The sequence below is a fragment of the Butyricicoccus faecihominis genome, assembly GCF_014648015.1.
Lineage (GTDB): Bacteria > Bacillota > Clostridia > Oscillospirales > Butyricicoccaceae > Agathobaculum > Agathobaculum butyriciproducens.
Window position 1 is genome coordinate 60483 of the sequence record NZ_BMQH01000001.1, and the last position, 57671, is coordinate 118153.

Consider the following 57671-nt stretch of genomic DNA (forward strand, 5'->3'; position numbering starts at 1 on the left):
GGACGGAACTCGCGCAAGAATAGCGACATTTTCAATTTTCCATTCTCAATTCTCAATTACTGTACTGGAGATAAATAAATGAGCAAAATTACAAAAACTGCGGTCGTATCCGTTGTAGGACGGCCGAACGTGGGCAAATCCACGCTGACAAACAAGCTGGTCGGTCAGAAGGTGGCCATCGTATCCAGCAAGCCGCAGACGACGCGCACGCGCATCACGGGCGTACTCAGCCGCGGTGAAACGCAGTATGTTCTGCTGGACACCCCGGGTCTGCACAAGCCGCGCTCCCGTCTGGGCGACTACATGTGCAAGGTGGTGACGGACACGGTTTCCGAGGTGGATGTTGCCGTTCTGGTGGTAGAGCCGATCCCGAACATCGGTCCTGCCGAGGAAACCCTGATTGCACAGATCAAGCAGCATCACATGCCGGCGATCCTCGTTATCAATAAGATCGACACCGTCAAGAAGGAAGAGCTGCTCGCTGTCATTGCGACCTACGCGGCAGCACATGAGTTCGACGCGGTTGTGCCCATCTCGGCACGCACAGGCGAGGGTGTAGAGGAGCTGCTCACCGAAATCGACAAGTATGCGATCGAAGGCCCGCAGCTGTTCCCGGAGGACATGGTCTCCGATCAGCCGGAGCGTCAGCTTGTCGCTGAAATTATCCGCGAGAAGATGCTGCGCCTGCTCGACCGCGAGGTTCCGCACGGTGTAGCCGTCGGCATTGAGCGCTGGAACGAGCGCGAGGACGGTCTGGTGGAGATCAACGCGGTGATCTACTGCGAGAAGGCCAGCCACAAGGGCATTATCATCGGCAAGCGCGGCGCGATGCTGAAAGAAATCGGCCAGCAGGCGCGCGCGGACATCGAGCGCATGCTGGATGCCAAGGTATTCCTCGAGCTGTGGGTCAAGGTCAAGGAGGGCTGGCGCAACAACCAGTACCAGATGCGCAACTTCGGCTACGAGGATCAGTAAATGGCCGAGGTCAAGCTGCGGGCACTCGGTCTGCGCGAGGTGGATTTCGGTGACTTTGACCGCTATCTGACCGCACTGACCGAGGACGGCCGCAGGATTGAAATCCTGTGCAAGAACGCGCGGCGCGGAAAAAAGCAAAATCCGGCGGCACGGCAGCTGTGCTACTCGGAGTTCATTCTGTCGGACAGAGGCGGCAGGTACACCCTGCGGGACGCCGACCTGGTACACTCGTTTTTCGCGCTGGCAGGCGATATTGAGAAGTACGCGCTGTCGTGCTACTTAAACGAGCTGACAACCGCTCTGACTGTGCCGGATTTTGACAATCCGGCCTTGTGCCGTCTGCTGCTGTACGCGCTATACGCACTCGAGGGCGGCAAACGCAACCCCGAGCTTGTCAAGGCAGCTTTCGAGTGGCGCATTATGGCTGAGAGCGGCTACGCACCGGATTTAACCTCGTGCGGTGTGTGCAGCGAGGTGATAGAGAACCCGCCGGTGTGCTTTTCCGTTCGGGCGGGCACAGCCGCGGACGCAAAGTGCGCGGGGAGAGTCGGCGGTTATGCACAGCTTGTGGACAGTACCCTGCGGGCGATGCTTCATGTGCTTACAGCCGAGCCGAACAAGGTCTATGCGTTCGCACTCAGCGGACCCGCCAGAGAGCAGTTCTGCGGCATGGCCGAGGAGTATGTGAAGTACCACCTCGGACGCGGGTTCGAAAGTCTGCAGTTTTATCAATCGCTGCAGATGCCTATAAAATAACTGTGTAGAAGAGTGTAGAAGTGACGAGCCTGCACGATCTATCATCAGATATGCAAACCTATCCCGAGAAAGGAGCAGCGGTATGGATCGCAAAGCAGTTTCCATGTGGAAGGTAACCAAAAACCTGATTCTTACAGACGTCTGTGTGATTGCCTTGTTCTGGCTCATACCGAGCGTAAAAATGCCTGCGCTGCTGCTCGGTGTACTGTGCGCCATCGGATATATGCTGTGGCTGGGACGGTGCTTCCTGAACGACTGCAAGGCCAATCTGCCGGTTGAGGACTATCAGCGCATTGCTGCCGAGTTCGGCTTTATCTGGTTCTGGAACCCCGGTCGAAGAGAACAGTGGCAGTACGTTGCCGAGGAAAGCGGCGAGACCGGTGCAGCACTGCTGCGCATCTGGCGCGGCAATATGGTGCTTGTCATCGTGTCGCTGGCGGTCATGGCGGTGCTGGTTTGGATGGGGTAAACGCAGTTATAAGATAATGCACAGCTATATCGTAGGGTGCGACGACCTCGGCGCACCCTGCGAAAGCGAATAAACAACAAGAAGATTTTACGGGAGTTTGAAATGAACAAATTAGGCGAAAAATCCCTTAAAACACTGGAATACTACGAAATACTGGAAAAACTGGCCGGACAGGCGGCATCCCAGGCGGCAAAGGAGAAATGCCGTGCACTTCGTCCGCTGGACGACCACGAGCAGGCCGAGCTGTGGCTGCAGCAGACCACGGACGCGAAGGACCTGATGGTTCGTCAGGGCAGTCCTGCCTTTGGCGGCATCCGAGAGGTAGGCGCGATCCTGTCCCGCGCGGACCGCGGCGGTACGCTCAATCCGCGCGAGCTGCTGGCGGTGGCAAGCCTGCTGCAGACCGCGCGCCGTGCTCTGCTGTACGATGCCGAGCACGAAACCAAGACCACGCTCACGCCCATTTTCGGTCTGCTCTCCGGCAACCGTGATCTGGAGGAATCTATCACGACCGCCATCATCTCCGAGGAGGAGATCGCGGACGGCGCGTCTCCCGAGTTGCTGAGCATCCGACGTGAACTGCGCCGCGTGTCCGGCAAGGTGCGCGAAACGCTCAACCGCATGATCTCGGGCGAGCGCTCCAAGTACCTGCAGGAGAATATTATCACCCAGAGAAACGGCCGCTTCGTTGTGCCGGTCAAGGTGGAGCACCGCGGCGATGTGCCCGGTCTGGTGCACGATACCTCGTCCACCGGTGCGACCGTGTTCGTCGAGCCGCAGCAGGTCGTGGAAATCAACAACCAGATTAAGGTGCTCGAGGGCCGCGAGGAAAACGAGATCGAGCGCATTCTCGCGGAACTGTCATCGCGCGTGTCCATGTATAAGGGCGCCATCGAGCAGGACTACGATGCGCTGACCACGCTGGACTTCATCTTTGCGCGTGCCAAGCTGTCGTTCGACATGAACGCCTGTGCGCCCGTACTGGTCGAGGACGGCAGCCGCTGCAAGCTGCTCCGTGCGCGTCATCCGCTGCTGGATAAGGACAAGGCGGTGCCGATTGACATCGCCATCGGCTACGATTACGACACCCTCGTCATCACCGGTCCGAACACCGGCGGCAAGACGGTTTCGCTCAAAACGCTCGGCCTGCTGTCGCTCATGGCGGCAAGCGGCCTGCATATTCCGGCGAATGAACAGTCGGAAATCGGCCTGTTTGAGCATGTTTACGCCGATATCGGTGACGAGCAGAGCATCGAGCAGAGCCTGTCCACGTTCTCTGCGCACATGAAGACCATCGTGTCTATTATGGACTGCTGCGGGCAGGGCGACCTCGTGCTGTTCGACGAATTGGGTGCGGGTACCGACCCGGTCGAGGGCGCGGCACTGGCGGTTGCCGTCATCGGCTATGCCCGCCAGATGGGCGCGTGCGTTGCTGCGACCACGCACTACGCCGAGCTGAAAACCTTTGCGCTGACCACGGACGGTGTAGAGAACGCCTCCTGTGAGTTTGACGTCAAATCCCTGCAGCCGACCTACCGTTTGCTGACCGGTATTCCGGGCAAGTCGAATGCGTTCGCGATTGCGGCTCGTCTGGGTCTGCAGCCGACCATCATCGAGCGGGCGAAGGAGCAGGTCTCCACTGAGGACGCCCGTTTTGAGGACGTTCTGGCGGAGCTTGAGCGCGAACGCCGCCGTGTCGAGCAGATGAAGGAAGAAGCGCAGCGCATGCGCTCTGCCGCGCAGTCCGAGCGCGACAAGATGCGTGCCGAGCGCGATGCTGCCGAGGATCGTGTGGACAAGATGATGGAGAGCGCCCGCGGACAGGCGGACAACATCCTCAAAAATGCCCGCATGACGGCGGAAACCGTGTTTGACGAGCTGGAAACGCTCAAAAAGAAGGCACAGAAGAAGAACGCCGACCAGAACCTTGCGGCAGCCAAGGCGGCGCTGCGCGGTGTCATCACCCAGACCGAGAACGAACAGCGCCGCGGCATTCAGAAGCGCGTTGTCGAGGCTGACGAGGTTCGTTCGGTGCAGAAGGGCGACCGCGTGCGCCTGCTCAACGTCGGCGGCGTCATTGCGACCGTGCTCGCTCCGGCGGACAGGGACGGCAGCGTGCAGGTGCAGGCCGGCCCGATGAAGATGACGGTCAAGGAGAACGAATTGCGTCTCGTCGAGGAGAAGAAGAACGCGCCCAAGCCCAAGCCGCAGCCGCGGCGTGACGCTCCGCGCAGAGAACTTAACATCCGTTCGGCGGAAAGCGAAGTCGATGTGCGCGGCATGAGCGCCGAGGAGGCTCTCTTTGAGGTGGACAACTTCCTGTCGCGCGCCATCATGGCCGGACTGCCGTCTGTCACGGTCATCCACGGCAAGGGAACCGGCGTGCTCCGCACGGCTGTGCAGCAGCATCTGCGGAAAAACAAGCGCGTCAAGAGCGTCCGCAGCGGTGTTTACGGCGAAGGAGAGCAGGGCGTAACAATCGTCGAATTGCGCTGAGGCAATCCTGCACAGTTTACGCATAGATTTCTTTTAATGAATTATGTGGTATTGCCCTAAAAATACCTGTTTTAGGAATCGGAAACCGGCGAATAGGGCATAATGCCCTATAAATCAGTACGTTTTTTGAAAAATTCATTTAAAAAGCAAAGGGCACATCTGGAAATAGTCCTTGACGAAAATGCAAAAAAGCGATAGACTATATACAACGGATTTGAAGAAATAGGAGCGATGCAGATATGTATTCAAAAGAGGTACAGGTTACCAATCAGGTAGGCTTATATGCCCGCCCGGCAACTTTTTTCATTCAGAAGGCAAATGAGTTCAAGTCTACCATCCTGGTAGAAAAGGAAGAGCGCCGCGTAAACGCGAAGAGCCTGCTCGGCATTCTGTCCCTGGGTATCACCAAGGGCACTACCATCAACCTGATCGCTGATGGCCCGGATGAGGAAGAGGCTGTTTCCGCACTGGTTGAGCTTATCACATCCAATTTTACTGACTAAGTTATCGCGTCCTGAGGGAAAAGCGCCGGTTGTTTTGATCGGCGCTTTTATTTTTGCAAATGACGATTGAGGGCAAGGAGGGCAGTCCGCATGACAAGAGAACAGCTGAAGGAGCGCGTGCGCAGGCTGCCCATGCAGCCCGGCGTTTATATGCACAAGGATAAGACCGGAAAGGTGATTTACGTCGGCAAGGCCAAGCTGCTCCGCAACCGCGTGTCCAACTACTTCCAGCCTCCCGAACGGCTGAACGCCAAGACGCGCCAGCTGGTCAGCCATATCGACGACTTCGATATCATCGTCACGGACAGCGAGTTTGAAGCGCTCGTGCTCGAGAACTCGATGATAAAGAAGTACAAGCCGAAGTACAACATTCTGCTCAAGGACGACAAAGGCTATCCCTATGTGCGGCTGGACACTACGCTGCCCTACCCGGATTTCAAAATTGTCTCCAAGCCTGCACATGACGGAGCACGGTACTTTGGTCCGTACATGGGCCGCGGCGCCGCAAGACGAGCGATTGATACGATTGGTGAAGCACTGCACCTGAAAAGCTGTGCGCGTTCCTTCCCGCGGGACATCGGCAAGGACCGTCCATGCCTGAATCTGCACCTTGGCCGCTGCTGCGCGCCGTGCACCGGCAAGGTCAGTCCGGAGGAGTATCACGCGCTGATCGAACAGGCGATCTCGCTGTTCGAGGGCGACGCAAAAAAACTCGAGCGTGAGCTGACCGAGAAGATGAACGAAGCGGCCGAGGAACTGCAGTTCGAGCGTGCCGCCGTCCTGCGCGACCGTCTGCGTGCCATCCAGAAGCTGGGCACCAGGCAGCATGTTGTCGCGGGTGCGTTCGCGGAACTGGATGTTATCGCCTTTGTGCAGGGACAGACCCGCGCGTGTGTCTGCGTGCTGCATTACAGCGGCGGCACGCTGCAGGATAAGGAATACACGTTCTTCCACGTCACCGAGAGCGACCCTGCCGAGGTGCTTTCCTCGTTCATCAAGCAGTATTACGCGCAGCGCAATGCGGTGGCGAAAACCGTTTTGCTCTCGCATGAAATCGAGGAGCAGGACGCCGTGGGTGAGTACCTTTCATCCATCGCAGAGTGCAAGGTGGAGCTTGCCGTGCCGCAGCGCGGCGAACGCCGGGTGCTGACCCGCCTCGCGGAGAAAAACGCCTTCGAGGAGATCGAACGCAGAGAGAAGCAGTCTGAGAGACGGCATAAATCGCTTGAACTGCTGCAGAATGTCACCGGTATGGCGGCATTGCCGCTCCGGCTGGAAGCCTACGACATTTCCAACTTCGCCGGACAGGATACGGTCGGCTCGATGATCGTGTTTGTCGAGGGTCAGCCGAAAAAGAGCGACTACCGCAAGTTTAAGATTGCGTGTGCTGCCAACGGACAGGACGACTATGCCTCCATGCGTGAAATGCTCACGCGCCGCGTGCAGCGCTATGTGGACGGCGACGAGAAGTTTGCGCCGCTGCCGAATGCGTTCATGATCGACGGCGGTCTGGGTCATGTGCATGTCTGTAAGGAGGTGCTCGATTCGTTCGGGCTGTCTGTCCCGTGCTTCGGCATGGTCAAGGACGACCGCCACCGTACCCGTGCCCTCGTTGCGCCGGACGGCCGTGAGTTCGGCATCTCGGCGACTCCGGCGCTGTTTGCGCTCGTCGGCCGTATGCAGGAGGAGGTCCACCGGTTCGCCATCGAGTATAACCGCAAGCTGGGCGGCAAAAAGGTGCGCGGCTCCACACTGGATAAAATCCCGGGCGTGGGCGATAAGCGCAGAACCGACCTGCTCAAGCACTTTGGCAGCATTGAGAATATCCGGCAGGCGTCCGAGCAGGAGCTGGCAAGGATTCTGCCGAGGAATGCCGCGCAGAGCGTTTACGAATTTTTTCATCAGGATTCATAAATATTACGAAACCGCATGATGTATCTGGGTTTCCATAGGGCGGGGTGCTCTCATCCCGCCCTACACGATAGAGTGATGTTATTGTTTAAAAATTTCAGCAGGAGGCTACCATGAGAGTTGTATCCGGAACTGCACGCGGCTGCAAGCTGCAGCCGGTGCCCGGCATGAACACCCGCCCGACCACCGATCGGGTAAAAGAAAACGTATTCAATCTGATACAGGATCATGTGCGCGGTGCCGAGGTGCTCGACCTGTTTGCGGGCACCGGTCAGCTTGGCATTGAGGCGCTTTCGCGCGGCGCTGCTCACTGCGATTTTGTCGAGCACAACAAGGCAGCTTACGGCATCGTGAGCAAAAACGTCGAAAGTGCGCGTGTGAAGGATAAGGCGGCACTCCACCGCACGGAGGCAGCGGAATTTGTTTCCAAAGCAGGCAGGGAACGGTACGACGTGATCTTTCTGGATCCTCCGTACGGCGGCGTGATCTTAGAAAATGCGCTGAAACAGATAGAAACGTTTGACATTCTCTCTGTAAATGGTATAATAATATGCGAAAGTGCAGTAGAGGACAGATTCTCCCACGGCTTCGCAGTCGTGCGGGAACGCCGCTACGGCGCAACCATGATTACCATTCTGCAGCGGCAGAGTGGCGAAACGGAATGAAATAAATGAAAATTGCGATTTATCCGGGCAGCTTTGACCCTGTTACACTGGGACATCTGGATATCATCCGCCGTGCGTCGGTCATGTTTGACCGGCTGATCGTTGCGGTAATGCACAACCAGAACAAAAAACCCGCTTTTTCCGCCGAGGAACGTGTGGGATTCTTAAAGCGGACAACGGCTGACCTGCCGAACGTCGAGGTGGAATCCTTCGGCGGCCTGCTGGCAGACTACGCCAAGCAGAAAAACGCATGCGCCATCGTAAAGGGTCTGCGTGCGGTTTCGGATTTTGAATACGAATTCCAAATGGCACTTGCCAACCGCAAGCTCAATCCTGAGCTGGATACCGTGTTTTTGATGACAAGTGCGGAATATATGTACCTCTCTTCCTCGATCGTGAAGGATATTGCGGTACACGGCGGCGGTGTCGCCGATTTTGTTCCCGAGGGGATTATGCAGGACATTGTGCGCCGAATTAGAAAGGGAGAGTAAAATGGCAACTTTAGAGGAACTCATTAACCGCATGTATGATATGGTGCAGGACGCAAAGGGCATTCCGCTGGCAGGCGAGAAGTGCATCGTAGAGCGTGACCACATGCTGGATATGCTGGACGAGCTGCGTGAGGCTCTGCCGAACGATCTGCAGCAGGCACAGGAAATTGTTGCAAAGCGCAGTGAGATGCTGGCATCCGGCAAGCGCGAGGCTGAGGCGATCCGCCGTCAGGCTGAGGAGGATGCACGTCAGATGGTCTCCGAGACCGAGATCGTCGTAGCGGCGCGCCGCAAGGCCAAGGAAGTACAGGGCAACGCCGAGATTCAGGCTCGTGAGCTGCGCCGCGTGGCAAATGAGTACTGCGAGGATACCCTCAAGCGTACCGAGGAGGCAGTAGCTCTCGGTCTGGAGGAGGTCCGCAAGGCACGCCAGCGCTTCAAGAGCATCGCAAAGTAAAACCGAAATGCAGGCAGTCACCTTCGGGTGGCTGCTTTTTCGTGTTCTTTGCGGTACCGGCACAACGGGAATTTGTCGCTTGCGAAGCGAACGGAACTTGCCTGCCCGGCAGGGGCACAAGAGGGATGGACACCTAAGGTTTCCACCCCTCTTGTGAATCACCCCGTTTCCTCTTAGCGTCTGCCTGCCAGAGAACTGAGACTATGGGGGAACGGTAGAGGATTTTTTCTGCCGTAGGGGAGCACAGTGTGCTCCCATGTCGAGACCTGTTTGCAGTGTCAGATACCGTACTACTACACATATCGGCAACTCTACGCTGGATGCGGCATGACAGTGCCGCACAATTCGCTTACGCGTTGTTGCGGACGGCACCTGCGAATTTTATTTGATAACAGCCGTCACCTTGTCTGCACCACCCCCTCACCCACTCCTCACCACTAACGCCGAAAAAGAGAACCTCACACCCACTTTGCGCCACCGGGCTGAAAAATGTCCGGCTGAAATTGCACAAAAATACACACTCTGTGGATAAGCTTTGGGATAACTCTCCACTTCGCAGTAAAATGCAGGAAAACACCGCATACGAACACAATCGAACAACTGTTCGTAAAAATTGCGAAAACTATAAAATTTGCAAGAAAAACGCCCGAATTTTTCGTGCAATAATGCAAAAAATATCTTGCAATCTATTCTCCGTACCGCTATAATAAAATCAAGGTGGAGAGTTGTGGGGTAAAGTGTCACAAATTCCACCAAAGCGGAAGGGCAGGTGTGAATGAGTGAAGGGCGAATACAAGCATTCCATAGACGCTAAGGGTCGTCTGGCAATGCCGGCCAAGCTGCGCGAGGAGCTCGGCGAGCACTTCACGGTCACCAAAGGCCTCGATGGCTGTCTGTCCGTTTATCCGGAAGCGGAATGGAAGCGTCTGGAGGACAAGATCCGCACGCTCGGCAACGGCGAAAAGGCAAGACGCGTCAAGCGCTACTACTTCGCCAATGCGTTCGATGCACAGCTCGACGCACAGGGCCGCATCCTCATTCCCGCAAACCTGCGTACCTTTGCGGAGCTGCAGAAGGATGTTACCGTGATCGGTCAGCTCGACCACGCGGAAATCTGGAACAGCGACAAGTGGCGCGCTTACAATGACGAGATTGACGCGGAAGTTGTTGCCGCGGACGTAGAAGATATTGATTTTTAACAAAAGGGCAGGGAACTATGGAATTTCATCATGTATCCATTTTGCTTGAGCCTTGCCTTGAGGCTCTGCAGATCAAGCCGGACGGCGTTTATGTGGACGCCACGACCGGCGGCGCCGGTCACTCGCTCCGCATTGCGGAGCGTTTGCATGATACCGGTCGTTTGATTTGCATTGACAGAGATGACGAAGCACTCGAAAACGCGAAGGACCGCCTCAAGGATGTGTGGCAGCGTGTCACACCGGTCAAGAGCGACTTCCGCGATATCGACAAGGTGCTCGAGGGACAGGGACTGGCAGGTGCGGACGGCATTCTGTTCGACCTCGGCGTTTCCTCTCCACAGCTGGATCATGCCGAGCGCGGCTTTTCCTACATGCAGGACGCGCCGCTCGATATGCGCATGGATCGGCAGCAGAAGCTGACCGCGTATGATGTGGTGAACGGCTGGAGCCGCGAGGAGATCCGCCGCATTCTGTTTGAGTACGGCGAGGAGCGCTACGCACCGCTGATCGCAGCGGCGATCGAGCGCGAACGCGCAGACAAGCCGATCCAGACCACGCTGGAGCTTGTCCGTGTGATCAAGGGTGCCATGCCCGCGAAAGCGCTGCGGGAAAAGCAGCATCCGGCGAAGCGCAGCTTTCAGGCGATCCGCATTGCGGTAAACGATGAGCTGAGCGCGGTGCGGGAAGCAATGGAAAAAGCCATCGACTGTCTCAATCCGGGTGGCAGACTGGCGGTCATCACCTTCCACAGCCTGGAGGACCGCATCGTCAAGGTGGCTTTTCAGCAGGCGGCACAGGGCTGCACCTGTCCGAAGGACTTTCCGGTATGCATCTGCGGCAAAAAGCCGAAGGTTCGGCTGACGCCGCGCAAGCCGATCCTGCCGGATGAAAGGGAAATTGAGGAGAATCCGCGCGCCCGAAGCGCGAAGCTCCGGGTTTGTGAAAAAATCTAAACCGAAAAAGCAAATTCAAAAGAAAGGAAAGCGCAAGATGGCTTCTGGCAGGAACAACGCGGCAAGAAAATATGAAGATCAGGTTCCTGCGCAGCGTGAGGTACAGCCGAAACGCCATCTGCAGGTAGCGGCAGCGCCGGTCAAGAAAAAGAAGCACCGCCGCAAGCCTGCTGTGATGCAGGGCGTGTATCCGTGCATTTTTCTGGTGGCGATCACGGCGGCGTTTATCCTGTTCTGCCAGATGCAGCTGACCCAGCTTACCGCGGAAGCGAGTGAGCAGAGCGACCTGCTCAGCGAGCTGCAGTCGGAGAATGTTTCTCTGACGACCAAGCAGATGAACAGCATGAACATGGATGAGGTAGAGCAGTACGCCACGGACACGCTCGGAATGGTCAAGATGGACAATTCGCAGATCGAATATGTGGAGCTGACCAATCCGGATCTTGTCACCGTTGCAGACGACGGCATGACGCTGCACGGTCTGTGGAGCGCACTGGCAGCGCGCTTTTCCGCACTTGTGGAATATATCCGATAAGCAGTTGAATACAATGCGTACAGGGGAGTGAGAGGTGGATAACTTCTGACTCCTTACGCTTTTTCAGGAACAATATGGAGGCTGACTAAATGGCAGTTAAGGGACCCAACCATCAAATGCGCACGCGTATCCGCGGACTGACCGTGCTGTTTGCACTGATCGGTTTCGGGCTGGTAGGCGTGCGGCTGCTGTATATGCAGGTATTCAATCACGATTTCTATGTGCAGCAGGCGACAGCGCTGCAGACGCGCGACACGTTCATCACGCCCAACCGCGGCAAGATCTACGACGCGAACATGCAGGTTCTGGCTGAATCCGCCGCCGTAGAGCGCATTACGGTCGATCCGAAGGCCGTTGTGGACGAGAGCAAGGTCAAGAAGGGCATCACGGCGGAAAGTCAGCAGCAGACGCTTGCGACCATCCTGTCCGAAACGCTGGATGTGGATTACGATACCGTGATGGAGAAGCTCCGGAAGACGAACTCGCAGTACGAAATTATCGCGCAGAAGGTCGATAAGGACGTATCCAAGGAACTGGATGAGAAGCTCGAAGCGGCAGACTGCACCGGCGTCTACTCCGAGCCGGATACCAAGCGGTACTATCAGCATGGCGCCTTCCTGTCTGCGGTTCTGGGATACGTCGGCAGCGACAACAACGGCGCGTACGGCCTGGAATCCGAGTATAACGACGAGCTTTCCGGCACGGCGGGCCGTCTGGTGCGCGTGCAGAACCAGCAGAACAAGGACATTATGCCGGAGACCCAGCAGTATATCCCTGCGACCGACGGCAACTCTCTTGTGCTGACCATCGACAGCGATATCCAGAACTATCTGGAAAAGCACCTCGAGACCGCACTTGCCGACAATCCGGAGGCGCGAGACGGCGTTTCCGGCATCGTCATGGACGTCAAGACCGGTGAGGTGCTCGCCATGGCGAACCTGCCGGACTTTGACCCGAACAGTGCATATGAGCTGACCAACGACAAGTATATCAACGAACTCAAGGAAAATGTTGCGAAAATCCTCAAGGAAGAGAACGTAAAGGCCGAAATTCCGGATGCCTGGTATGAGAAGGGCGGTCTGGACAATCTGCCGGAGGCGATTCATGACAATTCTGATCTGGTGGATGAGCTGGGCAGCGCCCGCGTCAATATCCTGATGAAAACGTGGCGCAATCCGGTTATCGCGGATAACTACGAGCCGGGCTCCACCTTCAAGCTGATGACGGTCTCCACCGCGTATGATCTGGGTGCTACCCATGCCGAGGACACCTACTACTGCGGTGGCTCCCTGCAGGTGGAGAACTGGGAAATCAAGTGTGCAAACACAAGCGGCCACGGCATGCAGACGCTGACCGAAGCCTTGATGAATTCCTGCAACGTAGCGATGATGCAGATTGCCCAGAGCGTCGGCATGGATCGGTTTTACAACTTTTACAAGGCGTTCGGCCTGACCGAGCCGACCGGCATCGACCTGCCGGGTGAGGGCAAGGGTCAGTTCCATAAACTGGATGTTGCCAGTGACTGGAACGAAGTCGCACTGGCAACCGCATCGTTCGGTCAGCGCTTCACGGTAACGCCGATTCAGATGCTGAACATGGTCTGCGCGATCGTGGACGACGGCAAGCTGAAAAAGCCGTACGTCGTCAAGGAAGTGCTGAGCGGAGACGGCTCGGTCAAGTCTACGAACGAGACCGAGGTGGTCCGTCAGGTCATTTCCGAGGATACCTCCGCTTACATGCGCGAGGCGATGGAGCAGGTTGTCGCAAACGGCACCGGCAAGAACGCGTATGTGCCCGGCTACCGCGTCGGCGGCAAGACTGCGACCTCCGAGATTCAGCCCGAATACGACAGTGACGGCAAGGTGCTCGATACCGAGGACCGCTACACGGCCTCCTTCATCGGCGTAGCGCCGATGGACGACCCGCAGATCGCGGTTCTGGTCTCCATCAACGACCTGCCGGAGTCCGCAACGCATACCGGCGGTACGATCGCCGCTCCGGTTGTCGGCCGCATCATGGAGGATGTGCTGCCGTATATCGGCATTACGCCGGTCTACGACGACAGCGAGAGCGACCGCCGTGAGCTGACCGTGCCGAGTGTATCCGGCAAGACGCGCGACGATGCGATTTCCACGCTGTCCGACGCAGGCTTTGACTGCATCATCAAGGGCGACGGCGATACCGTCACCGATCAGGTGCCGAGTGCAGGCATGCGCATTGCGGCCAGTGGCAAGGTTATCGTCTACATGGGCGAGGAAAAGCCGACTGAGGCAGTTGAAGTGCCCGATCTGTCCGGCATGTCGCCGGATGAGTGCCGCGATACGTTGGAGGAGTACGGTCTGTACCTCAAGCAGAAGGGTGTTTCGTCCGCGCAGATCACAGGCGATACCACCGCGACCAAGCAGAGTCCGGAGGCCGGTACCAAGGTAAGCCTCGGTGCGGTTGTCACGGTAGAATTTTCCGATACAACGACGGTCAACGACCGATAGGAGGAAATTATGAAATTACAGGAACTTTTGAAGAATGTAGCAGTGAAAAACAGCACTGCCGCGCAGGATATTGACATCAAGGAAGTGCGTTACGACTCCCGCGCGGTACAGCCGGGCGACCTGTTTGTAGCCATCCGCGGCTACGCGACCGATGGCCACAAGTACATCGTCAAGGCGATGGAGCAGGGCGCGGCAGCCGTTGTCTGCGAGGAGGCGTCGGAGGGCGTCCCCGCAGTCGTTGTGGAGAATTCCCGTATTGCGCTGGCTGAGATCGCGGCAAACCGCTTCGGTCATCCGGCGGAGAGCATGGTCATGCTCGGCGTGACCGGCACCAACGGCAAGACCACCACGACCTACCTCGTCAAGCACATGCTTGAGGACGCAGGCCACAAGGTGGGTCTGATCGGCACCAACCAGAACCTCATCGGTGATGAAGTGATCGAAACCGAGCGCACCACGCCGGAATCCTACGAGCTGCACACGCTGTTTGCCCGCATGAGAGACGCAGGCTGCACGCATGTGATCATGGAGGTTTCCTCGCACTCTCTGGTGCTTGACCGCGTGCACGGCATTCCGTTTGCGGTTGGCGCGTTCACCAATCTGACGCAGGATCACCTCGATTTCCACAAGACCATGGAGGAGTACCGCAAGGCAAAGGCGCTGCTGTTCTCCATCAGCAAGAAGGGCGTTATCAATCTGGATGATGCTGCGGCAGAGAAGATGCTCGCGGACGCAAAGTGCCCGTGCATGACCTTCTCCTGCGGCAAGCCGGAGGCTGATCTCGAAGCGACCGACCTGCAGCTGCACGCGGATGGCGTGGAGTTTACCGCGCAGTATCAGGGTGAAAAGGCAGATGTCAAGCTGCCGATTCCGGGTCATTTCTCGGTCGAGAATGCACTGACCGCACTCGGCATCGTGCTGCAGCTCGGCATGCCGCTTGCGGCTGCGGCGAAGTCCATGGCAACCGCAACCGGTGTTAAGGGCCGCGTTGAGGTCGTGCCGACCGATACGGATTACACCGTGCTCATCGACTACGCACATTCACCGGACGGCGTGGAGAACGTGCTCAAGGCCGTTCGCGGCTTTGCAAAGGGCCGTGTTGTTGCTCTGTTCGGCTGCGGCGGCGACCGTGACCGCACCAAGCGCCCGAAGATGGGTAAAATTGCGGCGGATCTCGCGGACTTCTGCGTTGTAACGAGCGATAATCCGCGCACCGAGGAGCCGAAGGCCATCATCGACGACATTCTCGAGGGCATGAAGGATTCGGATACGCCGATGCAGGTCATCGTGGACCGTCCGGAGGCGATCCACTGGGCACTTGCACACGCGCAGAAGGACGATATCATCGTGCTGATGGGCAAGGGACATGAGACCTATCAGGAAGTAAACCATGTGAAGCACCACATGGATGAACGCGAGATCGTAGCGGAATATTTCGCGTGATAGGGGACTTCAAAAGTCCCCTATCTACGGAGAACGGTTCCTAAGGAAACCGTTCTCCGAAACCCGAATGACGCTCGGCGCTATCCTTGCGCGGCTTTGCTGCCGCGCTGCGCCCCAAGGCGGCTGGGTCGGGGAATAAAAACCGAGATACATGCTCCCGGTTTTTATGAAATTGCAGGCAATTTCTAATTGAATACCATGTGCAAGCACATGGTCGTCTGCGGACGGGAACAAAGACACGGTTTTCCGAAAGGAAAACCTGTCTTAATGTAAGCCGCTGCAAGCAGCGGCGAGATTTGATAATTATTGGGGGAAACGGCATGGAACGATTTACATTAGCGCAGGCGGCGGCATGGACACACGGCGAAGCAAAGGGTGAGGCGGCTCTGACGGCGGTCACGACCGATTCGCGGCAGATTCCGCCGGAGGCGCTGTTCCTGCCGATTAAGGGCGAGCGGTTTGACGCGCACGATTTCATCGGCAAGGCCATCGAGAACGGCGCCGCAGCCGTGATGAGCCACCGCGAGAATGAGGAGTATCCGGTGCCGGCGCTGTACGTTGAGAACACCTCGCAGGCGCTGCTTGACCTCGCGGGCGGCTACCGCACGATGTGCGGCGGCAAAGTCGTCGGCGTGACCGGCTCGGTCGGCAAGACCACCACCAAGGAGCTGCTGTATGCCGTTCTCTCGCAGGGCTTCCGCGCACAGAAGACAGAAGGCAACCTGAATAATGAGATTGGTCTGCCGCTGACGCTCATGCGTATGACCAGGGATACTGAAGTGCTGGTAGCCGAGATGGGCATGAACCATTTCGGTGAGCTTTCCCGCATGACGGCGGCTGCCAGACCGAATCTGGCGGTTATCACCAATATCGGCACCTCGCATATTGAGTTCCTCGGCTCGCGTGAGGGCATCTGCAAGGCCAAGCTGGAGATCCTCGAGGGTCTGCAGGAGGGCGGTACGGCTGTTCTCTGCGGCGATGAGCCGCTTCTGTGGGACAAACGCGGCAGCCTCGGCTGCAAGGTGGTAACATATGGCATCGGAAATTCCGCCTGCGATCTCATTGCACACTTGCACAGCGACGGTACATTTGATATAGTAAATAACGGTCTTGCTGCGGCGCACCTGCCGGTCGGAGAGAAATTCACCGCGAAGCTGAGTATTCCGGGCAAGCATAACGTGCTCAATGCACTGGCGGCGGCAGCCGTCGGTCTGCTGCTCGGTGAAACACCCGAGCTGATCGCGCAGGGACTTGTCAGCTATCAGGCGAGCGGCATGCGCCAGAACATCTATGAGCAGGATGGCTACCAAATCTATGCGGACTGCTACAACGCAAGTCCGGATGCGATGGAAGCTACGCTGTCCGTGCTCGGCGGCATGGCCGGGGACGGCCGCCGGTTTGCGGTTCTCGGCTCGATGCTCGAGCTTGGCGATTACGCCGAGGAAGGTCATCGCCGTGCCGGTCGTGCGGCGGCGCAGTACGCGGACGCCCTGTACGCCTACGGTCCGGATGCAGCGGCCATGGTAGCCGGTGCCAGGGAGAAGGGCATGGAGCATGCGTATGCGTTCGACGATCAGACCGCACTTGTCGCGGCACTGCGCGAGGACGCGAAAAAGGGAGACGCGCTGCTGTTCAAGGGCAGCCGCGGCATGCGCATGGAACGCGCACTTGCAATGTTTTTAGGGGAGGAAGTTGAAGCATGAAACAGGCTGTGCTTGTTTTCGCGGTCGCACTGGTGATTACGCTGGCTATCGGTCCGGCGGTCATCAACTATCTGCGGAAAATGAAATTCGGTCAGAAGATTCTCGAAATCGGACCGAAATGGCACATGAACAAACAGAATATTCCGACAATGGGCGGCTTTATGTTCATTATCGGTATCGCGGCGGCAGTTATTATCGGCAATATCGTGATGGGTGAGATTTCGGTCTCGTCGCTGGCGGTGCTCGGCCTTGCCGTGGCCTACGGTGCGGTCGGTCTGGTCGATGACTACGCTAAGATCAAGAAAAAGGAAAACGCGGGTCTGACCCCGAAGCAGAAGCTGGTGCTCCAGATTCTGGTTGCCGGCGTGTTTGTGCTCGTGCTGTTCCTGGGGTCGAGCGGTCTGCCGCAGCTGTGGATTCCGTTCACGGGCATTTCGTTCAGCTGGCCGTGGCCGCTGTACATCGTGTTCGCGGCCTTCGTTATCGTCGGCGCGGACAACGCCGTCAATCTGACCGACGGCATCGACGGTCTGGCAGCAAGCGTTACGCTGCCGGTTGCCATCTTCTTCGTGTTCGTCGGCTTCCGCCGCGGAGACATGGGCGTTGTGATCTTTTCGGCGGCACTCGCGGGTGCGCTGCTGGGCTTCCTGCGCTATAACTTCAACCCGGCTAAGGTGTTCATGGGCGATACCGGCTCGCTGTTCCTCGGCGGTGCGGTTGCGGGTCTGGCATTTGCGTGTGAAATGCCGCTCATCCTGCTGCTGGTCGGCCTGATCTACATCATCGAAACGCTGTCCGTTATCCTGCAGGTCACCTACTTCAAGGCGACCCACGGCAAGCGCCTGTTCAAGATGGCGCCGATCCACCACCACTTTGAAATGTGCGGCTGGTGCGAGAAGAAAATCGTGCTGGTATTCACCGGCATCACGGTTGTGCTGTGCCTGCTGGCCTACCATGTGGCACTCGCACCGCTGTTTTAATTCGTAATTCGGAGGTAACCCTATGGCTTCGACAACTGGAAAGACGAATCCGCAGTACCGGCCGGCATCGCGCCGTCCCATGCCGCGGAATGCGCCGAGCGGCAAACCGGCGCGTCCTTCGCGGGAGCCGGTGCCGAAGGAGCGTTACCATACCGGCACCGCAAAGCCGAAGCGCAGACGCATGCGCAGCATGAAGGCGCACATCTGGGATACCGGTGTGTTCTTCTCGGTGCTGCTGCTGCTGATCACCGGTCTGATTGCGCTGTTCTCGGCAAGCTATACCAACGCGATGTTCTACAAGGGCAGCGCGACATACTTTATCATGCGTCAGGGCATTTTCGCCGCGATCGGTCTTGCGGCGATGATCGGCCTTTCCAAGATTCCGTACCGCATGTACGCGGGCATTCACAACATCATCATGTGGATATCGGTCGCGCTGCTGATTCTGGTTGCGATACCGGGCATCGGTACATCGGTCAATAATGCACGCCGCTGGCTGTTCGGCTTTCAGCCGTCTGAGATCGCAAAGCTGACCGTCATCATCTGCTTTTCCTACTGGGTGGCTCGTGACCCGAAGAGCGTGCGCAGCGTCAAGACCATGGTGCAGCCGTACGGTCTGCTGCTGGCGCTGTACATCGGTCTGCTGTACCTGGAGCCACATACCTCGGCGATGATCATCATCTGCGGCATCGGTGTTATCATCCTGCTGGCAGGCGGCATGCGCCTGTGGTACTTTGCGCCGATTCTGGGACTGGGTGCAGGCGTAGTTGCGGCATTCTATGTTGCGTTTAAGCATGTACGAGACCGTTTTGAGGTCTGGCTCAATCCGTTTTCGGATATGGCGAACAAAGGTCTGCAAGGCTCGATGAGCCAGATTGCCATCGGCTCGGGCGGCCTGCTCGGACGCGGACTCGGCAACGGCCTGCAGAAGCAGCTGTACCTGCCGGAGCCGCATAATGACTTCATCTTCGCCACCTGGTGCGAGGAGATGGGTCTGATCGGCGCTCTGCTGGTCATTCTGCTGTTCGCGTACCTTATTTACCGCGGATTCCGTGTGGCGCGCTATGCACCGGATAAATTCGGCAGTCTTCTGGCGACCGGCATCACCGCCAAGCTGGCGATCCAGACGCTGATGAACCTGTTCGTTGTCACCGGCATCATGCCGGTAACCGGCGCGGCTCTGCCGTTTTTCAGCTATGGCGGCACAGCGTTGCTGCTGCAGCTCGGCGAGATGGGCATCCTGCTCAATATATCGCGGTATATGCGGATTGACGGAAGAAATCAGGATTAAGTTGTGGCAATACCGCATAATTTTCGCAAAGCGCCGCGGCAGCGCGACCGGAGCCTGCGCAAGAAGCCGCTGCTTTAATTGTGCGGTGTTGCCTTATGCAAATCGAGGCTGTTTGCAGCATACAAACAGCCTCGATGACTGTGATATTGCTGTCAGGCAGTACCACATGATCCGGTAAACAGGCTTTGCCGGACCATGTGATCCTACCTTGCATTTGAAAAGTAACAGACAGGAGAGGGGAACTCAGTTTTGAAACTGTACATTACGGGAGGCGGCACGGGCGGTCACGTTACACCGGGTCTTGCCATTGCACGTTATTTTGAAAAAAAACAGCCGCAGACGACGGTGCGTTTTGCCGGTTCGGCACGCGGCATTGAAAATAAGCTGGTCCCGCGTGAGGGATACCCGCTGGACACCATCGAGATCATCGGCATGTCGCGTTCGATGAGCCCGAAGGGCATTCTGCACAATCTGAAGGCGGCAAAGCTGGCTGTCTCGGCGGTCATCAAGGCGAAGAAGCTGCTGAAACAGGCCAAGCCGGACTGCGTGATCGGCTGCGGCGGCTATGCGTCGTTCGCAGTGGTACGCGCAGCACAGCAGCTCGGCATTCCGACTGTTCTGCTCGAGGTCAACGCGCTGCCCGGCAAGGTAACGCAGATGCTCGCAAAGGATGCGGACCGCGTGCTCGTCTGCTTTGAACAGGCAAAGGAGCTGCTCGGCGGCGGAGATAAGATCATTCTGACCGGTGCGCCGGTGCGCGGTGAGATTCTGGCGGCAGATCGCGCAAAGGCACGCGAGAAGTTCGGTCTGACCGATGATGACCAGTTGGTCGTCTCCTTCTGGGGCTCGATGGGTGCAAAGTACATGAACGAGCACATGGCCGGTGAGCTGGCGCTCGAATGTAAAAACGGCGTCCCCTATCACCATGTTCACGCAACCGGTGCGGCGGCCTGTGAGTGGCTGCCCAGAATGGCGAAGGAGCAAGGCGCCGACTTTGACGAACACCCAAACATCGAAGTGACCGAGTACATCTACGACATGGCCGACCGCATGGCGGCGGCTGACCTGATCGTGTGCCGCGCAGGTGCGGCCACTCTCGGTGAGCTGTGCATGCTCGGCCGTCCGGCACTGTTGGTGCCGTCTCCGTATGTGGCAGAGAATCACCAGGAGAAGAATGCGCGCGCCCTCGAAAAGGAGGGCGGCTGCCGTGTTCTGCTCGAGAAGGACGCCAATCCGCAGGTGCTGTACGACGAGATTCAGGATTTGCTGAGCGACCGCGACCGTCTGCACCGTATGGGGCATGACGCGACAAAGCTGGCGGCGCACGATGCAAGCGAGAAGATCTATCAGGAGATCCTCTGGGCAATCGAAAACCATGGCAAGAAGTAACAAAGAAGGGATGCTGTGATGAGACGCAGAAGGCGAAAAAAGCACACGCCCGACCAGATGGAGCAGCAGCGCCGCGGCAGGAAAATCTTTCGTGTGCTGGGACGCGTGCTGCTGACCGGCATTGTGCTGGCGGCTGCCATGGTGGCGATGACCGTGTTCTTCAAGGTTAAGACCATTTCGGTGGAAGGTGCCGAGCAGTACGGCTCGGAGGAGCTGATCGCCGGTATGGATGTTCAAAAGGGCGATAATCTCTATCTGTGGAACAAAAACCGCGTATTGTCCGATCTGATGCACAGCTTCCCGTATCTGGAAAGCGCACAGCTGCGCCGCAAGCTGCCGGATGGACTGGTGCTGACTGTCACCGAGTGCACAGCGGCGGCTGCCGTGAGGAATGAGGATAACACGTTCACTTATATCAGTGCGGGCGGCAAGGTGCTCGAGAACAACGCCGCGGACGGCGGTCTGCCGACCGTGCTCGGCGTTACGCTGAATGCGCAGATTGGGGATTTCCTTGCTACCGGCACGGATGCACACGTTGACGCTATGCTGAACGTGCTGGAGAACATGGATGCCGCTGGACTGCTCGAAAAGATGAGCTTCCTCAATCTGAACGACCTGACCGATGTGCGCATCGGCTATGATAAGCGGTTCAACATCCGCGCAGGCTCACTGGACGATCTGACGTACCGTATTCGGTTTGCACAGACCGTTATCAGCGATCGCCTTTCGGCATCGGATATCGGGCGGCTGTACTGGGATGCACAGAACCGTCTGCATTTTGTGCCGGAGACGGTGGAGGATGTAGCACGCTCCGGTACCGATCAGGCAGGTGACAATCCGGTGACCTCGCCGGCGTACACCAATCCGGACGGTGAAGTCGGTACGACCGACAATCCGGACGGCGAAGTCGGTACGACCGACAATACGAACGGCGATGACTCGACCGATTCGAGAAGCGACAGCTCGGACAGTTCGGATAACTCGGATTATTCCGATGATTCGGATTACTCGGACGATTCGTCCTATGACGAATCCTACGATGACAGCAGCTACGATGATTCGTACGACGAATCGTATTACGATGACAGCTATTATGACGACAGCTACGATGGCGAAGGCTGAGTTTTTTCTGCTTCTACTGGCGAAAATAACCGAAAACACAGGAAAAAACGCGAAAAAATACAGCCTTTTTCCGTATCGACCGCCGGTTTGCGGGAAAGACACGGAAAAGATTAAGTTTTTTTTGAGGAATTCGCTAATTCCTGTTGCAAAATAGAATAAATCGAGGTAAAATTAAAACAATAGGGGCGAAGTGCCCTCAAACGCGGTAATTGATAATCAAAGAACGATTCTTTATCATAAAACGGAGGACAACGACAATGGGTTTTGAGTTTGAACAGGGCTTGGATAACGTAGTAAACATTAAGGTCATCGGTGTCGGCGGCGGCGGCGGCAACGCTGTAAACCGCATGGTCGAGAACGGTGTACAGGGTGTTGAGTTCGTTTCCATCAACACGGATATGCAGGCTCTGAATTATTCGCAGGCCACCACGAAGATCCAGATCGGCGAGAAGCTGACCAAGGGTCAGGGCGCAGGCGCAAATCCGGAGATCGGCCGCAAGGCTGCTGAGGAGAGCAAGGATCAGATCGCAGCGGCTCTCGCTAACACCAATATGGTATTTATCACCGCCGGCATGGGCGGCGGCACCGGCACCGGCGCAGCTCCGGTTGTTGCACAGATCGCTCGTGAGCTGGGCATCCTGACGGTCGGCGTTGTTACCCGTCCGTTCGCATTCGAGGGCAAGAAGCGTCTCGAGCAGGCGCTGAGCGGCATCGAAGAGCTGAACAAGAACGTAGACTCCCTCGTTATCATCCCGAACGAGCGTCTGAAGTATGTATCCGAGCAGAAGATCACCTTCAAGAACGCATTCGAGATCGCTGACGGCGTTCTGCGTCAGGCAGTTAAGAACATTTCCGAGCTGATCACCGTTCCGGGCTTCATCAACCTGGACTTCGCGGACGTTACCTCCGTCATGAAGGACGCAGGCTTCGCTCACATCGGCACCGGCTCCGCTGCAGGCAAGGACAAGGCTGCAGAGGCTGCACGCGAGGCAATTTCCAGCCCGCTGCTCGAGACCTCCATCGACATGGCTCACGGCGTTATCGTTTCCGTTATCGGCTCTGACGATATCGGCCTCGATGAAGTTGAGACCGCAGCTACTATGGTTCAGCAGGCGGCTCATCCGGATGCACACATCATCTTCGGTGCATTCATCGACGAGAACATGGACGACGAGATCCGCGTTGTTGTAATCGCAACCGGTTTCGACAATGTTCCGAACTCCGCAAAGATGAGCATGGACGGCAATAAGGACAAGGATTCCGGCTCTACCGGCCTGTTCACCGAGGCTGCTACCGCAGCGGCTGACAAAAAGCCGGCTCGCGCATCCGCTTCCAAACCGTCGTCCGATGTTGGCTCTGACGATGCTGCATTTGATGTTCTGATGCGCATCTTCGATAAGGACAACCGATAATCTAACTGATAGCTATTCAAAACAGCCCGTAACAGGGCTGTTTTGTCAGGTATGGGTAGGTTAATTTTAGATGAAATCCATATTAAAGGAGAGTGATCACCGTGAGTACGGACCCTGGAAGTAGACAGATGAATATTACTCGCGGTGGCATTTTCGAGGAGTGCCGCTGCTGAAAGGCGGTATAATATGGTTGAATTTTTCAAAACGGTGGACGGCCGCATCACAGAAGTGAGCGAGTTCACCGAGGGCTGCTGGGTCAACATGGTGCATCCCAGCTCGGACGAGCTGGAGCAGATCGCGCAGGCGGCTCAGGTTGAGGAAGAGTTTGTTCGCGCGGCGCTCGACCCAGAGGAAAGCTCGCGTGTCGATACCGAGGACGAGCAGCTTCTCATGATCGTCGATATCCCGATGGTGGAGAAAAGTTCGGTCGAGGACGGCGGACAGATGTTCACCACTATTCCTATGGGCATTGTTGTGGCGCAGAATGCGGTCATCACGGTTTGTCTGGAGGACAGCATCATCCTGCGCTCCATCGCGGAAGGCGCGGTAAAGGGCGTGCATACCTCACTCAAGACGCGCTTTGTGTTCCAGATTCTGCTCCGCATCGCGGGCCGGTTCCTGAAAAACCTGCGTATGATCGAGCGCGACTTTACCCGCATCGAGAAGCGTCTGTACGACTCCCTCAAAAATGAGGAGCTCATCCAGCTGCTCGGACTGAGTAAATCGCTGGTTTACTTCTCCTCGTCCCTCAAGGGCAACGAGGTTACGATGGAAAAGGTGCTTCGCGGCCGCGTGCTCAAGCTGTATGAGGACGACCGCGACATTCTGGAGGACGCGCTGATCGAGGTTCGTCAGGCCATCGAGATGGCGAATATCTATTCCAACATTATGGCGGGTACGATGGATGCTTATGCTTCCGTTGTTTCCAACAATCTGAATATCATCATGAAGGTTTTGACCATCCTGACCATTATCATGACGATTCCAAATATCGTGTTCGGCTTCTTCGGTATGAATATCGGCGAAGGACAGATACCGGGCGACTGGGTCTGGTGGATGCCGCTGGCCATTACGGTGGTTGGCTGCTTCTTTGCATGGTGGATGCTGAAGAAGAAAAATCTGGACTGATACAAGCTGCGCTTCCGAGAAATACTCGGAGGCGTTCTTTTTTGCCTTCTGTACACATAGGATAAAGTAAAAGCAGGAGGGACAATGCCATGATCGTTTTTGCGGCAAAGGTATCGGTGAGGAAAATCGTAGTGGGCGTGCTGGCGGTCGGGCTGGTGCTGGTCGGCGCGGCAGCACTGCTGCCGAAAACGGCAGAGGCGGATACCGCGGTCAGCGCTGAAGGTGCAGCGCTCAGTGCAAAGCTGAAAACGAACGAGGACCGGGTGGCTCTGCTGACCGCCTGCGGCTGGTCGGTGGAGAACGAACCGGTCGGCACACAGGAGGTGCAGATACCCGATACCTTCGACGAGGTATATGAGCAGTACAACGCTATTCAGCAGGCGCAGGGACTGGATCTTACGCCGTATCAGGGCAAACGCGCCACGCTGTATACCTACGCGCTGACCGCCTATCCTACCGGAGAGCAGGGCGTGACCGCCAACCTTTTGGTGCGCAGCAACCGCCTGATCGCAGCGGATATCACATCCGCACAGACGGATGGATTTGTGCATGGCCTGCTGGATATGCCGCAGACCTGACAGTGGTTGACAATGACTTTCGGAAATTGCATAACTGTGCAATTCAACGAAAAAGTTATCATAGGTTTATGGTATCTATTGGTAACTTTCGGGGGATTGCACTTTTTTTGCATTTAGCTATTGTGCAATTTGCGAAAAAGTGTTATCCTTATAAAAGAAATGTATTGGCGGAGGGGACAAAATGCCACAGATGCGATTGGACAAATTGCTGTCCCACCTGAACTGCGGCAGCCGCAAGGAAGTGCAGGCACTCATTCGTGCGGGACGCGTCTCGGTGGACGGCACCGTGCAGAAGGATCCGGCGTTTAAGGTCGATCCTGACCGGTCGCAGACGGCGGTGGATGGCACCGTGCAGCGCTACCGCGCACAGCGGTACTATATGCTCAACAAGCCGATGGGTGTTATCACGGCAAGCCGCGATGAGCGTCACGATACCGTGCTTGAGCTGTTTCCGGCCGAGCTGCGGCGCGGTCTGTTTGCGGTGGGAAGGCTGGACAAGGACACCGAGGGACTGCTGCTCATCACGGATGACGGCGCGCTCAGCCATGCGCTGATGAGTCCGAATCGCCATGTCGAAAAAGAGTACGAGGCGGTCGTGGACGGCGCGCTGGCAGCGGATGCAGTCTCACGCTTCGAGCAGGGCATGACCCTGCGGGACGGCACGGAATGCAAGCCGGCGAAGCTGGAAATCCTCGAGACCGAGTCGGAGCTGCGCGTGCGTGTGACGCTCAAAGAGGGCAAATACCATCAGGTCAAGCGCATGATCGCGGCAGTCGGCGGTACAGTAACGGCGCTCAAACGCCTGCGGCTGGGTGGTCTCTGGCTGGATAAAATACTCGCGCCCGGCGAATTTCGGGAACTGACACAGGAGGAATTGGAAAAACTTACCTTTAAAACTTGAAAAACTTAAAAAATCTACAAATTTTTTTGAGTTTTTTGTACAAAAATGCGCGGACATGTGATATAATGACTTAAAATGTATAGGGAACTTTTGGCGTTCTTGTGAAGAATGTCATAGGCAGAATCACCATTAACGGTGAGAACACCATAAAGAGTAAGCGTTTCGGCGAACGGATGCGGAGTAAAGCGCCGGGGCGCGTGAAAAAGACGGGAAAGGTGATGGAAATGGCTTCGAGATTGTTCCAGTCGATTGTTTTGCAGATGAAGGATACGGTGGATCGTACGATCGGCATTGTTGACGCAAGCGGTGCGGTCGTAGCATGTACCGATCTGCCTCGTATCGGTGAAATGCGGGAGGAAGCAATCACTGAGCTGGGCTTCGCCGGCGAGATCGTTCGTTTCGGCGGTTATACTTATCATACAACGGGCGACCGTGCGTCGCGTCTGGAATACGCTGTATTCGTACAGGGCGAGGACGAACTGGCGCGCAGTATCTGTTCGCTGGTTGCGGTTTCGATCAACAATATCAAGACGCTGTATGACGAAAAGCACGACAAGGCTACCTTCGTAAAGAATATCATTCTGGATAATATCCTGCCGGGCGATATTTATATCAAGTCCCGCGAGCTGCACTTCGGCAACGATGTGCCGCGCGTGGTATTCCTCGTGCGCCAGCAGGCGCCGGCTGATGTTGCCGCGATCGACGTGGTAAACGGCATGTTCCCGGACAAGCAGAAGGATTTCGTGCTGCATATCTCCGAGACGGACATCGTTGTTGTCAAGGAGGTCAAGGCAGGCAGTGAGATCAAGGATCTGGTCAAGCTGGCAGGCTCTATCGAGGAGACGCTGCTCAGTGAGCTGTCGGTCAAGTGCCTGATCGGCATCGGCTCGGTATCCTCTCAGATGAAGGATATCGCAAAGTCCTTCAAGGAGGCTACGACCGCAATCGAGGTCGGTGCGGTATTTGACACCGAGAAGAACATCATCAGCTTCGAGAATCTGGGCATTGGCCGTCTGATCTATCAGCTGCCGATCACGCTGTGTGAGATGTTCCTGTCCGAAGTATTCCGCAAGGGCTCGATCGACTCGCTCGATCAGGAGACGCTGTTCACGATTCAGAAGTTCTTCGAGAACAACCTGAACGTGTCCGAGACGTCGCGCAAGCTGTTCGTACACCGCAATACGCTGGTGTACCGCCTTGAGAAGATCAAAAAGCTGACCGGTCTGGATCTGCGTGAGTTCGATCACGCGATCGTATTTAAGGTAGCGCTCATGGTTCGAAAATACCTTGCAAGCCGCGAAGAAGGTACCAGATAATCGCTGTCTGTTCATAAAATCTACACAGAAAAAGCGTAAATTGTGCAATAATGCCACAGTTTGTCGGCTTGCACATAAACATGATATCTGTTATAATAGACAAAGGTGTATATGTTTACACCTTTGTCTTTTTTGTTTGCTGGAAGGCGAAAATGCCCAATCCGGGGCATTCGCACGCCTTCTGCGTTGGCACCGAGGAGGATTGCCTGTGATACGAATGAGTGAAGCCACCGTGGTTTACGAAAACGGGACCCGGGCGGTGAACAAGGCGAGTCTGCGTGTAGACGAGGGAGAATTTGTCTTTCTGGTCGGTGCGTCCGGCTCGGGTAAAACCACGATTATCAAGCTGCTGACCGGTGAGGTTCGGCCGAGCGAAGGCCGCGTTATCGTCAACAACTACGATATCGGCAGAATGAAAAAGCGGCAGATTCCGTATCTGCGCCGTACATTGGGCGTTGTCTATCAGGATTTCCGCCTGATCAACACCAAAACCGTTTACGAGAACGTCGCATTTGCCATGCGCGCCATCGGCGCCAAGGGCAAGGCCATCAAGCAGCGCGTGCCGTATGTGCTCGATCTGGTCGGTCTGGCCGACAAGGCGCACGAGAAGCCGATGAATCTTTCCGGCGGTGAGCAGCAGCGTGTCGCAATCGCGCGTGCGCTGGTCAACAACCCGCGCCTCATCATCGCGGACGAGCCGACCGGCAACCTCGATCCTGCGCGTTCGCTGGAGCTGATGACCCTGTTTGAAAAGATCAACGAGCTTGGCACGACCGTGCTGATCGTAACGCACGAAAAGGGTCTGGTAGACGAATTTGAAAAGCGCGTTGTTGTGATCGACAACGGTGAAGTCATCAGTGATCAGACAGGTGGGTATTATCAGATATGAGATCAATCGCTTACTATTGGAAGGAAGGCCTGCGCAACATTTTCAAGCACGGCTTCATGTCCGTGGCGGCCGTGGTGATCATGGTCGTAAGCCTGCTGCTGACAGGTACAGTTACGCTGGTGGCCTACAACATTACGAATAACATTACGAGACTGCAGCAGTCCAACCAGATCGTAGTCTGGATCGACGATTCGCTTACCACGCGTGAGGCGAAAACGCTGCAGACGCAGTTCGAGAAGATTGACAACATTGCGTCGATTGCCTTCGAGGATCGCGATGTCGCGCTGGAGCAGTACCGCAAGGAGCTGGGCGACGACGCAGACATCCTCGAGGATTACGACGCGGATAACAATCCGCTGCGCAACAGCTATGTGTTCACCCTGAGCGATTCCATGCAGGCGGACGCAACGATCAAGGAAATCGAAGCGGTTGACGGCGTTGCAAGCGTGCGCGCGGATGAGGATGTTATCCGCAAGCTGATTCAGATTCAGCGCGTGTTCAACATGATCGCGGCGGCGATGATCGTCGGTCTGGCCGTTATCTCGATCTTCATCATCTCCAACACGGTAAAGCTGGCTATGTTTGCCCGCCGTGAGGAGATCTCCATCCAGAAGATGGTCGGCGCGACCAACTGGTTTATCCGCTGGCCGTTTGTCATCGAAGGCATGGTGCTCGGTCTGGTTGCCGGCGGACTGGCCTTCCTCGCGGAATGGGGTCTGTACACCGAGCTGTACAACGTGGCAGGTACGGTTTCGCTGTCCTCGTTCCATCTGCTCTCGTTCGATGTGCTGCGCTGGTGGGTGCTCGGCGTGTACTGCGGTGCAGGCGCGTTGTTCGGCATCGGCGGCTCGGTAACGAGTATCCGCAAGTTTATGGATGTATAACGACTGCATAAAGGAGCGAATGTTTCAATATGATGAAAAAGAAAACCGTGCGCCTGATTTCCTGCATTATTGCGGGCATCCTGGTTGCAGCGATGGTGTTCTCGATGATTGCCTCCGGTCTGGTTTATGCCGGTGCGGTGAGCAGTAAGGAACTGAAAAGCAAGCTGTCCGATCTGGAGGATCAAAAGGCATCGGTCAAGGCGGAGCTTGACAGTCTGGCAGGTCAGGTGAACGAGGTCGAAAAGACCCGCGCCGCACTGCAGAAGGAGATCAAGCTCACCAAGGAGGAGATTGCGACCGTAACGGTGTACATCGACCGCCTGCAGGACCAGATCGACGTCAAGACGACCGAACTGGATGCTGCGATCAAGGCGCTTGACAGCAAGAAGGAGCGTTTTTCTGAGACTGTCCGCACGACGTATGAGCAGGGCGAGACCAGCTATCTGGAGGTCCTGCTGAACGCGTCCAACTTCTCTGATCTGCTCAGCCGTCTGGAGATCGTTTCCGCGATTATGGACGATAATAAGAAGATCGTAGCGGAGTACACCGCTGCCAAGGAGGATATTCAGCAGAAGCGCGACGACCTGCAGCAGACGCAGGACGAGCAGGTACAGTATCAGGAAAACCTGAAGTACAAGGCTGAGGAGCTGAAATCCAGCGAGGAGCAGCAGAAGGCGCTGCAAAAAAGTCTGGAATCCTATCAGAAGGAGCAGAAGGCGGAGTACGAGCGCATCACCAGCGAGATGGACACCGTAAGTAACCAGATCGCAGAGCAGTCCCGCAAGGAAGCTGCTGCGGCAGCAGCAGCGGCCGCTAAGAAGAAGGGCGGCAGTTCGTCCTCGAGCACGACCACCACGACCAGCAGCGGCGCGACCCGTTACAGCGGCACGTTCACCTGGCCGCTACCGGGTTACACCAATAATTCGAGTGCCTATGGCTGGCGTGTACATCCAATCTTCGGTACCCGCAAGTTCCACAAGGGCGAGGATATTCCGGCACCGACCGGCACACCGATCGTAGCAGCCGCATCCGGTACGGTTACTACCGCAGGCTGGGTTTCCGGCTACGGCAACTATACGGTCATTAACCACGGCGGCGGTGTTATGACGGCGTACGGTCATCAGTCCGCGATCCATGTTTCGGTTGGTCAGACGGTTTCCGCCGGTCAGACCATCGGTCTGGTAGGCTCTACCGGCAACTCGACCGGTCCGCATCTGCACTTTGAGGTGTATGTAAACGGTTCGACGCAGAACCCGATGAGTTACTTCAACTAACGCAATTACATAAAAGGGGAGAGTGTAACGCTCTCCCTTTTCTCGTGGAGGAGGACAAACCATGAAAAAACTGCGGGAGAGACAGGTCTCTCTGCGGATAGCGCTGACCATGTGTGCTGCGGCAGGCGCGATAACGGCAGTCATCTGCCTGATTTCCACCGGCTGGAACACCAACGAGGTCGGGAAAAAGCTGCGTGAGATCGACCGGCTGGTGTCGGACAAGTACGTTGGTGAACTGGACGCAGACAATGTTGCGGATTATGCTGCGGCAGGCTATATTACCGGCCTGGGAGACAAGTGGTCGTCGTATATTCCGGCGGAAAACTACGAAGCCTACCGCATGAGCGGTGAGGGCAAGGGCTGCGGCATCGGCGTTTCGGTGACGAGCACCGAGACGAGTATTCGCGTTACGCTTGTGTACGATGATTCGCCTGCGGCGAAGGCCGGCATCGAAAAGGGCGATTACATTCTCGGTACGGGAGATCTGACGACCGAAAAGGACGGTTCGAGTGCGGTTATCAGTGCGATTTCCGGCAAAGAGGGGACCGATGTGACCGTCACGGTCAAGAAGGCAGACGGCTCTGTCAAGGAGCTGACCATGCAGCGTGCCGTTGTCACGCAGAAGATGGCATGGGGCAAAATGCTGAATGATAAAATCGGCTACATCCGCATCGAGAATTTCCATGACGGCTGCGCCGATCAGTTCAAGACGGCGCTGCAGTCGCTGACCGACAGCGGCGCACAGTCGCTTGTCATTGACGTGCGCCACAACGGCGGCGGTCGTGTCAAGGAGATGAGCGCGGCACTCGATCCGCTGCTCGGCGAGGGCACCATTATGACGCTGCGCATGAAAAACGGCTCGGAGACCGTTTACACCTCGGATGCAGACCATATTGACCTGCCAATCGCGGTGCTCATTGACGACCAGAGCATTTCGGCAGCAGAATTTTTCGCGGCGGCGCTGCAGGAGTACGACCGCGCAACACTCGTCGGCACGCACACCACCGGCAAGGGACGCGCTCAGCGCACCTACCAGCTGAGCGACGGCTCGGCGGTCAATCTGTCTGTCGAAGAATACTTTACGCCTAAGGGCAAAAGCCTTGCGGATGTCGGCATTGCGCCGGACATTGAGGTGAAGCTGACCGATGAGCAGACGCAGAACTTTTTCTTCCTGACGCCGGAAACCGATCCGCAGCTTCAAAAAGCGATAGAAACTGTGGGATAATCGAGCACTCCGGCAGAAAATCGGACAGAAAATGGTCGAATCGCTTGACATGGCATTGGTGCTTAATTTATAATATAGTGTACTGTACGGCTCGAAAGCCGATGACACTGAGTAAGAAGGGTTTGCAAACATGGCAAAAGAAATTAAACTGACACAGGAAAGTCTGGACGCATATAAGGACGAACTGGAATATCTGAAAACTACCCGTGCGGATGAGGTTGCAGAGCAGCTGAAGGAAGCACGCTCCTTCGGCGACCTGTCCGAGAACGCCGAGTATGATGAAGCCAAGAACGAGCAGGGCAAGCTGTATTCCCGCATTGCCGAGCTTGAGGAGATCATCAAGCACGCAGTCGTTGTAACCGGCGACAGCTACGCTGCAGACGAGGTTTCTCCCGGCTGCCGCTTTATTGTTAAGGATCTCGAGGAGGACGAGGAAGAGGAGTACCACTTTGTCGGCTCTCAGGAGGCCGATCCGATGGACGGAAAGATCTCTGACGAGTCTCCGTTCGGCAAGGCTATGCTGGGCAAGAAGGTCGGCGATGTTGTTGAGGTCGAGGCACCGATCGGCATCGTAAAGTACGAGATCCTCAAGATCGAGAAGTAAATTACCTTTATCGCAAGTTAAAAGCGAAGTCACTATTTCAGGTAACACCAAACAATTTGACAAAGGCGAATTGTTTGGCGCTGCCGTCAAAAATTTTATGAAAGATGGGGAAGATATGGCAGAACAGCATCAGGCGCAGGATCAGCACGAGCAGACCGCGGAGGAACTGCACGAGCTGAAGCGCATTCGCCGCGAAAAGCTGGCAGAGCTGCAGGCTGCGGGCAAGGACCCGTTCCAGCAGGTGCGCTTTGAGCGCGATCACTATACCACCGATATTCACGAGCATTTTGACGAGCTGGAAGGCAAGACCGTCCGTCTGGCAGGCCGCATGATGTCCAAGCGCATCATGGGCAAGGCTTCCTTCTCGGATATGCGCGACCGCTACGGCCGTCTGCAGCTTTACATCAAGCGCGACAACGTAGGCGAGGACGTATACAAGGGCTACAAGAAGTTCGATATCGGCGATATCATCGGTATCGAGGGCGAGGTATTCCGTACCCAGAAGGGTGAGATTTCGGTTTCCGTAACCGAGCTGACGCTGCTCTCCAAAAACCTTGCACCGCTGCCGGAGAAGTGGCACGGTCTGAAGGATACCGATATGCGTTACCGTCAGCGCTATGTTGACCTGATCGTCAACCCGGAGGTACGCGATACCTTTGAGAAGCGCTCCGCTATCGTGCGCGAGATCCGCAACTTTATGGATTCCCACGGTTTTATGGAGGTTGAGACCCCGTGTCTGAACACCATTCCGGGCGGTGCTGCGGCTCGTCCGTTCATCACCCATCACAACGCGTTGGATATTGATATGTATCTGCGTATTGCGACCGAGCTGCACCTCAAGCGCCTGATCGTAGGCGGTCTGGAGCGCGTATACGAGATCGGCCGTATTTTCCGCAACGAGGGCATGGACACCAAGCACAATCCGGAGTTCACCACCATCGAGCTGTATCAGGCATACACTGATTACCACGGCATGATGGATATTACCGAGGACATGGTAATCCATGTCTGCGAAAAGGTTCTGGGCGGCACCAAGGTGATGTACCAGGGCACCGAGATCGACTTCACCAAGGGCTGGAAGCGCATGACCATGGCTGAGGCTGTCAAGGAGTATGCCGGCATCGACTTTATGGCGCTCTCTCCGGAGGAGGCGCTCGAAGCCGTTAAGGCCAAGGGCCTCGAAATCGAAAAGGGCAAGGAGAGCTGGGGCGACCTGATGAGCCTGTGCTACGACGAGTACGTTGAGGAGAACCTCATGCAGCCGACCTTCATCACCGATTACCCGGTTGAGATTTCTCCGCTGGCAAAGCGCAAGCCGTCCGACCCGCGTCTGACCGAGCGCTTCGAGTGCTTTGTTTACGGCCGCGAGCTGTGCAACGCATTCTCCGAGCTGAACGACCCGATCGACCAGAAGGAGCGCTTCGAGCGTCAGGTTGCTCTGCGCGCCGCAGGCGACGAGGAAGCCGGCATGATGGACGAGGATTTCATCAATGCGCTGGAATACGGCATGCCTCCCACGGGCGGCATGGGCATGGGCATCGACCGTCTGGTTATGTTCCTGACCGACGCTGCATCCATTCGCGATGTGCTGCTGTTCCCGACAATGAAACCGCTGGACTGATTGCGGGCGCACAAGGCAGAATAACCGTGTACGCGCGAGATTCTGCAGATAGCTTACACCAAATTACCACAGGCTTGCAGCAAAGGAAGCCTTGGAAATGTACAGATTGAATTTGGGCAATCGACCCGTCGAGAAATCGGCGGGTCTTTTTTTGCTCATCGGAGGCGCGGCGGTGTGTTCTTTTCGCAGCCTTGCAGCCACACAGCGTTTCACGCCGGTATCCCATTTCAACTTGTTTTACAGGAATATTCGCCGCAAAAGCGCTCCGAATACGGCGTATAGTCTGTGTTTTCGCCTGTTTTGGCAGAAAAAAGGCGAAATTCCTTGAAATACCGTCCGCGAAGTGCTATGCTATTCTTATATAATGCCGTTTTGCGGCGAGAAATGAGGAAAAAGAAGGGCAGTCTGTCGGGGAGAGGCGGCTGTTACGGGTAAGGAGAATTGGTTGATGAAAACAAAAAAGAGGAAGCGGGGTCTGTCCTTCCTGCTCGCGGTACTGGTAACAGCGGCATGTCTGCTGACCGGCTGCGGCACACAAAAGAGCGAAGCACAGGAGGACGCGGAAACCATTCAGGTCTATCTATGGAACACCACGCTGTACGAAAAATATGCCCCCTATATCCAGTCGCAGCTGCCGGATGTGAATATTGAGTTCATTGTCGGCAATAACGATCTGGATTTTTACAAATTTCTGAACGAGAACGGCGGCCTGCCGGACATCATTACCTGCTGCCGCTTCTCGCTGCATGACGCTGCGCCGCTCAAGGGCAGTCTGATGAACCTCGCCACGACCAACGAGGCGGGCGCGGTCTACAACACCTACCTCAACAGCTTCAAAAACGAGGACGGCAGCGTAAACTGGCTGCCGGTCTGCGCGGACGCGCACGGCTTTGTGGTCAACCGCAGTCTGTTCGAGAAATACGGCATTCCGCTGCCCACCGATTACGACAGCTTTGTTTCCGCTTGTCAAGCGTTTGAAAAGCACGGCATCCGCGGCTTTGATGCGGACTATTTCTACGATTACACCTGCATGGAAACGCTTCAGGGACTTTCTGTCTCCGAGCTTTCCTCGGCGGAAGGCCGCAAATGGCGCACCGCGTACAGCGACCCGGCCAGCACCGAGAAAGTCGGTCTGGATGACACCGTTTGGCCGACCGCTTTCAAGAACCTCGAGCAGTTCATCCGCGACACCGGCCTGAACGCCGCTGACCTGACACTGATCTACGATGACATCATGGACCGGATGCGCAGCGGCGAGCTTGCCATGTTCTTAGGCAGCTCTGCTAACGTTAAAATCCTGCAGGATGAGGGCATTGATACGACCTTCCTGCCGTTCTTTGGTCAGGACGGGCAGCAGTGGCTGATGACCACCCCGTATTTTCAGGTTGCGCTGAGCCGCAATCTCGAGCAGGACAGCAACCGCCGCGACAAGGCGATGCAGGTGCTCCGTGTCATGCTCTCCGAGGAAGCACAGAACCGCATCGTCTATGACGGACAGGACATTCTGAGCTACAGCCAGAACGTCAGTCTTCGCCTGACCGATTATCTTGAGGACGTGCGCCCGGTGGTCGAGCAGAACCATATGTACATCCGCATCGCCTCCAACGATTTCTTCTCGGTCTCCAAGGATGTGGTCTCGCGCATGATCGCGGGCGAATACACAGCAGAGCAGGCGTATCAGGCGTTCAACGCGCAGCTGCTTGCGGATGAGCCTGCCGCGGATACGGCTGTGCTGACCTTGGACAAGGGCTATTCAAACGTTTTCCATGCGGACAGCGGCAATGCCTCCTTCTCCGTGATGGCGAACACGCTGCGCGGCGTGTATGACACCGATGTGCTCATTGCTGCGGCGAACAGCTTTACCGGCAGCGTGCTGGCGGCAGACTATACCGAGAATATGGCTGCCTCTATGATCATGCCGAACGATCTGCGCGCGTATCAGCGCACGATGAACGGTGCGGAGCTGACCGAGACCGTCCGCGCCTTTGTCGAGGGCTGCGAGGGCGGCTTTACGCCGTTCAACCGCGGCTCTCTGCCGGTGGTCAGCGGCATCGCCATCGAGGTCAAGGAGGAAAACGGCGGCTTTACGCTGACCGGGATCACGCGGGACGGCAAACCGCTCCGCGAGGACGAGACCGTAACCGTAACCTGTTTGGCGACGGCGGGCAGCATGGCGCCGCTGTTTGCGGACGAGAGCCGTGCCTTCGAGGGCGGCGACACGAGAGTTCGGGACACTTGGAGCGCGTATGTCTCCGAGGGGAATGCCGTACTGGCGGAGCCGGAAAATTATATTACATTGAGGTAAACGGAAATGGCAGATAAAACACGCGGAAGCAAAATAAAATACCGCTTCCTGAAAAAATGGCGCCGCCCTGCCGCCGCACTGTTGGCTCTGGCGGTGCTGCTCGGCGGCATCTGCTATCGGTATTTCTTGTTTATGTCGCAGACGGTCTATCGGGAGAGCACCTCGCATCTGTCGGAGATCCTGCGTAAATCCGACAATATGCTGAACCATCTGGTCAGCCGAAACCAGATGCTGCTGCATCTGTGGAACGATTTTCTGAAAAACGCCTCGAGCGAAGAACAGATCCGTTCCAGTCTGAACGAGATGCAGAAGGAGACCGGCTGCGCCGCCCTCTACTTCCTCGCCTCGGACGGCAGCTGCATGACGCAGGACGGCGAAAAGAGCAGCCTTGGCTCGCAGACCGATCTGGACACGCAGCTTTTCGCCGGAGAGGACGTCGTTGTGAATGCGGTGCTGCCCGGAAAGCCGCAGATGCTCGTGTTTGCCTGCCCGGAGATGAGCGGCACCTACCGCGGCTTCGCCTATGATGCGATCGCCATCGCCTACTATAATGATACGGTGCTGAACGCGATCGACAACTCCGCCTTCGAGGGCACGAGCCACAACTATGTTGTCTACCCGGACGGGCGCGTTGTGCTCGACAGCGAGGCTGACGGTGAGAACGGCAGCGAGGAATCGGTCTATAATTTCCTCGCGGAGCTGCGCAGCAGCTCCAATCTGTCCGATAAAGCGTTCGACGCGCTGAGTGACGATTTCGCGCAGGGCAGGGACGGAAGCAAGATGCTGACGCTGCATGGAACCCGGTACTATCTGGTCTACGAGAACACAGGCATCCAGGACTGGATCATGCTCAGCCTTGTCCCGGTCAGCGTTGTTAACGCCAGCATGGATACGCTGTGGCACCGGACGGTCGAGATCGTGACCGCTATTGCGTGCCTGCTTATGGTGCTGCTCATCGCGCTCATCGTGCACAGAAGCCGCGATGCGCTGCGTCGGAGAGATACTGAGATCCTGTACCGGGATGAGCTGTTCACCCGGCTCTCACGCAACGTGGACGATGTTTTCTTCATGCTGGATGCCGAAACCTCCCGCACGGACTATGTCAGCCCGAACATCGAGCGGCTGCTTGGCGTGCCGCTTGAGCAGGTGCGGCAGGACATCCGTGCACTGCGGGCGCTGCACCCGAAGGACTCTCCCGACCACGATAAGAACTTCCTCGCGGGGATTCAGTGCGGCGAGCAGAGCGAATGGGATGCCGATTATGCCCATCAGCAGACCGGTGAGCGCCGCTGGTTCCACATCGTTGCCATGGGCAGCGAGGTCGCAGGCCGGACCAAGTACATCCTCGTGATGTCCGACCGCACGGCTGACCGGAAGATCAATCAGGCGCTTTCCGAGGCGGTTGCGGCCGCCGAAGCCGCCAGCCGCGCCAAGAGCACTTTCCTGTCCAATATGTCGCACGATATCCGCACACCGATGAATGCGATCATCGGCTTTACCACCCTTGCGGTCAGCAATATCGACAATCAGGAACGGGTGAAGGACTATCTGACCAAAACCCTCTCCTCGAGCCGCCACCTGCTCGCGCTCATCAACGATATTCTGGACATGAGCCGCATCGAGAGCGGCAAGCTTCATCTGGAGGAAACCGAGGTCAACCTCGCCGAGATGCTGCACGATATCAAGACCATCGTCAGCGGACAGATATACGCCAAGCAGCTCGAGCTTTATATGGATGCGCTTGACGTTGCCGACGAGGACGTTTACTGTGACCGGACACGTCTGGGACAGATTCTGCTCAACCTGCTGTCCAACGCCATTAAGTTCACGCCGGCGGGCGGCACGGTCTCCGTGCGTATCCGGCAGCTTGCCGGAACCGTGCGCGACTGTGCACAGTACGAGTTCCGTGTCCGCGACAACGGCATCGGCATGAGTCCGGAGTTCGCGCAGAAGATTTTTGAGCCGTTTGAACGCGAGCGCACCTCCACGGTCAGCCGGATACAGGGAACCGGCCTTGGCATGGCCATCACCCGGAATATCGTCGAGATGATGGGCGGCACGATCAAGGTGCAGACCGAGAAGAACCGAGGCACCGAGTTTATCATCTGCCTGCCGCTGCGCGTGCAGACCGGCAGCCGCCGCGAGGAAAAGATTGCGGAGCTTGCCGGCCTCAAGGCGCTGGTGGTGGACGACGATTTCAACACCTGCGACAGCGTGGCAAAGCTGCTGACCCGTGTGGGAATGCGTGCGGAGTGGACGCTCTCCGGACGGGAGGCCGTGCTGCGTGCGCGGCAGTCCATCGAGTTGGGTGACCCCTGCCGCGCCTATATCATCGACTGGCGGCTGCCGGACATGAACGGCATCGAGGTCACGCGCCAGATTCGCAGCCTGAATGATGACACCCCCATCATCATCCTGACCGCCTACGACTGGTCGGATATCGAAGCGGAGGCGAAGGCGGCAGGCGTGACGGCCTTCTGCTCCAAGCCGATGTTCCTGTCCGACCTGCGCGACACCCTGATGACAGCCATCGGACACATGCAGACGGCAGATGAGCAGGACATCCTGCCCGGGAAAAACGCCGACTTCCGCGGACGGCATATCCTGTTGGTTGAGGATAACGAGCTGAACCGTGAGATCGCAATGACAATCCTGCACGAGTACGGTTTTCTGGTCGATATCGCCGAGAACGGCGCGGTCGCGGTGGAAAAGGTCCGCACCTCGGACCCGGGCCGCTATGATCTGGTGCTGATGGATGTGCAGATGCCGGTCATGGACGGCTATACCGCCACCCAGCGCATTCGTGCGCTGAAGGACCCGGCGCGCGCCGCAGTCCCGATCGTTGCCATGACGGCCAACGTGTTCGAGGAGGAGCGAAAGCAGGCGTTCGACTGCGGCATGAACGGCTTTTTGTCCAAGCCGATCGTGGTTGAGGAGCTGATCGACGCGCTGAAGGGCATTATGCACTGACCGCGCCATGCGGATACATCAAAACCCGGAGTACCGGCCGAGAACGGCTGACGGTACTCCGGTTTTTTCGGATATGCAGAGGAAAATAAATGCCGCTGCGCCGCAATCTTCGCTTTCCTTTTCGGTCGGGAAATAGTATAATTATGGCATGGGAAAAGGAATGAATAAATTTTACCGAAGGAGGGGCAGAACATGAAAAAGCGATCAAGAATTGCTCTGCTGACCGCACTTCTCACCATAGTGTTTGCGGCGGGTATTGGCGTTTACAGCAACTATATCGGAATGCAGATTTATCAGGAAAGCTCGAATCATCTGCTCGAAAGCTATGCGCAAATCTCCAAGACCTTCACGCTGTTCGTGCAGCGAAACTGGACCGTGCTGAGCCAGTGGGACAGCCTGATGAGTAACGTACAGACTGATGAAGACGTTGACGAGATATGGAACACGATTCAAGACAACCGATCGTCGTGGCATTACAGCGATTTCTATATGGTCAATCAGAACTCGCAGTATCTAACAGCAGATGGGCGAAAGGGCAGCGCCGACAGCATCGACGGCGTTTTTCAGGAGATGTACAGCAAGGGCGGGCCAATCGTCTCCACCTATACGGCAACCTACGGCGTGCCCAAGATCGCGTTTGCGATGCCGATGAGCCGAAATCTGACGCTGGACGGCGTGACCTACACCGGTATCGCGGTCAGCTATGATACGGACGTGGTCGATGATCTGGTTGACGGCAGTATGTACGGCGGACAGAGCGACTGCTATGTGGTGCGCTCGAACGGTGACATCGTGCTGGAGTTTGAACCGCAGACCGAGCTGTGCGCGGGAATGACCAACCTGTACGACCTGTCCAACCACGCTGACTGGAAATACGGCAGCATGGACGATATTAAGGACTGCATCCAACTCGGCAAGAGCGGAAGCGCGCAGTTCACCTGCTATGGGACGAGAAATTATCTGGTCGCGATGCCGACCGCGTTTCCGGACTGGTCACTCGTTGGCATCATCCAGGCGGATGAGGTGGACGGTGCACTGTATGACGTGCAGAATTCCTCGCTCATCCTGCTCGGCGCACTCTGTTTTTTCACCGTCATCATTGTGGTGCTGGCGCTGGGCATGGAGAGCCGGCTGCGCCTTAAGGACGAGGAAACGGAGCGGCTGAACCTCGAGCGCGAAAAAATGAAGAGCGACCGTTTCCTGCAAAGCATGAGCCGCATCGTCGATCGCTATGCGGTCGTCAATCTGGATACCGGACGCTACCGCTATCATGAGCTGCGGTTCGATCAGCCGATCTATCCGACCTCCGGACAGTATTCGGAAATGGTCGAAATCATCTCTAAACGCTATGTCGCGCTGACCGATACGGAAAACGCCAAGCTTTCGCGGCTGCTTACGCCGGACTATCTGCGCAGCGTGCTCCGTAAACCGGATGACAATCTCAAAATCGAGTATTGCAGCCGGACGGAGAACGCCTATATGGTGATGACCGTTATCCCGGTCGAGTGGCACGCGGACGGCACGGTCTCCGTGATCATGCAGGTTGTGCAGGATATCGGGCAGAAGGTCGAGCTGGAAAACATGGCAAACACGGACAGCTTGACCGGCCTGTTCAACGAGCGCTATTTCAGTCGGGTCCTGAACATCTGTGAGGCGAAAAAGCTGCCGTTTGTGCTGTATTACCTCGATCTCGACCGATTTAAGCCGATAAACGACACCTACGGTCATGCTATGGACGACCGGCTGCTCAAGGAGATCAGCGCGCGGCTGCTGCGCTGCATCCGCAGCCGGGACTACGCCTTCCGCATCGGCGGCGATGAGTTCGCGCTTATCGTCAGCGCCGATATGGACGAGGAGCAGCGCGGCCGCATGGCCGAGCGCATCCAGACTATGCTCTCTGCGCCCATCGTTATCGAAGGAAAACTGCTTTCGGTCGGCGTCAGCTGCGGCTGCGCCTGCTATCCGGAGGACGGCGACGCTTCGCAGGTGCGCATCACGGCGGACAGCCGCATGTACGCGGAAAAGCAGCACCATCACGAAGACGACCGGACGGAGGAACAGTCATGAAACACAAAACCCTGCGGTGCGCCGCAGAGACAGCCGCCCTGCTGCTGACCGTGGCAATGCTGACGTTCCTCATTGCCGGACTGCATCAGCACGAGCCGGACAGGGAGCTTTCCACTCTCGATACCGGCTGGTATCAGCTGGCGGACGGCGTGCGGCACGAGGTTACGCTCCCGGTCACGCTTCCGGCCGAGCCGAGGCAGACGCTTACCCTGTATAACGACACGCTGACCGACAGCGATGCCGGAAAGCTGCTGTCCGCGCGCGGTGTGGAATACGGCATCGAGATCCGTGCGGGCGAAACGCTGCTCTATCGCTACGAGGACAACGCTTTTCCGAAAAACACGCAGATGAAGGGCCGCCTGTGGGCGGATGCGGAACTTCCGGACAACATCGGCGGACAGACGCTCAGCCTGACCTTTACGCAGCTTTCCGACCGGACCGGCAGGTTTGACGCGCCTCTGCTCGGCTCGGTGCGGAGCATCACCGGTCATCATATCCAGACCTCACTGTTTTCCCTGGTCATGATGCTCGCCATGGTCATCCTTGCCGTGCTGGCGCTGCTGATCTTCTGCTACATGAGCAGCCGCGGCATCCACGAGCGCCGCTTCCTCGATGTGGCGGTCTTTCTGCTGCTGTGCAGCCTGTGGTGCCTGACCGATTCCGCTCTGTATCAGATTTATGGACGGGACACTGCCACCGGAAGCGTCGTTTCCTTTTACGCCTTTATGCTGATGTCTATCCCGATGGTGCATTTTGTCCGCAACACGGTAAGCGGCAGGCAGCAGCTTGTTCCCGATATATGCATTGCGCTGTTCTGCGCCAACGTGCTCGCACAGGGCGCGGCGTACCGGCTTTTCGGCATCCGGTTTATTGATATGCTGCCGCTGACGCACCTGATTCTGGCGGCAGGCGTCGCAGCGATGCTGACCGTGCTGCTTCGGTCGTACCGCGAGCAGCCCTCGCAGCAGCTTCGGCTGCATATTGCGGCGTTTGCCGCACTGGGCGTGTTCGGCGTGGCCGCGCTCGTCCTGTACGGCCTGCTGCACATCTACTGGTACGATGCAATATTCCAGTTTGGTGTGCTGCTGTTCATCATCCTGCTCTTCCGTGAGCTGCTCGGACAGGCGACCGAGGATATGCGCTTTCACATGGAGCACCGTATCAGCCATCTGATGCAGCGCGAGGACCGTATGACCGGTCTGCCGAATCGCCGTGCATTCGAGGAATACATGGAGCGCATCCGCACCGGCGAGGTCGGATGCCGCGATGCGGTGCTGACCTATATCCGGCTGGAGGGTCTGAACGAGCGCAATGACTGCTTCGGCCTTCAGGCAGGAGATGAGGCGGTCATCGCCGCCGCGCGGTGCGTTGCAGACTTTTGCCGCGCGTGCGAGGACGGAGGCGAAAGCGTATCGTGCTTCCGCACCGGCGGAAACGAGTTCGCCCTCATCCGCCCCGAGCCAAGTGCAAATTCGGGGCAGCTGCACCGGCAGTTCAGCGCGATCGTTGCGCGGTACAACCGCACCTGTGCGCCGCGCGCCCGCATCACGATGACCTACGGCTTCAGCCGCCTGTGCGATGAGGACGGAAAATCGCGCAGTATCAGCGCATGGAAGGCGGAGGCGGACGCCTATTTGAAGAGAAATGAAACCAGACTGGGAGGGGACACGGAATGACAACCAATCTACATTATCTGATCGCCGGAATGGCGGTGCTGCTGGTTGTTCTGTGGCAGTATTCTCATCAGCGGCAGATGGATGACCGGAACAGCCTCATGTTCCGCCGTCTGCTGACCGTCATCAGTCTGGACGTTTTCACCGAGCTGGTGAGTACATGCTTCATTCTGTACGCTCCGTACAGCTTCGGCATCGGCCGCATGGTCTCGAACACCGTGTTCTATCTGTTCCAGGCGATTCTGCCGCTCATGCTGCTGTACTATGTCTGTACACTGTGCTCGAGCCGCGTGATCTCCGCCGGAACCGTGCTGCGCATGGGCATTCCGACTATCGCTCTGGTCTTTATCATTCTGACCAACCCCTTCACCGAAAAGCTGTTCTATTTCGACAGCACCGGCTACTGCTACGGTCCGTGGTATCTGTTGCTGTATGTCAGCGCCCTGCTGCATATCGCGGCGGCAGCAATTTTTGTTGCGGTGCACCGGGATGCGGTCAGCCGCCGCAATCTGACGGCGCTGCTTACGGTCTTTTTGCTCGCCGCCTTCGGCATCGCCGCGCAGGCCGTCAATCCCGCGGTGCTGACGACCGGCTTCGGCCTTTCGCTCAGCATCCTTGCAATGTATCTGACCATCAATAATCCCTGCGCGTGCATGGACAGCCTGACCGGACTGAATGACAAGCAGTATCTGCTGCGCCGCATGAACGAGTTGACCGACGCGCACAAGGCCTTTCACATCATCACGGTCTACGCCTACCAGCTTGACCACATGAACAAAGTCTCGGGCGTACAGAGCGGCGACGAATTTCTGCGCCGCGCGGCAGAGCACATGCAGGAGATCGCGGGCAGGAACGTGTTCCGCGTGACAGGCAAGCGTTTTTTGCTGCTGACGTTTTCGCTGCGCGAGTACGAAGCCTGTCTGACGAGTCTGCGGCAGGTGTTCCGCAGCAGCCGGATGACGAGCAGGCCGCTCCCTCGCCGGTCATCCTGTGCGGCGTGGTGGGCGCGGAAAAGCTGGGAACGGGCGGCCTTGTGCTGGATTATGCGGAATATCTTGAATCTCTCGCAGCACGCAGCGGCGGGACTGAGGTCATCCAGAACGACCGCAAGAACAGGGACAGCTTTTACTACAACAAGCAGGTCGAGCAGTTCCTGCACCGCGCGATCGACGAGGATCTGTTCGAGGTCTACTATCAGCCGGTCTATTCGCTGCATCAGCAGCGCTTTGTCACCCTTGAGGCGCTCAGCCGCCTGCGGCATCCCACACTCGGCTGGATTTCACCGGATATTTTTATCCGCCTTGCGGAGAAGAATCACCTTATCAGTCAGATCACCGAGCTTCAGCTGCGGCGCGTCTGCCGTTTTCTGCGCGAAAACCCGGCGCTCCGCGCGAGCATTGCGAACGTCAAGATCAATCTTTCGCCGCTCGATCTCATTCACAGCGATGGCGGAAGCCACTTGATCCGCATTCTGGATGAATACGGTCTGCCGTACTCCTGCTTCCAGTTTGAGATCACCGAGACGGTTGCGACTGAGTATTCCGCGAGCCTGACCCGGGTGGCGGAGAGCTTTCAGGCGGCCGGCATCGGCCTGTGTCTGGATGATTTCGGCTCGGGCTACGCCAACCTGAATACGGTCATGCAGCTGCCGTTCTCGGTCATCAAGCTCGACCGTTCGCTGCTGTTCCACATCTGCACGGACAAAAATGCCGCGCTCTTCTACCAGAGCATCGTATCCGCCTTCTGCCGTCTCGGCTACCGCATCATTGCGGAGGGTGTGGAGACGCAGGAGGAGATGGAGCTGCTGCGGAGCTGGAACGTGGATATGATTCAGGGCTATTATTTCTCCCGTCCTCTGCCGCCGGGAGACCTGCTGCGGCTGCTGACCGAGGAAGCCGTCGAACAGATGTGACCGGGTGCGGCGGACCGCCCCCAAAATCCGTGAAAAAAATTTTTCAGAAGCCGGAACCTTTTTAGACGTGCTTCGTCTAATAGAGAGAAAGAGAGCAGATACTGCTCTCTTAGAAAGAAGGCTTTTTACATGAAAAAAACACTGATGGTATTTGCATGCACGGCTCTGCTGGCTGCATCGCTTTCGGCCTGCGGCAGCAAGCCCGCCGAAAATACGGATACCGGTACAGCATCGTCTGCGGCGGCCTCGTCCTCGAGCAGCGAACAGCAGAAGGAAAACACGCTCACCGGCTCGCTCGATGAGAAGAAGAACGGCATGTTCGTTGTAACGGATGCCGAGGGTGCCGCTTATGAATTTACCTACGATCCCTCCGATACGCCGAAGGGTCTGGATGATGCCGCAGAGGGCGATTCGGTCACTGTGACTTATACGGGCACGGTCTCCGAGGTCGATTCGTTTGACGGCACGATCGTTTCGGTCGAGAAAGCGGAGGCAGCGCAAAATTAAAGACGCGGCTCCTTGCGCAGACTCCGTCGCGCTGCCGCTTGGAGAGAACGCAAAAAATCCCCTGCCGGGGACAGATTTTCTGTCTCCCCGGCAGGGGATTTCGCTTTTCAGGACTTTTGCTCTGCCTTGTCCAGATACATCAGATAATCCGCCTTGCGGATAGCCTCTGTGATCGGATGCACGCCGCAGATGCCGCCGATGCTGACCGAAAGCTGGACATCCGCGAACTCCGACATGCGGATGCCGTGCACGGCCTGCTGGATCTGCTTTTTCTTGTCGAGGAAAGCCTCCTCGGTCATGCGCGGAAACAGCAGCAGGAACTCGTCGCCGCCGTAGCGTATCAGAATATCGGTCTTGCGAATGCAGGAGCGCACCGCGTTTGCAATGTCGCGCAGCGCCGCATCGCCTGCGGCGTGGCCGCAGCGATCGTTGATGAGCTTGAAGTTGTTTACGTCGATCAGCGCCACGCCCTCCATGCCCTCAAGGTGGGTGCGGTAGGTTTCAAAATAGCGGCGCGAATAGACGTTGGTCAGCGGGTCGAGGAACAGCTGCATATCCTCGCCGCGCGTGCGGTCAAGCAGAAAACGCGAGCCGTTTGCGTCAATCCAGCGGCCCTCGTTGAGCCGCGAGATCAGCTCGAGCACGCAGGGCGTGCCGTTGATCGTAATATACTTGGCGATGACGAAATACATCTCATTTCGTGTAAATTCGAGCTTGTTGAGCGTAGTATGCTCAGCAAACGCCCGTGCGGAGATGCAGTTGGCGCAGCCCGCATCGTTATCCCAGAACGCGGCGCAGCGCTCACCTGTGCGGTGCAGAATGCCGTCCGCATCGAGATCGAGCACGGCGTATTTTGTCGGGTCAACCAGACGGACGACATCAAAGATCGCGCTCAGACGCTGGATATCATTGGTGATCGACGGCTCGTCCGTCGCGCTTTTGCCTGTGCAGCGGAAGGGCGCATAGCCGCCCTGCACCTTCTGTGCATCAGTCAGACAGCCGATCACGCCGACATAGTGACCGGGGGAGAACGGCGACCAGAGCGTGTGCATCCGGATATTGTGCCAGTGCTGCTTGCGCCCGACCGGCAGAAGCAGGCTGAGCGAAAGCTCGTTGTTCTCGGGTGTTGTGGCCTTGAGAGCGGCTCTGAGCCGCGCAATATCGGCCGGCCGCAGCAGTCGGAGACTGTCCGTTTCATGCACGTCCAGTATCGTGCACTGTTGCTGACGCGGACGGCTCCGGTCGGCTATTATGACGGTACCGGCAGGAACGTCATACTCAAACTGCACATCGCCGCAGCAGGAGACAAAGAAATCCAGCTTTTCCTTGACATAATTCAGCTCGCGCTGGGCGCGGTCGCTGTGCGGTACAGCGCTCTTTTGCAGCAGCTCGGCAGACAGGCGCTTTGCGTCGCGGCGGAGCACCTGATCGGCGGCAAGCGTCGGCAGTGCGCTCCGGAGACGCATGCTGATCTCCTGCAGGCAGTCGAGCAACATCGGGTTGAACGCGCCGCACTCTCCGTTGAGGATCATGGTGATGGCGGTGTCGTGGGTGTATGCCTTTTTGTAGCAGCGGTCACTGGTCAGCGCGTCAAATACGTCCGCCAGTGCGACTACCTGCACCGAGATCGGGATCTGTTCACCGAGCAGGCCGTCCGGATAGCCGCCGCCGTCCCAGCGCTCGTGGTGCCAGCGGCAGATCTCGATGGCGACCTTGACCAGCGGCTCGTCGCGGTACTGCGTCAACCCCTCGAGCATGGATGCGCCGACGGCGGGATGGGTGCGGATGATGTTGAATTCCTCGGGCGTCAGTGCGCCCGTCTTGTTCAGAATGCTCTCGGGGATGCTGATCTTGCCAATGTCGTGCAGGGCGGACGCGGTGGTAATGAGGCGGATCTTTTCCTCAGTCAGACCGTATACATCGGTCTTTTCGGTCAGCTTGCGCAGCAGCATTTCGGTCACGGTTTGCACCTGAAGCACATGCTGTGCGCTCTCACTGTTGCGGAACTCGACAATATGACTGAGGATGCCAATCATGACATGGCTGTTTTTCTCGTTCCGATAGATTTGGTCGGAGACCATGTCCATCAGCCGCTTCTGGTTGGCGTAGAGCGTGAGCGTGTTTTTGACGCGGCGCTGCACAATGAAGGAGTCGAACGGACGGCGGATATAGTCGGTAATGCCAAGGCTGTAACAGCGTTCGATAACCGCACGGTCCTCGGCGGCGGAGATCATGATGACTGGCAGCTCCTCGATCCAGCGGAACTGATTCATGCGCTCGAGCACGCCGAAGCCGTCGATTTTCGGCATATTGATATCCAGCAGCAGCAGGTCGATGTGCATATCCTGCTGGATCATGAGGAGGGCCTGCGCGCCGTCCTCTGCCTCTGCGTAGTCATATTCCTCACCGAGAATCGCCTTGAGCATTTCTCGGTTGAGCTCTGAGTCGTCAACAATCAGAATTTTCTGTCGGTTCATAGTCGTTCGACCGCAGCCGGGTCGCTTTCCCTCCCTTTGTTTACCGGAATTTGACCGGTTGCACAATTATATTATACTACCAATGCGATGCAGAATAAAGGAAAACTTCCGTCAGCGCCAACGGCGGAAATTTCTGTTGTGCAGGAGCGCGGCAGCATGTTATAATAAAAGATAAATTGTGCCGACCTGCGGCACAGACAACGAACAAGAGAGAGGACACCATCATCGGTATGAACAGACACAAACGGGTAAAATGCGCTCTGGCGCTTTTGACCATGCTGACGGCGGGGCTGCTGTCCGGCTGCGCCTCGGAGGCGGCATCCGACAGCACACTGCCGACGATTACCGTCGGCAGCGACACCTATCCGCCTTATGTTTATATGGATAATAACGGCGACATTACCGGTCTGGACGTGGATATTGCGGAGGAGGCATTCCGCCGCATGGGATACCGTGCGGAATTCACCACGATCGACTGGGAACAAAAGACCGAGTTGGTCGATAACGGAGAAATCGACTGCATCTGGGGCTGCTTTTCCATGGACGGCCGCGAGAACGACTATCAGTGGGCGGGACCGTATCTGGTGAGCCGTCAGGTCATCGCCGTCGGCGCGCAGAGCGGCATCGAGCAAATGAGCGATCTTGCCGGAAAGACCATCGCGGTGCAGGCTACCGGCAAGCCGGAGGCGATCTTTCTGAGCGGAGGCGAAAACGTCCCGGCCTTCCGAAATGTCATCAGCCTCGCTGACCGCGGTGTGCAGTATGCCATGCTGGACTGCGGCTATGTGGACGCAGTAGCAGGACACGAGGAGGCTATCCGGCAGTATATGAAGGACTACGGCGCGAACTTCCGCATTCTGGATGAACCGCTGCTGACGACCGGCATCGGCGTGGCGTTTTCCAGGCACGACACACGCGGTCTTGCGGCGCAGCTGACCGAGGTTGTCGCGCAGATGCGCGAGGACGGCAGCATGGAACAGCTAGTCGGAAAATATCTCGAGGTTCCCGCGCACAGTCTGGAGGTGGAGCAGCTTGAACAATAATTCCCGACGCATTGTCTTACGAAGGACGTTCTGGTGCCTGTGCTTCGCAGCGGGGCTTTTGTTCCTCGGCGCGGTATTCCTGCTGTCCCGGCACGCGGATATGCGGGACTGCGAGCAGCGCATGACCGAACTGATCGACTTTGTAAAGGAGCAGTCCTCCTCCTATGTGCAGTATAACGAGACCGCCGTGGCCAAGGCGCTCGTGCGCGGAACGACCGCCGTTCAGGAACTGGAGGGCGTGACGCTTGACTGCGGCGAGGATGAGCTGCGGCAGTATGCGGAGCGGCTGGGACTGACCGGCATTTCGGTGCTGGATGCGAACGGCAGGCTGGTCTGCGAGTACAGCACGGACGGCATCGGCTATACCCGCCTGCAAACCGATTTGGAAGCCGAGCGCGTGCTCGCCGTGATCGGTCATCCGCAGAGCACCTATGTTCGGCGCGTGCAGCTGACCGACGGCTCGTTTGCCGACGTTGCCGTGCGCAGCTGTTCGGACGACCGCGGCGCGGTGCTTGGCTGGCGGCACACCGGGGCGGCGTTCGCAAAGAAATCCGTGCTCTCCGTGCAGAATCTGCTCGACGGCTACGACGCCGAGACCACGGGAACCGTGCTCCTGTCGGACGGCAACCGCGTAACCGCGTCGGACGATCTGTCCCTCATCGGTACGGATACCACGGAAAATGATCTACTCCGCCGCATCCGCTCGAGCGGCCATGCCGACCGGCTGGTCTATGCCGGACGCAGGGGACTGACCCGATACTACGGCATGTACAGCCACGGGCGCAACTTCTACTACTATATATATGTCCCGGGCAGACTGCTCTACACGAACACGCCGGTCAATTTGGCTGTGTCGTTCCTCGCCTGTGCGATCGTTCTGACGCTGCTTCTGTTTGTGCGCCGAGGCACGGAAAAGAGCTTCCTCCAGCAGCAGAAAACGCTCGAAAAGGAATATCAGACCTCGCTTGAGCAGAAAAACGCCGAGCTTGAACGCGCCATCCGTCAGGAAACGGCGGCAAACCGCGCCAAGCGCGAATTTCTGTTCAATATGTCGCACGACATCCGCACGCCGATGAACGCGATCATCGGCTTCACCTCGCTTGCGGCCACCCATATCGACAACCGCGAGCAGGTGCTCGACTACCTGAAAAAGACCGCAACGGCGAGCCAGCATCTGCTCTCGCTCATTAACGATGTGCTCGATATGAGCCGCATTGAGAGCGGCAAGGTCTCGCTCGAACTGCGTCCGGTGCAGCTGCCCGAGCTTGTGCACGACCTGCGCGATATCATCCAGTCGAGCATCACAGCCAAGCGCATCTCGCTTTTCATCGACATGGTCGATGTGGAGGACGAGAATGTGGTTGCCGACCCCATGCGCCTCAATCAGATCATGCTCAACATCCTGTCCAATGCCATCAAGTTCACCCCGGTAGGCGGCATGATCACCCTGCGCATCGTTCAGAAGCAGACCGCGCCGCATGGCAGTGCGGACTATGAATTCCATATCCGTGACACCGGCATCGGCATGAGCTCGACGTTTCAGGAGCATATCTTCGAGCAGTTTGCGCGCGAGGAGACCTCAACCGTGAGCAAAATTCAGGGAACCGGCCTCGGTATGGCGATCACGAAAAATCTGGTCGATATGATGGGCGGCAGTATTTCGGTTGAGAGCGAGCCGGGGAAGGGCTCGGAATTTACAGTTTCCCTGCGCTTTCCTATCAGCGGAGAGCAGGCCGTGCCGCAGCGTATCCCCCAGCTTGAGGGTCTGCGCGCGCTTGTGGCGGATGATGACACCGACACCTGTCTGAATGTCAGCAAAATGCTGCGAATGATCGGCATGCGGTCGGACTGGACGACCTCGGGACATGAGGCTGTCGTCCGTACGCAGGACGCGATCGAGCAGGGTGACGGCTTCTATGTCTTCATCATCGACTGGATGATACCCGATCTGAACGGCCTTGAGGTCGTGCGCCGCATCCGCAAGCTGATCGGCAGCAACACCCCGATCATCATCCTGACCGCCTACGATTGGACGGATATCGAGGTTGAGGCAAAGGCCGCAGGCGTGACCGCGTTCTGCGCCAAGCCGCTGTTCATGTCCGAGCTGCGCCGCGTACTGGCTAAGCCGTTTCTTTCGGCAGAGCCTGCGGAGAAGACGGAGAAAAAGGCGGATTTCGCCGGGAAACGGCTGCTGGTCGTTGAGGATAACGCCCTCAACCGCGAAATCGCGGTGACGATGCTCGAGGAAGGCGGGTTCGAGGTGGACACGGCGGAAAACGGAAAGGTCGCGGTAGACAAGGTGCGCGAGAGCGCGCCCGGGCACTATGATCTGGTGCTGATGGATATTCAGATGCCGGTCATGGACGGTTATGCGGCTGCGCGTGCCATCCGCGCTCTGCCGGATGCCGAAAAGGCGGGTCTGCCCATTGTCGCCATGACGGCGAACGCCTTTGACGAGGACAGACAGAACGCAGAGAAGGCAGGCATGAACGGCCATCTTTCCAAGCCGTTCGATATGCAGCAGCTGCTCACGATGCTCCGGGAGAAGCTGTCGCCGTAACGCTTTCATTTTCATTGCGTTATTCGACAAGGAAGCCGCCGGATCAGATTGAATAGGAAACGCAGGAAGCGTCCGTTAGGGATGCCTTCCTGCGTTTTTCTTTGCACATCGCCGGTACGGCGGATTTTTTTACCTTTTTTGTCCATAAAAGGTTTACATTGCTTATCAATTGGCTTATGATAAAATCTGACAAAGGAGGTGGGCTTGTGCACGGAGTACGTCAATGGTGGGTGCGTCTGTCCATTGTGAACAAGGCGATCGTGCTGAGCTGCGCATTCGTCATTCCCATTCTGCTGGTGGTGGGATTGTTAATGAACGATTTTTACGATTACCGCGAGAAAAGCAATGATATCCTGTCCGAATATGCACGCTGCACGGACTACATGAACGCCATGGAGCAGGAAAATGCGCTTCTGAGCGAGCTGACGCTTGCGGCGCCCGGGTCCGATACGATCGACAAATATGCGGACGCCGTGCAGGACACCGCCTGTGCGTGGGAGCGGCTGCGCAGCGCAGAGACCGACGGCAACACGCAGAGCGAGGTGCTCAAGCAGGTCATCGACCGCACGATGAAAAGCTATCGAGTCCGTCAGGAGACGTTCATCGCGCAGCTGCATGGCGGCACATTTGACGCGGTGAACTACGAAGCTCTGCGTACACAGGGCAGCTATCTGACGCAATACACCGACCAGCTGACGGAGGCCTTTCTGATGGAGGGACGCGAGGGTTATCTGGTCCTCGGTCAGCGGGGTACCTCGCAGAACATGGTATTTACCATCGTAGCCGCGATCGGCAGCGTGCTGTTTGCAGGCGCGATGCTGTACTACGCACGCAGCCTGCTGTTGCCGGTGCAGCAGATGAGCCGCGGTGCGCGCCGCGTCGCGGATGGCGAATATGACATTGAGGACTTCAACTTTGCACGCTCGGACGAGATCGGTATGCTCGCCGACTCGTTCAACCATCTCAAGCACCAGATTGCGCGGACGATTCACGCACTGGAAAGCGAAGCACAGCTGGAAAAATCCCTGCGTCAGCAGGAGAGCGAGGCAGCACGCCTGCGGCAGCTGATCGAGCAGAGCCGCTTTGCGCAGCTGCAGAGCCAGATCAACCCGCATTTTCTGTTCAACACGCTGCAGAGCGTGGCCAATATGGCCGGAATCGAGCAGGCGACCGTCACCGGCGACATGGTGGTGCGGCTGGCGAACTTCTTCCGCTACACGCTCGACCATGATGACAGCGTGGTAACACTCGACCGCGAGCTTGCGCTGCTGCGCGACTACATTTCTCTGCAGGAGCTGCGGTTCGGTGAACGCATTTCGTTCGAGATGGACTGCGACAGCCGCTGTGCGGCCTGTGAACTGCCGAAATTCACACTGCAGCCGATTGTGGAAAACTCCATTGTGCACGGCATGCGCAGCCGCAGTGCGGGCGGCCGCATTCGCATTGTGACGCAGCTTGCACCGGAAGGCTGCCGCATCCAGATTACGGACAATGGCGGCGGCTTCTCACGCAGTAAAATGAAACAGAACACCGCCGAGGGACACCGGTCCATCGGCTTGCAGAATATCGCGGGACGCATTGCGCTGTCCGGCGGCAGCTTCCGCATTGTCAGCTGTCCCGGATTGGGCACGACAGCCCGCATCATACTGCCCATGAAAGGGGAAGAGCATATATGTTAAAGGTACTGATCGCGGAGGACGAACCGCTGAGCCTGCAGAATCTGAGCGGACAGATGCGCGATTTGCTTGGCGCGGATGCACTCATCGAGGGAGCTGCGAACGGACGGGAGGCGGTTGAACGCGCCCGTCAAATTCAGCCGCAGCTGGTGCTGATGGATATTGAAATGCCGGTGATGAACGGCCTTGATGCGGCAGCCATCATCCACAAAGCTATGCCGGAAACGCACATCGTGTTCCTGACTGCCTTCGACCGCTTCGACTACGCCGTAGGCGCCATGCGGGCCGGCGGAACGGATTATCTGGTAAAGCCGTTTGACAGCGCACAGATTACCGCCTGCCTGCGCAAGCTGAATCTGCTGCCGGAAAGCCGTCCGGCGGTAGGCGGGGACAAGCCGGGAAATACGTTCTGCACCCAGTTTTCCGTGTGGCTGGAGCATCATTACATGCAGGATGTGTCGCTCGATCAGGCGGCAGAGGCGATGGGCATGAGTTCGTTCTACTTCTCACGCTTTTTTCGCACCTCGTATAACCAGACCTTCCTTGAATACTTGACCGCCTACCGTATCGACCGTGCGGTTGAGCTGCTGCAGCAGACTGATATTCCGGTACGGGAAATCGCTGTTCGGGTCGGCTATACGGATGCAAACTACTTCACGAAGGTGTTCAAGCGGCATTTGGGCGTAACGCCTACCGAGTACCGCAATCATAACGCAAACTGAACGAGCCGCGCGGCAGAATTTACGGAATTTATACGAAAATTTATTATTCCTGCCAAAGTGTTTATGCAAATGTCACAAAAAGGAATGTGAAGATTTTCAGTGCGCTGTGATTTTACCTGTTTACCGCAAGTATTTACGATGTTGCCGAAACTGGTCACCCTATATAATAGGAGATGGAAAGATGAATAAACGCTTTCGGTGTGTGATCGCCGGATGGCTGCTGCTCATGCTCTGTGCATGTACCGGCGGCACGGACGAGCCGCATATCCGCTATTACCGCCTTGCCAGCGGACAGAGCGAAAACTACCTCGCCAATCAGGCGTGTCAGCGCTTCTGCGATCAGGTGCGCAGGGAAACGGACGGCGCGATACAAATTCTGCCGAGCTTTGATAACGAGCTTGGCACCGATGCATCCGCACTTGAGCAGTGCGTGTACGGCGGCATTGATTTTGTACGCACGCCAATCTCGTCTGCCGCGGCGTACGCACCGCAGCTCGCGGCGCTGCAGCTGCCGTACGAGTACACCTCGGACAAGCACCTGTTCCGGGTGCTGGACGGCGCAGTCGGTCAGCAGGTGATGGCCTCGCTCGAGGACAAGGGCCTTACCGGTTTAAGCTATTTTTACGCCGGTTACCGGTGCTTTTTCACGACCGGAAAGGCGATCACCTCACTCGATGATATGAAGGACCTGCGGCTCGGCACCGAGGATTCCTCGCAGATGAAGCAGGTCATTCCGATGTGGGGCGCCGAGGCGGTGACGCTGCCGCCGGATGAGATCGCGCTCGCGCTCCGCACTGACCGGATTGACGGCGCCGAGAGCACACTGCCTACCTATGTGGACAGTGGCTACTATCAGCTTGCACCGTACTGGACGTACGACCGACATTCCTACAACGCGGATGTGCTGGTCGCGTCCTCGGAAACGTGGGAAACGTTCTCACAGGAGGAGCAGACCATCATTGAGCGGTGCGCCGCCGAGGCGGCTTCGTGGCAGCGCGACCACTGGCAGAGCGCAGAGGTTCGAGCAATGCTGCATGCATCCCGCAGTGGCTGCTACATGGCGCTGCTCGATGAGGAGCAGGCCGAAAAGTTCCGTGCAGCGGTGCAGCCGATTTACGAACACCTTTCCGATGCGCAGAAGGAGGTCGTGCAGGCCGTACAGGCACTGGCCGACAGCGATTAGCGAGAACCCCTCCTTGTGCAGATCAGTTTGTTCGCAAACGTCCGCAAAACGGCGTTTTCGATAGAGGAAAAAGAACAAGGAGGCTAAAAAGATGAAAATCAAAAGATTGATGGCAGGTCTGCTTTGCGGTGCAGTCGGTGCGGCAACCCTTGGTTTGTCCGGCTGCGGCAATGCCGCGGACAGCGGCATGATGGATGCGGCAAACGCCAATGCAGTTGCAGGCGGCAGCAGTGATCTGCCGGTCATCACTTGGAAGATGGGTTCCACCTGGGGTGACGGCAACATTCACTTCACCTGTGACGAGCGCTTCTCCGAGTTGGTCAGCCAGCTGACCGACGGACGCTTCACCATCACCAACTATCCGGAGGGATCGCTTTGTGCGGCAAACCAGCTGTTCGATTACGTCCAGAACGGCACCATCCAGTGCGGCGGTGACTGGGGCGGCTACTGGAGCGGCAAGGATACCGCTTTTGAGCTGCTCTCTACCACGATGGATAACTTCACCGGCATGGACTATTACATCTGGATCACCCAGGGCGGCGGTCTGCAGTGCTATCAGGATATGTACGGCAAATACAACATGACGTATTTCCCAATCATGATCAATCACGCAGAGTCCGGTATCCGTTCGACCAAGCCGATCACTTCTATCAAGGACATGCAGAGCATGAAGATCCGCCTCGGCGGCGTTATGGCAGGCCGTGCGGCGGAAAAGCTGGGCATCAACATCACCACCGTTGCGGCAAGCGAGCTTTATGAGTCGCTGCAGCGCGGCGTTATCGACGGCGGCGAGTTCTCCACGCCGTGCTCGGATGATTCGCTGAAATTACAGGAGGTTGCCAAGTACTGGTGCTCGCCTGCATGGTATCAGTCCGGCGGTGTCAACGGCGTTATGATCAACAAGGACGCGTGGAACGAGCTTCCTGAGGAGTACCAGAACGCCATCCAGATGGCGGCTGAGATCTGCACCTCCGAGCAGCTGTCCCGCTACCTGTGGATGGATTTCGATTCCACCAAGAAGATGCTCGAGGAGGATGGCTGCATCGTCACCAAGATGAACCAGGACGACTGGAACACCATCCGTGAGACCTGCCGTCAGGTTTACGAAGAAGAAGCTGCGAAGAATGAAAACTTCAACATGGTATACAGCTCTATGCAGGATTACCGTGAACATGCCGATACCTACCGTGCAATGCTCGGTGACTACGGCTGGGGCTTCAACTACGATGAATCCGAAAAGTGACCGACAGAGTGTTCCGTGCTCTCTTTTGAGAGCACGGAGCCTCAGAAGATGAGGTGTAATATATGAAAGTGATCAAACGCATCTGCGATGTGATCGACCTCGTCAATGACTGGATCGGCAGGATTGCTTCCTTCGCCGTTCTTGGCATTCTCGCGGTCATTGTTACCGAAGTCGTGCTGCGCCGTTTGTTCCACAGTCCGCAGATCTGGACGATGGACGTCATCTGCATGACCTTCGGCTGCTACATTATCATGGTCTGCGCCTACGGCTTCCAGAAGAAGGCCTTTGTTGCGGTTGATGTGCTGTATGCACGGCTTAAACCGCTTGCGCAGAACATTCTGCACCTGATTACCTATCTGGTGTTCTTTGTTCCGTTCGTATTCGTGCTCGTGCCCGAGAGCTTCGGATTTTTCCTTCGCTCGTATACCACGGGTGAGCGCGGCTATTCGGTATGGGCGCCGCCGGCATGGCCGGTCAAGCTGGCGCTGTTCGTCGGCATGACGCTGCTCGCACTGCAGGGCATTTCCGAGATGCTCAAGTGCGTGCGCGGCATCGGTGAAGCCGTTTCCGGCACGGATGATACGAAGGGAGGCGACGCTGCATGATGGAAATGCTGACCAATCTTGTCACACAGTCCGGCGTGGGCGCAACACAGCTCAGCGCGATCCTGCTTGGCGTACTGTTCCTTATCATGATCATCGGTCTTGCGACCGGTCAGGAGCTTGCGTTCGTCCTCGGCGGCGCCGGTGTTATTATCGGCTATCTCGCCTGGGGCGGCCCGGGCATCACCATCGCCATGACCAAGGTGTACGACCAGATGCAAAGCTATTCCATGGTCGCCATCCCGATGTTCGTGCTGATGGCAAACTTTTTGACACATTCTAAGGTTGCGGATGGGTTGTTCCTCTCTATCCGCTACCTGCTTGGTCCTCTGAAGGGCGGTCTCGGTCTGGCAGTGATCGTGGTTTCCACCGTGTTTGCTGCCACGACCGGTATCGTCGGCGCATCCGTTGTTACCATGGGCATGCTGTCCGTACCGGTGCTGCTGAAGTGCGGCTATAAGCCGTCTCTCGCGTGCGGCATGGTGTGTGCGGGCGGTTCGCTCGGCATCCTGATCCCGCCGTCCATCATGCTGGTTTCGATGGGCTCCTATGCGAATGTATCGGTCGGCAAGATCTTCTTCGCCGCCATCGTTCCGGGTCTTGTCCTGTCGCTGTTCTACATGATCTATGTGTTCGTCATCTGCCATATCCACCCGGATTACGGTCCGGCGATGACTACCGAAGAGCTGGCTGCCATGCCGCTGCGTGAGCGCATCACCGGTTCGCTCATCAACCTGATCCCGCCGGTCATCCTGATCGTCGGCGTGCTCGGTTCTATCTTTACCGGCTGGGCAACCCCGACCGAGGCGGCAGGCGTAGGCGCACTGTTCTCGCTTATTCTCGCGATCTTCTACAAGCAGTTCAGCTTCAAAATGCTGTACGATTCGCTGATCGACACCGCAAAGACCTCTGCGATGGTATTCATCATCCTGTTCGGCGCGTCTGCCTTCACCGGCATATTCATGTCGCTCGATGGCGACCAGCTGATTGCAACCTGGATTTCGAGCGTTGGCATCGGCAAATGGGGCGCGTTCGCAATCATGATGGCGATCGTATTCGTTATGGGCATGTT

Annotated in this window: 46 protein-coding genes and 1 pseudogene (1 of these 47 only partly in view); 46 read left to right on the forward strand and 1 reads right to left on the reverse strand. The window is 57.1% G+C overall.

The window, feature by feature from the left end:
- The first annotated feature begins 78 nt into the window (after positions 1-78).
- From era to IEY11_RS00395, 38 genes and pseudogenes are all read left to right on the forward strand, one after another.
- Positions 79-975: a GTPase Era gene (gene era / locus IEY11_RS00215; protein WP_118760298.1), complete on the forward strand. Its 897-nt coding sequence runs from the start codon at positions 79-81 to the stop codon at positions 973-975.
- Positions 976-1731 carry a DNA repair protein RecO gene (recO, locus tag IEY11_RS00220; RefSeq protein WP_118728989.1) on the forward strand — a complete coding sequence of 252 codons (756 nt, stop codon included), beginning with the start codon at positions 976-978 and terminating at the stop codon, positions 1729-1731.
- 82 nt (positions 1732-1813) lie between these two features.
- Positions 1814-2200: a hypothetical protein gene (locus tag IEY11_RS00225; RefSeq protein WP_188885433.1), complete on the forward strand. Its 387-nt coding sequence runs from the start codon at positions 1814-1816 to the stop codon at positions 2198-2200.
- Between the two features lie 102 nt (positions 2201-2302).
- A complete protein-coding gene (locus IEY11_RS00230; protein WP_188885434.1) occupies positions 2303-4696 on the forward strand; it encodes an endonuclease MutS2 in 2394 nt (797 codons plus the stop codon).
- A gap of 239 nt (positions 4697-4935) precedes the next feature.
- Entirely contained in the window at positions 4936-5199 is a 264-nt protein-coding gene (locus IEY11_RS00235) for an HPr family phosphocarrier protein (protein WP_107632189.1), read from the forward strand.
- Positions 5200-5289: 90 nt separating this feature from the next.
- Positions 5290-7113 (forward strand): excinuclease ABC subunit UvrC, encoded by a 1824-nt coding sequence (uvrC, locus tag IEY11_RS00240; RefSeq protein WP_188885435.1) that lies wholly within the window; start codon positions 5290-5292, stop codon positions 7111-7113.
- A gap of 110 nt (positions 7114-7223) precedes the next feature.
- Entirely contained in the window at positions 7224-7775 is a 552-nt protein-coding gene (gene rsmD, locus IEY11_RS00245) for a 16S rRNA (guanine(966)-N(2))-methyltransferase RsmD (RefSeq protein WP_118285618.1), read from the forward strand.
- 5 nt (positions 7776-7780) lie between these two features.
- Positions 7781-8266, forward strand: coding sequence for a pantetheine-phosphate adenylyltransferase (gene coaD / locus IEY11_RS00250; protein ID WP_118728985.1), 486 nt, complete (start codon positions 7781-7783; stop codon positions 8264-8266).
- Position 8267: 1 nt separating this feature from the next.
- Entirely contained in the window at positions 8268-8723 is a 456-nt protein-coding gene (locus tag IEY11_RS00255; protein WP_110436330.1) for a hypothetical protein, read from the forward strand.
- 779 nt (positions 8724-9502) lie between these two features.
- Positions 9503-9922, forward strand: coding sequence for a division/cell wall cluster transcriptional repressor MraZ (gene mraZ, locus IEY11_RS00260; RefSeq protein ID WP_227600590.1), 420 nt, complete (start codon positions 9503-9505; stop codon positions 9920-9922).
- 17 nt (positions 9923-9939) lie between these two features.
- Entirely contained in the window at positions 9940-10875 is a 936-nt protein-coding gene (gene rsmH, locus IEY11_RS00265; protein WP_188885436.1) for a 16S rRNA (cytosine(1402)-N(4))-methyltransferase RsmH, read from the forward strand.
- 37 nt (positions 10876-10912) lie between these two features.
- On the forward strand, positions 10913-11410 hold the full coding sequence (locus IEY11_RS00270) for a cell division protein FtsL (RefSeq protein ID WP_119190253.1): 498 nt from the start codon (positions 10913-10915) through the stop codon (positions 11408-11410).
- A gap of 89 nt (positions 11411-11499) precedes the next feature.
- Positions 11500-13899: a penicillin-binding transpeptidase domain-containing protein gene (locus IEY11_RS00275; RefSeq protein ID WP_188885437.1), complete on the forward strand. Its 2400-nt coding sequence runs from the start codon at positions 11500-11502 to the stop codon at positions 13897-13899.
- Positions 13900-13908: 9 nt separating this feature from the next.
- Positions 13909-15342, forward strand: a complete 1434-nt coding sequence (locus tag IEY11_RS00280; protein ID WP_188885438.1) for a UDP-N-acetylmuramoyl-L-alanyl-D-glutamate--2,6-diaminopimelate ligase — start codon at positions 13909-13911, stop codon at positions 15340-15342.
- A 320-nt stretch (positions 15343-15662) separates the two neighbouring features.
- Positions 15663-17045 carry a UDP-N-acetylmuramoyl-tripeptide--D-alanyl-D-alanine ligase gene (locus IEY11_RS00285; RefSeq protein WP_188885439.1) on the forward strand — a complete coding sequence of 461 codons (1383 nt, stop codon included), beginning with the start codon at positions 15663-15665 and terminating at the stop codon, positions 17043-17045.
- Positions 17042-18025 (forward strand): phospho-N-acetylmuramoyl-pentapeptide-transferase, encoded by a 984-nt coding sequence (gene mraY, locus IEY11_RS00290; protein WP_118479186.1) that lies wholly within the window; start codon positions 17042-17044, stop codon positions 18023-18025. The genes IEY11_RS00285 and mraY overlap by 4 nt, the downstream gene beginning before the upstream one ends.
- A 22-nt stretch (positions 18026-18047) precedes the next feature.
- Positions 18048-19316, forward strand: a complete 1269-nt coding sequence (locus IEY11_RS00295; RefSeq protein WP_188885440.1) for an FtsW/RodA/SpoVE family cell cycle protein — start codon at positions 18048-18050, stop codon at positions 19314-19316.
- 249 nt (positions 19317-19565) lie between these two features.
- A complete protein-coding gene (gene murG / locus IEY11_RS00300; protein ID WP_188885441.1) occupies positions 19566-20705 on the forward strand; it encodes an undecaprenyldiphospho-muramoylpentapeptide beta-N-acetylglucosaminyltransferase in 1140 nt (379 codons plus the stop codon).
- Between the two features lie 18 nt (positions 20706-20723).
- On the forward strand, positions 20724-21827 hold the full coding sequence (locus IEY11_RS00305) for a cell division protein FtsQ/DivIB (protein ID WP_188885442.1): 1104 nt from the start codon (positions 20724-20726) through the stop codon (positions 21825-21827).
- Between the two features lie 257 nt (positions 21828-22084).
- Positions 22085-23239 (forward strand): cell division protein FtsZ, encoded by a 1155-nt coding sequence (gene ftsZ / locus IEY11_RS00310; protein WP_110436340.1) that lies wholly within the window; start codon positions 22085-22087, stop codon positions 23237-23239.
- Positions 23240-23425: 186 nt separating this feature from the next.
- Positions 23426-24367, forward strand: a complete 942-nt coding sequence (locus IEY11_RS00315; protein WP_110436341.1) for a magnesium transporter CorA family protein — start codon at positions 23426-23428, stop codon at positions 24365-24367.
- A gap of 89 nt (positions 24368-24456) precedes the next feature.
- A complete protein-coding gene (locus IEY11_RS00320; protein ID WP_118728977.1) occupies positions 24457-24945 on the forward strand; it encodes a DUF4830 domain-containing protein in 489 nt (162 codons plus the stop codon).
- 181 nt (positions 24946-25126) lie between these two features.
- Positions 25127-25846, forward strand: a complete 720-nt coding sequence (locus tag IEY11_RS00325; protein WP_188885443.1) for a pseudouridine synthase — start codon at positions 25127-25129, stop codon at positions 25844-25846.
- 224 nt (positions 25847-26070) lie between these two features.
- Positions 26071-27162 (forward strand): PucR family transcriptional regulator, encoded by a 1092-nt coding sequence (locus IEY11_RS00330; RefSeq protein WP_117554966.1) that lies wholly within the window; start codon positions 26071-26073, stop codon positions 27160-27162.
- A gap of 208 nt (positions 27163-27370) precedes the next feature.
- The gene (gene ftsE, locus IEY11_RS00335) at positions 27371-28051 is read left to right on the forward strand and encodes a cell division ATP-binding protein FtsE (RefSeq protein WP_110436343.1); all 681 of its coding nucleotides are present in this window, start codon (positions 27371-27373) and stop codon (positions 28049-28051) included.
- The gene (gene ftsX, locus IEY11_RS00340; RefSeq protein WP_188885444.1) at positions 28048-28935 is read left to right on the forward strand and encodes a permease-like cell division protein FtsX; all 888 of its coding nucleotides are present in this window, start codon (positions 28048-28050) and stop codon (positions 28933-28935) included. Before ftsE ends, ftsX begins: the two co-directional genes overlap by 4 nt.
- Positions 28936-28964: 29 nt before the next feature.
- Entirely contained in the window at positions 28965-30209 is a 1245-nt protein-coding gene (locus IEY11_RS15025) for a murein hydrolase activator EnvC family protein (RefSeq protein ID WP_188885445.1), read from the forward strand.
- Between the two features lie 61 nt (positions 30210-30270).
- The gene (locus IEY11_RS00350; protein WP_188885446.1) at positions 30271-31434 is read left to right on the forward strand and encodes a S41 family peptidase; all 1164 of its coding nucleotides are present in this window, start codon (positions 30271-30273) and stop codon (positions 31432-31434) included.
- 130 nt (positions 31435-31564) lie between these two features.
- Positions 31565-32038 carry a transcription elongation factor GreA gene (gene greA, locus IEY11_RS00355; RefSeq protein ID WP_110436347.1) on the forward strand — a complete coding sequence of 158 codons (474 nt, stop codon included), beginning with the start codon at positions 31565-31567 and terminating at the stop codon, positions 32036-32038.
- A gap of 115 nt (positions 32039-32153) precedes the next feature.
- Positions 32154-33659 (forward strand): lysine--tRNA ligase, encoded by a 1506-nt coding sequence (gene lysS / locus IEY11_RS00360; RefSeq protein ID WP_201309107.1) that lies wholly within the window; start codon positions 32154-32156, stop codon positions 33657-33659.
- Between the two features lie 97 nt (positions 33660-33756).
- Positions 33757-33987 carry a hypothetical protein gene (locus IEY11_RS00365; RefSeq protein WP_118729927.1) on the forward strand — a complete coding sequence of 77 codons (231 nt, stop codon included), beginning with the start codon at positions 33757-33759 and terminating at the stop codon, positions 33985-33987.
- A 120-nt stretch (positions 33988-34107) separates the two neighbouring features.
- Positions 34108-35964, forward strand: a complete 1857-nt coding sequence (locus IEY11_RS00370) for an ABC transporter substrate-binding protein (protein WP_118646179.1) — start codon at positions 34108-34110, stop codon at positions 35962-35964.
- Positions 35965-35970: 6 nt separating this feature from the next.
- On the forward strand, positions 35971-38934 hold the full coding sequence (locus tag IEY11_RS00375) for a hybrid sensor histidine kinase/response regulator (RefSeq protein WP_188885448.1): 2964 nt from the start codon (positions 35971-35973) through the stop codon (positions 38932-38934).
- 192 nt (positions 38935-39126) lie between these two features.
- Positions 39127-41001, forward strand: coding sequence for a sensor domain-containing diguanylate cyclase (locus tag IEY11_RS00380; RefSeq protein WP_188885449.1), 1875 nt, complete (start codon positions 39127-39129; stop codon positions 40999-41001).
- Positions 40998-42677, forward strand: coding sequence for a sensor domain-containing diguanylate cyclase (locus tag IEY11_RS00385; RefSeq protein ID WP_188885450.1), 1680 nt, complete (start codon positions 40998-41000; stop codon positions 42675-42677). The genes IEY11_RS00380 and IEY11_RS00385 overlap by 4 nt, the downstream gene beginning before the upstream one ends.
- A 650-nt stretch (positions 42678-43327) precedes the next feature.
- A pseudogene (locus tag IEY11_RS15165) lies at positions 43328-43567 on the forward strand (diguanylate cyclase domain-containing protein); the annotation flags it as partial.
- A gap of 140 nt (positions 43568-43707) precedes the next feature.
- Positions 43708-44586, forward strand: coding sequence for an EAL domain-containing protein (locus IEY11_RS14705; RefSeq protein ID WP_243183915.1), 879 nt, complete (start codon positions 43708-43710; stop codon positions 44584-44586).
- Between the two features lie 129 nt (positions 44587-44715).
- A complete protein-coding gene (locus IEY11_RS00395) occupies positions 44716-45093 on the forward strand; it encodes a hypothetical protein (RefSeq protein ID WP_188885451.1) in 378 nt (125 codons plus the stop codon).
- Between the two features lie 107 nt (positions 45094-45200).
- Here the strand turns inward: IEY11_RS00395 and IEY11_RS15030 are convergent, their stop codons facing one another.
- The gene (locus IEY11_RS15030; RefSeq protein ID WP_188885452.1) at positions 45201-47570 is read right to left on the reverse strand and encodes an HD domain-containing phosphohydrolase; all 2370 of its coding nucleotides are present in this window, start codon (positions 47568-47570) and stop codon (positions 45201-45203) included.
- Positions 47571-47800: 230 nt separating this feature from the next.
- Here IEY11_RS15030 and IEY11_RS00405 point away from each other — a divergent pair, with 230 nt between their 5' ends.
- From IEY11_RS00405 to IEY11_RS00440, 8 genes are all read left to right on the forward strand, one after another.
- Entirely contained in the window at positions 47801-48613 is an 813-nt protein-coding gene (locus tag IEY11_RS00405) for a substrate-binding periplasmic protein (RefSeq protein ID WP_117489432.1), read from the forward strand.
- Positions 48603-51173: a hybrid sensor histidine kinase/response regulator gene (locus IEY11_RS00410; RefSeq protein WP_243183916.1), complete on the forward strand. Its 2571-nt coding sequence runs from the start codon at positions 48603-48605 to the stop codon at positions 51171-51173. Before IEY11_RS00405 ends, IEY11_RS00410 begins: the two co-directional genes overlap by 11 nt.
- A 206-nt stretch (positions 51174-51379) precedes the next feature.
- The gene (locus IEY11_RS00415; protein WP_188885453.1) at positions 51380-52852 is read left to right on the forward strand and encodes a sensor histidine kinase; all 1473 of its coding nucleotides are present in this window, start codon (positions 51380-51382) and stop codon (positions 52850-52852) included.
- Positions 52846-53571: a response regulator transcription factor gene (locus IEY11_RS00420; RefSeq protein ID WP_188885454.1), complete on the forward strand. Its 726-nt coding sequence runs from the start codon at positions 52846-52848 to the stop codon at positions 53569-53571. Before IEY11_RS00415 ends, IEY11_RS00420 begins: the two co-directional genes overlap by 7 nt.
- A gap of 181 nt (positions 53572-53752) precedes the next feature.
- Positions 53753-54754 carry a TRAP transporter substrate-binding protein DctP gene (dctP, locus tag IEY11_RS00425; RefSeq protein ID WP_118480359.1) on the forward strand — a complete coding sequence of 334 codons (1002 nt, stop codon included), beginning with the start codon at positions 53753-53755 and terminating at the stop codon, positions 54752-54754.
- Between the two features lie 91 nt (positions 54755-54845).
- Positions 54846-55997, forward strand: coding sequence for a TRAP transporter substrate-binding protein (locus tag IEY11_RS00430; RefSeq protein ID WP_118729921.1), 1152 nt, complete (start codon positions 54846-54848; stop codon positions 55995-55997).
- A gap of 62 nt (positions 55998-56059) precedes the next feature.
- Positions 56060-56602: a TRAP transporter small permease subunit gene (locus tag IEY11_RS00435; RefSeq protein ID WP_110436437.1), complete on the forward strand. Its 543-nt coding sequence runs from the start codon at positions 56060-56062 to the stop codon at positions 56600-56602.
- Positions 56599-57671, forward strand: the 5' portion of a protein-coding gene (locus tag IEY11_RS00440; RefSeq protein ID WP_199677303.1) for a TRAP transporter large permease. It continues 301 nt past the right edge of the window; the window shows 1073 of its 1374 coding nt (coding positions 1-1073); its start codon is at positions 56599-56601; the stop codon falls past the right edge of the window. The genes IEY11_RS00435 and IEY11_RS00440 overlap by 4 nt, the downstream gene beginning before the upstream one ends.

Coding starts and splice junctions, on each gene's coding strand:
- era (WP_118760298.1), top strand. CDS start 79: ATGAGCAAAATTACAAAAACTGCGGTCGTATCCGTTGTAGGACGGCCG.
- recO (WP_118728989.1), top strand. CDS start 976: ATGGCCGAGGTCAAGCTGCGGGCACTCGGTCTGCGCGAGGTGGATTTC.
- IEY11_RS00225 (WP_188885433.1), top strand. CDS start 1,814: ATGGATCGCAAAGCAGTTTCCATGTGGAAGGTAACCAAAAACCTGATT.
- IEY11_RS00230 (WP_188885434.1), top strand. CDS start 2,303: ATGAACAAATTAGGCGAAAAATCCCTTAAAACACTGGAATACTACGAA.
- IEY11_RS00235 (WP_107632189.1), top strand. CDS start 4,936: ATGTATTCAAAAGAGGTACAGGTTACCAATCAGGTAGGCTTATATGCC.
- uvrC (WP_188885435.1), top strand. CDS start 5,290: ATGACAAGAGAACAGCTGAAGGAGCGCGTGCGCAGGCTGCCCATGCAG.
- rsmD (WP_118285618.1), top strand. CDS start 7,224: ATGAGAGTTGTATCCGGAACTGCACGCGGCTGCAAGCTGCAGCCGGTG.
- coaD (WP_118728985.1), top strand. CDS start 7,781: ATGAAAATTGCGATTTATCCGGGCAGCTTTGACCCTGTTACACTGGGA.
- IEY11_RS00255 (WP_110436330.1), top strand. CDS start 8,268: ATGGCAACTTTAGAGGAACTCATTAACCGCATGTATGATATGGTGCAG.
- rsmH (WP_188885436.1), top strand. CDS start 9,940: ATGGAATTTCATCATGTATCCATTTTGCTTGAGCCTTGCCTTGAGGCT.
- IEY11_RS00270 (WP_119190253.1), top strand. CDS start 10,913: ATGGCTTCTGGCAGGAACAACGCGGCAAGAAAATATGAAGATCAGGTT.
- IEY11_RS00275 (WP_188885437.1), top strand. CDS start 11,500: ATGGCAGTTAAGGGACCCAACCATCAAATGCGCACGCGTATCCGCGGA.
- IEY11_RS00280 (WP_188885438.1), top strand. CDS start 13,909: ATGAAATTACAGGAACTTTTGAAGAATGTAGCAGTGAAAAACAGCACT.
- IEY11_RS00285 (WP_188885439.1), top strand. CDS start 15,663: ATGGAACGATTTACATTAGCGCAGGCGGCGGCATGGACACACGGCGAA.
- mraY (WP_118479186.1), top strand. CDS start 17,042: ATGAAACAGGCTGTGCTTGTTTTCGCGGTCGCACTGGTGATTACGCTG.
- IEY11_RS00295 (WP_188885440.1), top strand. CDS start 18,048: ATGGCTTCGACAACTGGAAAGACGAATCCGCAGTACCGGCCGGCATCG.
- IEY11_RS00305 (WP_188885442.1), top strand. CDS start 20,724: ATGAGACGCAGAAGGCGAAAAAAGCACACGCCCGACCAGATGGAGCAG.
- ftsZ (WP_110436340.1), top strand. CDS start 22,085: ATGGGTTTTGAGTTTGAACAGGGCTTGGATAACGTAGTAAACATTAAG.
- IEY11_RS00315 (WP_110436341.1), top strand. CDS start 23,426: ATGGTTGAATTTTTCAAAACGGTGGACGGCCGCATCACAGAAGTGAGC.
- IEY11_RS00320 (WP_118728977.1), top strand. CDS start 24,457: ATGATCGTTTTTGCGGCAAAGGTATCGGTGAGGAAAATCGTAGTGGGC.
- IEY11_RS00325 (WP_188885443.1), top strand. CDS start 25,127: ATGCCACAGATGCGATTGGACAAATTGCTGTCCCACCTGAACTGCGGC.
- IEY11_RS00330 (WP_117554966.1), top strand. CDS start 26,071: ATGGCTTCGAGATTGTTCCAGTCGATTGTTTTGCAGATGAAGGATACG.
- ftsX (WP_188885444.1), top strand. CDS start 28,048: ATGAGATCAATCGCTTACTATTGGAAGGAAGGCCTGCGCAACATTTTC.
- IEY11_RS15025 (WP_188885445.1), top strand. CDS start 28,965: ATGATGAAAAAGAAAACCGTGCGCCTGATTTCCTGCATTATTGCGGGC.
- IEY11_RS00350 (WP_188885446.1), top strand. CDS start 30,271: ATGAAAAAACTGCGGGAGAGACAGGTCTCTCTGCGGATAGCGCTGACC.
- greA (WP_110436347.1), top strand. CDS start 31,565: ATGGCAAAAGAAATTAAACTGACACAGGAAAGTCTGGACGCATATAAG.
- lysS (WP_201309107.1), top strand. CDS start 32,154: ATGGCAGAACAGCATCAGGCGCAGGATCAGCACGAGCAGACCGCGGAG.
- IEY11_RS00365 (WP_118729927.1), top strand. CDS start 33,757: ATGTACAGATTGAATTTGGGCAATCGACCCGTCGAGAAATCGGCGGGT.
- IEY11_RS00370 (WP_118646179.1), top strand. CDS start 34,108: ATGAAAACAAAAAAGAGGAAGCGGGGTCTGTCCTTCCTGCTCGCGGTA.
- IEY11_RS00375 (WP_188885448.1), top strand. CDS start 35,971: ATGGCAGATAAAACACGCGGAAGCAAAATAAAATACCGCTTCCTGAAA.
- IEY11_RS00380 (WP_188885449.1), top strand. CDS start 39,127: ATGAAAAAGCGATCAAGAATTGCTCTGCTGACCGCACTTCTCACCATA.
- IEY11_RS00385 (WP_188885450.1), top strand. CDS start 40,998: ATGAAACACAAAACCCTGCGGTGCGCCGCAGAGACAGCCGCCCTGCTG.
- IEY11_RS00395 (WP_188885451.1), top strand. CDS start 44,716: ATGAAAAAAACACTGATGGTATTTGCATGCACGGCTCTGCTGGCTGCA.
- IEY11_RS15030 (WP_188885452.1), bottom strand. CDS start 47,570: ATGAACCGACAGAAAATTCTGATTGTTGACGACTCAGAGCTCAACCGA.
- IEY11_RS00405 (WP_117489432.1), top strand. CDS start 47,801: ATGAACAGACACAAACGGGTAAAATGCGCTCTGGCGCTTTTGACCATG.
- IEY11_RS00420 (WP_188885454.1), top strand. CDS start 52,846: ATGTTAAAGGTACTGATCGCGGAGGACGAACCGCTGAGCCTGCAGAAT.
- dctP (WP_118480359.1), top strand. CDS start 53,753: ATGAATAAACGCTTTCGGTGTGTGATCGCCGGATGGCTGCTGCTCATG.
- IEY11_RS00430 (WP_118729921.1), top strand. CDS start 54,846: ATGAAAATCAAAAGATTGATGGCAGGTCTGCTTTGCGGTGCAGTCGGT.
- IEY11_RS00435 (WP_110436437.1), top strand. CDS start 56,060: ATGAAAGTGATCAAACGCATCTGCGATGTGATCGACCTCGTCAATGAC.